At 72.7% G+C, this 57336-nt stretch carries 52 protein-coding genes and 1 riboswitch (1 of these 53 only partly in view); of the genes, 12 read left to right on the top strand and 40 right to left on the bottom strand.

The annotated features are described in order from the left end of the window. The 16 genes from DEI84_RS02845 to DEI84_RS02770 all read right to left on the bottom strand — a co-directional run. Positions 1 to 238, bottom strand: the beginning of a protein-coding gene (locus DEI84_RS02845) for a cell division protein SepF (RefSeq protein WP_110889614.1). The gene continues 344 nt to the left of window position 1, outside the view; the window shows 238 of its 582 coding nt (coding positions 1-238); it begins with the start codon at positions 236 to 238; its stop codon lies beyond the left edge, outside the window. Between the two features lie 44 nt (positions 239 to 282). Then, a complete protein-coding gene (locus DEI84_RS02840; RefSeq protein WP_110889613.1) occupies positions 283 to 1008 on the bottom strand; it encodes a YggS family pyridoxal phosphate-dependent enzyme in 726 nt (241 codons plus the stop codon). Between the two features lie 28 nt (positions 1009 to 1036). Further along, positions 1037 to 2203 carry a cell division protein FtsZ gene (ftsZ, locus tag DEI84_RS02835; RefSeq protein WP_110825277.1) on the bottom strand — a complete coding sequence of 389 codons (1167 nt, stop codon included), beginning with the start codon at positions 2201 to 2203 and terminating at the stop codon, positions 1037 to 1039. Positions 2204 to 2362: 159 nt separating this feature from the next. Further along, entirely contained in the window at positions 2363 to 3694 is a 1332-nt protein-coding gene (locus tag DEI84_RS02830; protein WP_110889612.1) for an FtsQ-type POTRA domain-containing protein, read from the bottom strand. Further along, complete coding sequence (gene murC, locus DEI84_RS02825) at positions 3691 to 5115, bottom strand: UDP-N-acetylmuramate--L-alanine ligase (RefSeq protein ID WP_110889611.1); 1425 nt, start codon at positions 5113 to 5115, stop codon at positions 3691 to 3693. The genes DEI84_RS02830 and murC overlap by 4 nt, the downstream gene beginning before the upstream one ends. After that, a complete protein-coding gene (gene murG, locus DEI84_RS02820; RefSeq protein ID WP_110889610.1) occupies positions 5112 to 6248 on the bottom strand; it encodes an undecaprenyldiphospho-muramoylpentapeptide beta-N-acetylglucosaminyltransferase in 1137 nt (378 codons plus the stop codon). The genes murC and murG overlap by 4 nt, the downstream gene beginning before the upstream one ends. Continuing rightward, positions 6245 to 7585, bottom strand: a complete 1341-nt coding sequence (gene ftsW, locus DEI84_RS02815) for a putative lipid II flippase FtsW (RefSeq protein ID WP_110825273.1) — start codon at positions 7583 to 7585, stop codon at positions 6245 to 6247. Before ftsW ends, murG begins: the two co-directional genes overlap by 4 nt. Then, complete coding sequence (gene murD, locus DEI84_RS02810; protein ID WP_110889609.1) at positions 7548 to 9077, bottom strand: UDP-N-acetylmuramoyl-L-alanine--D-glutamate ligase; 1530 nt, start codon at positions 9075 to 9077, stop codon at positions 7548 to 7550. The genes ftsW and murD overlap by 38 nt, the downstream gene beginning before the upstream one ends. After that, positions 9074 to 10177: a phospho-N-acetylmuramoyl-pentapeptide-transferase gene (mraY, locus tag DEI84_RS02805; protein ID WP_110825271.1), complete on the bottom strand. Its 1104-nt coding sequence runs from the start codon at positions 10175 to 10177 to the stop codon at positions 9074 to 9076. The genes murD and mraY overlap by 4 nt, the downstream gene beginning before the upstream one ends. Continuing rightward, entirely contained in the window at positions 10174 to 11628 is a 1455-nt protein-coding gene (murF, locus tag DEI84_RS02800) for a UDP-N-acetylmuramoyl-tripeptide--D-alanyl-D-alanine ligase (protein WP_110889608.1), read from the bottom strand. Before murF ends, mraY begins: the two co-directional genes overlap by 4 nt. Next, positions 11625 to 13247 (bottom strand): Mur ligase family protein, encoded by a 1623-nt coding sequence (locus DEI84_RS02795; RefSeq protein WP_110825511.1) that lies wholly within the window; start codon positions 13245 to 13247, stop codon positions 11625 to 11627. Before DEI84_RS02795 ends, murF begins: the two co-directional genes overlap by 4 nt. A gap of 34 nt (positions 13248 to 13281) precedes the next feature. Then, positions 13282 to 15051, bottom strand: coding sequence for a penicillin-binding protein 2 (locus tag DEI84_RS02790; RefSeq protein ID WP_110889607.1), 1770 nt, complete (start codon positions 15049 to 15051; stop codon positions 13282 to 13284). A 34-nt stretch (positions 15052 to 15085) separates the two neighbouring features. Next, positions 15086 to 15814, bottom strand: coding sequence for a hypothetical protein (locus tag DEI84_RS15575; protein ID WP_181420331.1), 729 nt, complete (start codon positions 15812 to 15814; stop codon positions 15086 to 15088). A 1-nt stretch (position 15815) separates the two neighbouring features. After that, on the bottom strand, positions 15816 to 16769 hold the full coding sequence (rsmH, locus tag DEI84_RS02780) for a 16S rRNA (cytosine(1402)-N(4))-methyltransferase RsmH (protein WP_110889605.1): 954 nt from the start codon (positions 16767 to 16769) through the stop codon (positions 15816 to 15818). A 105-nt stretch (positions 16770 to 16874) separates the two neighbouring features. After that, positions 16875 to 17306, bottom strand: a complete 432-nt coding sequence (gene mraZ, locus DEI84_RS02775) for a division/cell wall cluster transcriptional repressor MraZ (RefSeq protein ID WP_110825266.1) — start codon at positions 17304 to 17306, stop codon at positions 16875 to 16877. Between the two features lie 291 nt (positions 17307 to 17597). Beyond that, the gene (locus tag DEI84_RS02770) at positions 17598 to 17999 is read right to left on the bottom strand and encodes a DUF3040 domain-containing protein (RefSeq protein WP_110825265.1); all 402 of its coding nucleotides are present in this window, start codon (positions 17997 to 17999) and stop codon (positions 17598 to 17600) included. A gap of 84 nt (positions 18000 to 18083) precedes the next feature. On the opposite strand from DEI84_RS02770, the gene DEI84_RS02765 reads away from it, so the two are divergent. Next, a complete protein-coding gene (locus DEI84_RS02765; RefSeq protein WP_110889604.1) occupies positions 18084 to 19202 on the top strand; it encodes a polyprenyl synthetase family protein in 1119 nt (372 codons plus the stop codon). Between the two features lie 83 nt (positions 19203 to 19285). Here DEI84_RS02765 and DEI84_RS02760 read toward each other — a convergent pair whose 3' ends face one another. Beyond that, positions 19286 to 19648, bottom strand: a complete 363-nt coding sequence (locus DEI84_RS02760; RefSeq protein ID WP_110825263.1) for an Rv2175c family DNA-binding protein — start codon at positions 19646 to 19648, stop codon at positions 19286 to 19288. Between the two features lie 224 nt (positions 19649 to 19872). On the opposite strand from DEI84_RS02760, the gene DEI84_RS02755 reads away from it, so the two are divergent. Continuing rightward, positions 19873 to 21129 (top strand): LysM peptidoglycan-binding domain-containing protein, encoded by a 1257-nt coding sequence (locus DEI84_RS02755; protein WP_258371681.1) that lies wholly within the window; start codon positions 19873 to 19875, stop codon positions 21127 to 21129. A 113-nt stretch (positions 21130 to 21242) separates the two neighbouring features. Beyond that, on the top strand, positions 21243 to 23282 hold the full coding sequence (pknB, locus tag DEI84_RS02750) for a Stk1 family PASTA domain-containing Ser/Thr kinase (RefSeq protein WP_110889857.1): 2040 nt from the start codon (positions 21243 to 21245) through the stop codon (positions 23280 to 23282). Positions 23283 to 23410: 128 nt separating this feature from the next. Here the strand turns inward: pknB and DEI84_RS02745 are convergent, their stop codons facing one another. The 3 genes from DEI84_RS02745 to DEI84_RS02735 all read right to left on the bottom strand — a co-directional run bounded on the left by DEI84_RS02745 (position 23411) and on the right by DEI84_RS02735 (position 26577). Further along, the gene (locus DEI84_RS02745) at positions 23411 to 24754 is read right to left on the bottom strand and encodes a class II 3-deoxy-7-phosphoheptulonate synthase (protein ID WP_110889856.1); all 1344 of its coding nucleotides are present in this window, start codon (positions 24752 to 24754) and stop codon (positions 23411 to 23413) included. Positions 24755 to 24871: 117 nt separating this feature from the next. Next, positions 24872 to 25597 carry a 1-acyl-sn-glycerol-3-phosphate acyltransferase gene (locus tag DEI84_RS02740; RefSeq protein WP_110889603.1) on the bottom strand — a complete coding sequence of 242 codons (726 nt, stop codon included), beginning with the start codon at positions 25595 to 25597 and terminating at the stop codon, positions 24872 to 24874. 26 nt (positions 25598 to 25623) lie between these two features. Beyond that, positions 25624 to 26577 carry an ROK family protein gene (locus DEI84_RS02735; RefSeq protein WP_110825507.1) on the bottom strand — a complete coding sequence of 318 codons (954 nt, stop codon included), beginning with the start codon at positions 26575 to 26577 and terminating at the stop codon, positions 25624 to 25626. A 141-nt stretch (positions 26578 to 26718) separates the two neighbouring features. Here DEI84_RS02735 and DEI84_RS02730 point away from each other — a divergent pair, with 141 nt between their 5' ends. Then, a complete protein-coding gene (locus tag DEI84_RS02730; protein WP_375537638.1) occupies positions 26719 to 28605 on the top strand; it encodes an AMP-dependent synthetase/ligase in 1887 nt (628 codons plus the stop codon). A 132-nt stretch (positions 28606 to 28737) separates the two neighbouring features. Here the strand turns inward: DEI84_RS02730 and DEI84_RS15895 are convergent, their stop codons facing one another. From DEI84_RS15895 to DEI84_RS02715, 4 genes are all read right to left on the bottom strand, one after another. Continuing rightward, complete coding sequence (locus DEI84_RS15895) at positions 28738 to 28869, bottom strand: hypothetical protein (RefSeq protein WP_258368247.1); 132 nt, start codon at positions 28867 to 28869, stop codon at positions 28738 to 28740. Between the two features lie 135 nt (positions 28870 to 29004). Continuing rightward, positions 29005 to 30513, bottom strand: a complete 1509-nt coding sequence (locus DEI84_RS02725; RefSeq protein WP_110889601.1) for a hypothetical protein — start codon at positions 30511 to 30513, stop codon at positions 29005 to 29007. Positions 30514 to 30646: 133 nt separating this feature from the next. Further along, complete coding sequence (locus DEI84_RS02720) at positions 30647 to 31141, bottom strand: peptide deformylase (RefSeq protein ID WP_110889600.1); 495 nt, start codon at positions 31139 to 31141, stop codon at positions 30647 to 30649. A gap of 1 nt (position 31142) precedes the next feature. Further along, a complete protein-coding gene (locus DEI84_RS02715; protein WP_110889599.1) occupies positions 31143 to 34553 on the bottom strand; it encodes a pyruvate carboxylase in 3411 nt (1136 codons plus the stop codon). A gap of 60 nt (positions 34554 to 34613) precedes the next feature. Between DEI84_RS02715 and DEI84_RS02710 the strand changes: the two genes are divergently transcribed. Further along, positions 34614 to 35435, top strand: coding sequence for a ParA family protein (locus tag DEI84_RS02710; protein ID WP_110825506.1), 822 nt, complete (start codon positions 34614 to 34616; stop codon positions 35433 to 35435). A gap of 385 nt (positions 35436 to 35820) precedes the next feature. Here DEI84_RS02710 and DEI84_RS02705 read toward each other — a convergent pair whose 3' ends face one another. The 7 genes from DEI84_RS02705 to DEI84_RS02675 form a co-directional block, all read right to left on the bottom strand. After that, positions 35821 to 36381 (bottom strand): MerR family transcriptional regulator, encoded by a 561-nt coding sequence (locus tag DEI84_RS02705; RefSeq protein WP_110825505.1) that lies wholly within the window; start codon positions 36379 to 36381, stop codon positions 35821 to 35823. Between the two features lie 184 nt (positions 36382 to 36565). Then, positions 36566 to 37270, bottom strand: coding sequence for a MerR family transcriptional regulator (locus DEI84_RS02700; protein WP_110889598.1), 705 nt, complete (start codon positions 37268 to 37270; stop codon positions 36566 to 36568). Further along, the gene (locus DEI84_RS02695; RefSeq protein WP_110825255.1) at positions 37270 to 37746 is read right to left on the bottom strand and encodes an FHA domain-containing protein; all 477 of its coding nucleotides are present in this window, start codon (positions 37744 to 37746) and stop codon (positions 37270 to 37272) included. Before DEI84_RS02695 ends, DEI84_RS02700 begins: the two co-directional genes overlap by 1 nt. A 137-nt stretch (positions 37747 to 37883) precedes the next feature. After that, positions 37884 to 39467, bottom strand: coding sequence for a chitinase (locus tag DEI84_RS02690; protein ID WP_220032709.1), 1584 nt, complete (start codon positions 39465 to 39467; stop codon positions 37884 to 37886). A gap of 2 nt (positions 39468 to 39469) precedes the next feature. Continuing rightward, positions 39470 to 41836, bottom strand: a complete 2367-nt coding sequence (locus DEI84_RS02685; protein ID WP_110889597.1) for a glycosyltransferase family 2 protein — start codon at positions 41834 to 41836, stop codon at positions 39470 to 39472. Between the two features lie 293 nt (positions 41837 to 42129). After that, the gene (locus DEI84_RS02680; RefSeq protein ID WP_110825253.1) at positions 42130 to 43167 is read right to left on the bottom strand and encodes an iron chelate uptake ABC transporter family permease subunit; all 1038 of its coding nucleotides are present in this window, start codon (positions 43165 to 43167) and stop codon (positions 42130 to 42132) included. Then, complete coding sequence (locus DEI84_RS02675; RefSeq protein ID WP_110889596.1) at positions 43164 to 44198, bottom strand: iron ABC transporter permease; 1035 nt, start codon at positions 44196 to 44198, stop codon at positions 43164 to 43166. Before DEI84_RS02675 ends, DEI84_RS02680 begins: the two co-directional genes overlap by 4 nt. Before the next feature lie 174 nt (positions 44199 to 44372). Between DEI84_RS02675 and DEI84_RS02670 the strand changes: the two genes are divergently transcribed. Continuing rightward, entirely contained in the window at positions 44373 to 45860 is a 1488-nt protein-coding gene (locus DEI84_RS02670) for a S1C family serine protease (protein ID WP_110889595.1), read from the top strand. A 139-nt stretch (positions 45861 to 45999) separates the two neighbouring features. Here the strand turns inward: DEI84_RS02670 and DEI84_RS02665 are convergent, their stop codons facing one another. Both DEI84_RS02665 and DEI84_RS02660 read right to left on the bottom strand, forming a co-directional pair. Then, a complete protein-coding gene (locus DEI84_RS02665; RefSeq protein WP_110889594.1) occupies positions 46000 to 47172 on the bottom strand; it encodes a hypothetical protein in 1173 nt (390 codons plus the stop codon). A gap of 68 nt (positions 47173 to 47240) precedes the next feature. Next, a complete protein-coding gene (locus tag DEI84_RS02660) occupies positions 47241 to 47546 on the bottom strand; it encodes a hypothetical protein (RefSeq protein ID WP_258371679.1) in 306 nt (101 codons plus the stop codon). Positions 47547 to 47647: 101 nt separating this feature from the next. On the opposite strand from DEI84_RS02660, the gene DEI84_RS02655 reads away from it, so the two are divergent. Then, on the top strand, positions 47648 to 48010 hold the full coding sequence (locus tag DEI84_RS02655; RefSeq protein ID WP_110825249.1) for an RNA-binding S4 domain-containing protein: 363 nt from the start codon (positions 47648 to 47650) through the stop codon (positions 48008 to 48010). Between the two features lie 71 nt (positions 48011 to 48081). On the opposite strand, the gene DEI84_RS02650 is transcribed toward DEI84_RS02655, so the two are convergent. From DEI84_RS02650 to DEI84_RS02640, 3 genes are all read right to left on the bottom strand, one after another. After that, positions 48082 to 49017: a DnaJ domain-containing protein gene (locus tag DEI84_RS02650; RefSeq protein WP_110889593.1), complete on the bottom strand. Its 936-nt coding sequence runs from the start codon at positions 49015 to 49017 to the stop codon at positions 48082 to 48084. Between the two features lie 95 nt (positions 49018 to 49112). Further along, the gene (locus tag DEI84_RS02645) at positions 49113 to 49859 is read right to left on the bottom strand and encodes a phosphotransferase enzyme family protein (RefSeq protein WP_181420330.1); all 747 of its coding nucleotides are present in this window, start codon (positions 49857 to 49859) and stop codon (positions 49113 to 49115) included. Between the two features lie 169 nt (positions 49860 to 50028). Beyond that, positions 50029 to 50976, bottom strand: a complete 948-nt coding sequence (locus DEI84_RS02640; RefSeq protein WP_110889591.1) for an NUDIX domain-containing protein — start codon at positions 50974 to 50976, stop codon at positions 50029 to 50031. Positions 50977 to 51043: 67 nt separating this feature from the next. Beyond that, positions 51044 to 51140, top strand: a riboswitch (TPP riboswitch). Between DEI84_RS02640 and thiM the strand changes: the two genes are divergently transcribed. From thiM to thiD, 3 genes are all read left to right on the top strand, one after another. Further along, positions 51129 to 52001 carry a hydroxyethylthiazole kinase gene (gene thiM / locus DEI84_RS02635; RefSeq protein WP_110889590.1) on the top strand — a complete coding sequence of 291 codons (873 nt, stop codon included), beginning with the start codon at positions 51129 to 51131 and terminating at the stop codon, positions 51999 to 52001. It overlaps the preceding riboswitch by 12 nt. Further along, on the top strand, positions 51998 to 52711 hold the full coding sequence (gene thiE / locus DEI84_RS02630) for a thiamine phosphate synthase (RefSeq protein WP_110889589.1): 714 nt from the start codon (positions 51998 to 52000) through the stop codon (positions 52709 to 52711). Before thiM ends, thiE begins: the two co-directional genes overlap by 4 nt. Beyond that, complete coding sequence (gene thiD, locus DEI84_RS02625) at positions 52708 to 54273, top strand: bifunctional hydroxymethylpyrimidine kinase/phosphomethylpyrimidine kinase (protein ID WP_110889854.1); 1566 nt, start codon at positions 52708 to 52710, stop codon at positions 54271 to 54273. The genes thiE and thiD overlap by 4 nt, the downstream gene beginning before the upstream one ends. Here thiD and DEI84_RS02620 read toward each other — a convergent pair. The 4 genes from DEI84_RS02620 to DEI84_RS02605 all read right to left on the bottom strand — a co-directional run bounded on the left by DEI84_RS02620 (position 54259) and on the right by DEI84_RS02605 (position 56258). Next, a complete protein-coding gene (locus DEI84_RS02620; RefSeq protein ID WP_110825244.1) occupies positions 54259 to 54795 on the bottom strand; it encodes a metallophosphoesterase in 537 nt (178 codons plus the stop codon). The genes thiD and DEI84_RS02620 overlap by 15 nt on opposite strands. Further along, positions 54792 to 55268, bottom strand: a complete 477-nt coding sequence (locus tag DEI84_RS02615; RefSeq protein WP_110825243.1) for a MarR family winged helix-turn-helix transcriptional regulator — start codon at positions 55266 to 55268, stop codon at positions 54792 to 54794. The genes DEI84_RS02620 and DEI84_RS02615 overlap by 4 nt, the downstream gene beginning before the upstream one ends. 213 nt (positions 55269 to 55481) lie before the next feature. Further along, positions 55482 to 55940 carry a VOC family protein gene (locus DEI84_RS02610; protein WP_110889588.1) on the bottom strand — a complete coding sequence of 153 codons (459 nt, stop codon included), beginning with the start codon at positions 55938 to 55940 and terminating at the stop codon, positions 55482 to 55484. Positions 55941 to 55961: 21 nt separating this feature from the next. Then, positions 55962 to 56258 (bottom strand): GNAT family N-acetyltransferase, encoded by a 297-nt coding sequence (locus tag DEI84_RS02605; RefSeq protein WP_110889853.1) that lies wholly within the window; start codon positions 56256 to 56258, stop codon positions 55962 to 55964. A 135-nt stretch (positions 56259 to 56393) separates the two neighbouring features. Between DEI84_RS02605 and DEI84_RS02600 the strand changes: the two genes are divergently transcribed. Together DEI84_RS02600 and DEI84_RS15830 are read left to right on the top strand one after the other, a co-directional pair. Then, positions 56394 to 57041: an NADPH-dependent F420 reductase gene (locus DEI84_RS02600; RefSeq protein WP_110889587.1), complete on the top strand. Its 648-nt coding sequence runs from the start codon at positions 56394 to 56396 to the stop codon at positions 57039 to 57041. A gap of 104 nt (positions 57042 to 57145) precedes the next feature. After that, a partial coding sequence (locus tag DEI84_RS15830; protein ID WP_220032861.1) for a hypothetical protein occupies positions 57146 to 57336 on the top strand: 191 nt, incomplete at its 3' end.

Raw genomic sequence — 57336 nt, 5'->3', positions numbered from 1 at the left:
GCGCGCCGCGCTGGGAGGTGTGCGTGGGCTTCACGGCGACGGCGGCCGGAGCCGACGCGGCCGGGGCTGCGGCCGTCGCGACCGCGGGGGCAGCGGCAGCGGGGGCGTCCTGCTGCGCCGCGGGGGTGGAGGACGGCTGGCGCGCCTGCGTCGGCGCAGCCTGCTGCTCGTCCTCGTACTCGAGTTCCTCGTCGGCGAGGCCGAGGTAGACCATCGTCTTCTTCAGGGGGTTGGCCATGGTTCCTCCGGGAAGTCCGTGCTCGTTGGTGCCCTGTGTCGAGGCTAGGGCGCGTCCGGCCGTTTCCCGGTGATTGCGGTCCCGATCCGCAGGTGTGTCGCGCCCTCTGCGATCGCCTCGGCGTGGTCGCCGCTCATGCCGGCCGAGATGTCGGTCGCGGTGGGCTCGATCGCGCGGACCCGCTCGGAGACCGCCCGGAGCCGGGCGAACGCGGCGCGGGGCTCCTCGTCGAGCGGGGCGACCGCCATCACGCCGCGCAGCCGCAGGGTCCCCGTCGCCAGGACCCGTTCCGCCAGGGCGTCGACGTCCTCGGGTGCGACACCGCCGCGTCCGGGATCGTCGGTCAGGTTCACCTGGACGAAACCGTCGAGCACGCGGGGGTCCGGTTCGGCGTCCGTCGGCGCGAAGGCGTCGACGACGCTCGCCCGGTCGAGCGACTGCACGACGTCGGCGTACCGTCGCGCCTGCCGGGCCTTCTTCGACTGCAGCTGTCCGATGAAGTGCCAGGTCAGGCCGAGGTCGGCGAGCTCGGCCGCCTTCGCCTGGGCCTCCTGGTGCCGGTTCTCCCCCACGTCGGTGACGCCGAGCGCGGCGAGCTCGCGGACCAGGGACGCCGGGTGGTACTTCGTGACGACGACGAGCGTCAGCTCGTCGACCGAGCGCCCGGCGGTCCGGGCCGCCTCGGCGATGCTGCCGCGGACGGACGCGAGCCGAGCCTCCAGTCCGGTGTGGGACGGGAGGCTCGGCTCGCTCTGGTGCCCAGCGGTCACGATGCGCTCGTGCTCACGCGGGGCCGACTCACTTCAGGAAGTCGGGGACGTCGAGTTCGTCGTCGTCGTCGAAGGCCGGGTCGGCGGCGCGCTGCGCCGGCGGCTCGTGCTCCTGCGACGCCCAGGACGGGGTCGTGTGGCCGGAGTCCTCGATGCGGTTGGACGAACCGGTGGCGACGGGCACGGTGGCACCGGCGTCCGGGTCGACGTAGCTCGAGCGGCGCTCCTGGTGCTGCTGCTGCGACGGCTCGCCGCCGTCGAAGCCGGCGGCGATGACGGTCACGCGGACCTCGTCGCCGAGGGTGTCGTCGATGACCGCACCGAAGATGATGTTCGCCTCGGGGTGGACGGCCTCCTGCACCAGGCGGGCGGCGTCGTTGATCTCGAAGATGCCGAGGTTCGAGCCACCCTGGATCGACAGCAGCACACCGTGCGCGCCGTCGATCGAGGCCTCGAGCAGCGGCGACGCGACGGCGAGTTCGGCCGCCTTGATCGCCCGGTCCGCCCCGCGGGAGGACCCGATGCCCATCAGGGCCGAGCCGGCACCCTGCATGACGCTCTTGACGTCCGCGAAGTCGAGGTTGATGAGACCCGGGGTCGTGATGAGGTCCGTGATGCCCTGGACACCGGCGAGGAGCACCTGGTCGGCCGTGGCGAACGCCTCGACCATGGAGATGCCGCGGTCGGAGATCTCGAGCAGACGGTCGTTCGGCACGACGATGAGCGTGTCGACCTCGTCCTTGAGGCTCGCGACGCCGTTCTCGGCCTGGGACTGGCGACGCTTGCCCTCGAAGCCGAACGGCTTCGTGACGACACCGATGGTGAGGGCGCCGATGGACTTCGCGATGCGGGCGACGACGGGGGCGCCACCGGTCCCGGTGCCACCACCCTCACCGGCGGTGACGAAGACCATGTCCGCACCGGCGAGGGCTTCCTCGATCTCCTCGGCGTGGTCCTCGGCGGCACGTCGGCCCACCTCGGGGTCGGCGCCGGCGCCGAGACCGCGGGTGATCTCGCGACCCACGTCGAGCTTGACGTCGGCGTCGCTCAGGAGCAGGGCCTGCGCGTCGGTGTTGATGGCGATGAACTCGACGCCGCGGAGGCCGAGTTCGATCATGCGGTTGACGGCGTTGACACCGCCGCCGCCGACACCGACCACCTTGATGACGGCGAGGTAGTTGTGGTTCGTGGTCACGTCTGTCCGGCCTCCGGTCAAAACCCTCAACCTGTGCTTGAAGTTCAGAGTTCTAGCTGCTACGAATGGTGCTGGTCCCGACGCTACGGGTGCCGTCCGCTCGGTGACGACCCGCCACGCCGCGTGTCGTCGATGCCGCCCGGCAATTGTCCGCCGCCGTCAGGACCGCGGTCGGATGATCCCGTTGTCGGGAGCCGACACGTCGAACTCGACCTCGGTGTCCGGCGACCGCTGCGCGTGGTCCGCCACGAGTGCCGCGAGCAGGTCGGCCTTCGCCGCGGACTCGTCCGGGCTCCCCCACACCACGCTGGACCCGTCCCGCATGCTCAGGGTGACGTCGTCTGACGTCGAGGCGGCGATGCCCGAGACCTGCTTCCGGACGTCCGTCGGCATCGCCAGGACGACCTCCGTCATCGTCCGGAACACCGTCGAGCCGAGCTTCGCCCGACCGATGTCCGCCAGTGGCATGTCGTCCGGCCGCTTCGTCGACGACTGCACGACGATCCCGGCGGGGTCGACGAGGTCGAAGCCCTTGCCGGACTGCACCGCGACGACCGGGGTCCGCTCGGTGACCGTGACCACGAGGGTGTGCGGTGGCTCCTCCTCGGTCACGTACCGCTCGATGAGCGGGAAGCCGGCGATCCGCTCCTGCACCTCGTCCAGGTCGATCCGGGCCAGGGGTGTGCCGATCTGCCCGGACAGCGCGGCCCGGACCTCGGCGGCGTCGACGCGGTCGGTGCCCTTCACCTCGATGGTCCGGAGGGCCATGAGCGGCGAGTACACGGCGACGAGCACGGACGCGACGAGGACGACGACGACACCGCCCGCCGCGAGCCATGCCGCACGTCGGTGTCGGCTCCGCCGCGTGAAGCGCCGGACCTCGGCCCGCTCCAGCAGGCGACGGCGCTTGCGGGCGACGCGGGCCTCCCGTGCAGTCTCCGCCGCACGGACGCGCGCGCCGATCGGGGTCGTCGAGGGGACGTGCGGCGCGACGTCCGGCGCGCCGGGGCCGTCGTGTCCGAGGTGACGGTCGTCGTCGGTCCCGCCGAGCGCGGCCGACCTGCCGGCCCGGTCCGTGCCGCTGTCCGGGGTCGTGCCCCTGTCCGGGGTCGTCCCGGCGGACGGGGCCCGGTCGGCGTCCGTCGCCACCTGGACGCGCGGACGGGAGGCCCGACCCGGTCGGGTGGTGCCCGTGTCGACCGGCCCGGTCGACCGCTCGTCCTCGGTGAGGTCGACCTCCGGCAGGTCCGGCAGGCCGGTCACGCGTCCGGCGGTGCCGCCCGCGTCGCGACCCACACCACGTTCGGCGCGCTCGTCCGCAGCCGGCGTGCGGGACGCGCGTCGGGCCTCCCGGGCGCCGTCCAACGCGGCTCGGAGACCCGCTGTCCGGGACGGACGCCGTGCTTCCCGCGCGCCGTCGGCAGGAGCGGCGGACCCGGCGTGGCGGTCGTCGAGCCCGGCGTGCTCGTCGAAGCCCTCGGGTCGCTTCACCGGCCCGCGGCCCCGGGTCCGGTCTGCAGTGCGGTGAGCACCTGCGGGATGATGCGGTAGACGTCCCCGCAGCTCAGGGTCATCACGATGTCGCCGTCCCGTGCCACAGCGGCCGCCCGTGCCGACGCCTCGGCCCAGTCCGGCAGGTAGTCCACACGGCTCTGGTCCGCGAAGCGTTCCTGCACCAGGGCGCCCGTGACACCGGGCTCCGGGTCCTCGCGGGCGCCGTACACGTCGAGGACGACGGTGTGGTCGGCGAGCTCCTCGTACACGCTGGCGAACTCCCCGGCCATCATCCGGGTGCGCGAGTACAGGTGCGGCTGGTGGATCGCGATGATCCGACCGTCGCCGACGACGTCACGCGCGGCCCGGAGCGCCGCGGCGACCTCGGTCGGGTGGTGCGCGTAGTCGTCGTACACGGACACGCCGCGCTCGACGCCGTGCAGCTCGAAGCGACGATCGGTGCCACCGAACGCCTCGATGCCGCGCACCGCGTCCGCCGGGTCGACGCCGAGGCCGACGAGCACGGCGAACGCGCCGACCGCGTTCACCGCGTTGTGGCGACCAGGGACCCGGAGTGCCAGGTGGTACGAGGCGCCGCCCCAGCGGAGGTCCACACCGACACCGGCACCCTCGTCGACGCGCTCGATCCGGACGTCGGCGTCCTCGGCCTCCCCGAAGGTGACGATCTCGGGGGCGTCCTCGCGCTCCCGGAGGCCCGCCGTGACCCGCACCGCTCCGGCGTCGTCGCTCGACACGACGACCCGCTCCCGCGCCTTCGCCGCGAACTCGACGAACGCGTCGATGAAGGCCTGCTCGCTGCCGTAGTGGTCCAGGTGGTCGGGGTCGACGTTCGTGATGAGCGCGACGGCGACGTCGTAGAGCAGGAAGGAGCCGTCGGACTCGTCCGCCTCGACGACGAACAGGTCGCTGCTGCCCGGCGCCGAACTCGTGCCGAGGGACTGGATCACGCCGCCGTTCACGAAGCTCGGGTCGAGCCCGAGTTCGACGAGCGCCGTCACGACCATGCCCGTGGAGGTCGTCTTGCCGTGCGCCCCGGCGACCGCCACGAGGCGGTGCGAGGAGATCAGGGCGGCGAGGGCCTGCGAGCGGTGCAGGACCGGGAGCCCGCGGCGCTTCGCCTCGAGCAGTTCCGGGTTGTCCGGCCACAGCGCGCTCGTGACGACCACGGTGTCGGCGTCGCCCAGGTTGGCGGCGTCGTGCCCGATGCGCACGTCGGCGCCGAGTTCGCGCATCCGGCCCGTCGTCGCGGTCTCGCGGGAGTCGCTCCCCGAGACCCGGTGGCCCGCGGCCAGGAACATCCGGGCGATGCCGCTCATGCCGGACCCGCCGATGCCGACGAAGTGCACCGTGCCGAGGTCGTCCGGGATCGGCTGGGTGAGGTCCGGCTTGATGGTCATGGTTCCTCCGTGGTGCTGGTGGTGCTGGAGCCGGTCGGTCGGCCGGTGCTGCTCCCGCGACGTCCGGCCGCGGCGGCGAGCACGAGTCCCGTCATGCGGTCCGCGCCGTCGCGGTGCCCGACGCTGCCGGCGCGGACGGCCATGTCGGCGATGCCGGCACGGTCCTCCAGGACGGTCAGGAGCTGCAACGTCACCCAGTCGGGCGTGAATTCCGCGTCGTCGACCAGCAGCGCTCCCCCGGCGGCGACGACGTCCCGCGCGTTGTGCCGCTGCTCGCCGTTGCCGACCGGGTACGGCACGAGCACACTCGGCAGGCCGACCGCCGTCAGCTCGCAGACCATGCCGGCACCGGAGCGCGAGACCACGAAGTCGGCCGCGGCGTACGCCAGGTCCATCCGGTCGCAGTACGGCAGCACGTGGTAGCCGTCCAGGTCGCTCGGCCCGATGTCGGACGCCGCGCCCACCACGTGCAGGATCTGCCAGCCCGCGCCGAGGATCGTCGCCGCGGCCCGGTGCACCGTGCGGTTGATGCTCCGGGCACCCGAGGACCCGCCGGTGACGAGCAGCACGGGGCGGTCCGGGTCGAGTCCGAACTCCGCGAACCCGGCGGCACGCTCGGCACGACGGTCCAGGCGCTCGATCTCCCGGCGCAGGGGCATGCCGACGACCTGCGAGTGCGGCAGCCGGGTGTTCGAGAACGTCACGCCGACGTGCGTGGTCAGCACCGCCGCCATCCGGTTCGCGAGCCCGGGCTTGGCGTTCTGCTCGTGCACGACGACGGGCGTCCCGGTGCGCTTCGCCGCCACGTACGCCGGGGCGGCCGCGTACCCGCCGACGCCGAGGACGACGGCGATCTCGCGCTCGCGGATGATGCGCTCGGTGCGGCGGACGGCGGACCAGAACGCGCCCGGGAACCGGAGTGCGGCGGCGTTCGGCTTCCGCGGGAAGGGCAGACGCGGGATCGTGACGAGCTCGTACCCGCGCATCGGCACGAGCCGGGACTCCAGGCCCTCGGCGGTGCCGAGCACCAGGACCTCGTCCTCCGGCGACCGCTGGGTCAGCCGGTCGGCCACCGCGAGCAGCGGGTTGACGTGGCCGGCGGTCCCGCCGCCGGCGAAGAGGAAGCGGCTCACCGCAGGGCTCCGTTCTGCGTCCCGGGTGCCGGGACGGTGGTGCGTCCGGGCGCACCGCTCCGACCGGGACCGCCCGACCCGGTGCGGGCCGGCAGGTCACGGGCGAAGGACAGCACGACACCGATCGCGACGAGGGTCATGATGAGGGCCGATCCACCGGCCGAGATGAGCGGGAGCGGGACGCCGAGCACCGGGAGCAGCCCCAGGACGACGGCGATGTTGACGAGCGCCTGCCCGATCACCCACGCCAGCACACCACCGGTGACGGTCCGCACGAACGGGTCCGGCGAGAGCCGGATGACCCGAATCATGCCGATCGCGAGCACCACGAACAGCGCGAGGACGACGACGGCGCCGATCAGGCCGAGCTCCTCGCCGACGATCGCGAAGATGTAGTCGTTGTCCGCCTCGGGCAGCCACGACCACTTCAGCTTCGAGTTGCCGAGTCCCACGCCGAACACCCCGCCGGACGCCAGCGCCCACATGCCGTGCACGGGCTGCCAGCACAGGTCCTGGGCCTGGTTCGAGTCGGTGCAGCCGGACAGCCACGCACTGATGCGCGTCTGGCGTGAGCTCGAGGCCATCGTGACGACCGGCAGCATCACCGCGATCGCGACGACGCCGACCGCGAGGTGTCGCAGCCGCACCCCACCGACGAAGAGACTGCCGAAGACCAGGATCATCATGATCATCGCGGTCCCCTGGTCCCCGCCGAGGAGCACCAGGCCGATGGACACCGCGGTCGCGAGCCCGACCGGGATGAAGACCTCGCGCCAGTCGTGCAGCTTCTCGCGCTTCCGGAAGAGCACGGCGCCGATGCCGAGCACGAGCGCGAGCTTGAGGAGTTCGGACGGCTGCGCGGTGAACGCACCGAGGCCGATCCAGTTCCGGTTGCCCTGGATGTCGATGCCCATCGGGGTGAACACGAGGAGCTGCAGGACGAGCCCGGCACCGAGGATGCGCATCGCCCACCGCCGCCAGAACTCGCCGGGGAACCGGCTCACGACGAGCATGAGCGGGACGCCGATGAGCGCGTACAGGCCCTGCTTCGCGAAGGCGCCGAAGAAGCCGTGCTTGTAGCGGTACTCCTCGACGCTCGACGACGACAGCACCATCACCACGCCGAAGACGACGAGGAAGAGCGTGACGCCGAGGATCGTGTAGAACGTCGTGGACTCGGCCACGAACACGTTCTTCACCGCGACGACGGCGCCGTTCGACCGGCGACGCGCACCGTCCACCCCGGCACCCACGCGCGCGGAGGCGGCCGCGCCCGCCGCGCCGGCGCGTGCTCGGGCGCTACGGCCGTTCGTCGGAAGATCCGTCGGTGTCGCCATCGGCGTCGCCTCCCAGGTGCTCGTGGACCGCAGCCGCGAAACGCTCGCCCCGGTCTGCGTAGGAACCGAACTGGTCGAACGACGCCGCCGCCGGGGCGAGGAGGACCGTGTCGCCCGGTCGCGCGACCGAAGCGGCATGCCGGACCGCCTCGGGCATGACCTGCTCAGTGTCCGTCGCTTCCACCTGCAGCACCGGGACCGTGGGCGCGTGTCGTGCGAATGCCTCGAGCACCGGAGCCCGGTCGGTCCCGATGACGACGACGGCGCGCACCCCGGGGCCGAACCGCTCGACGAGCCCGTCGACGTCCACGCCCTTGAACAGGCCGCCCACGATCCACACGACCGGGTCGAAGGCGGACAGGGACGCCGTCGCCGCGTGCGGGTTCGTCGCCTTCGAGTCGTCGACCCAGGCGATGCCGTCGGCGGTCGCGACCGACTCGGTGCGGTGGTGGTCGGCGCGGAAGGCCTGCACCGCGGCACGGACGGCACTCGGCTGCACGGCCGCGGCACGCGCCAGGGCGGCCGCCGCGAGCACGTTCGCGGTCATGTGCGGGCTGTCCAGGCCGGCGAGCTCCAGGTCCGCGACGGTCGCGAGCTCGAGCGCGCTGTTGCGGCGGTCATCGGTGAAGGCGCGGTCGCAGAGCACGTCGTCCACGACGCCGACGTCCCCGGGTGCGGGGACGCCGAGCGAGAACCCGACGGCGCGGCACCCCTCGACCACGTCGGCCTCCTCGACCATGTGCCGGGTGACCTCGTCCGCCGTGTTGTACACGCACGCCGTCACGGTGCGCTCGTAGACCTTGGCCTTCGCGGCACGGTAGGCCTCCGCCGACCCGTGCCACTCCAGGTGGTCGTCGGCGATGTTCAGGCACGCCGACGCCAGCGGGACCACGGCGCCGGGCCCGGTGGTCGGCATGTAGTGGAGCTGGTGGCTGGAGAGCTCGACGACGAGCACGTCGAAGCCCTCCGGGTCGCGCACGACGTCGAGCACCGGCACCCCGATGTTCCCGCAGGCGACGGCACGGAGTCCTCCGGCGGCGTACATCGCCGTCGCGAGCTGCGTCGTCGTGGTCTTGCCGTTCGTGCCGGTGATCGTCACCCAGGGCGCGGCGACCGGTCCCGTCACGACCTTGTCGCGCACGCGCCAGGCGAGCTCGATGTCGCCCCACACGGTGCTGTTCGCGACGGACCAGGCGACGGTGGGGTTGTGCGGCGGGAGCCCGGGCGACACGACGACCAGGTCCGGGGCGTGCTCGACGAGCGCCGCGGGCACGGTGTCGAGCGGCGTCTGCACGAACCGCGCCCCGATGACGTCGAGCAGCTCGACGCTGTCGGCGGGAGCGTCGGTCGAGTAGACGACGACCTCGCTGCCGAGCTCCGCGAGCGTGTCGGCGACCGAGAACCCCGTCGAGCCGAGGCCGAGCACCGCCACCCGCAGGCCGTTCCAGCCTCCGGCGTACCAGCTGTCGAGACCGTTCAGGCGTTCGCTCATTGGACTCGTGCGATCCATTCCAGGTAGAACAGTCCGACCCCGGCCGCGACGCAGAGCCCCGCGATGATCCAGAACCGGACGACGACGGTCACCTCGGCCCAGCCCTTGAGCTCGAAGTGGTGGTGCAGGGGGCTCATCCGGAAGATGCGCTTGCCGTGCGTGATCTTGAAGTACGCGCGCTGCAGGATGACGGACCCGGTGACGATGAAGAACAGGCCGCCGATGAGGATGAGCAGGAGCTCGGTGCGGCTGAGGATCGCGAGCCCGGCGAGGGCACCGCCGAGGCCGAGCGACCCGGTGTCACCGAGGAAGATCTGCGCCGGCGAGGTGTTGTACCAGAGGAAGCCGATGAGGCCACCGCAGACCGCCGCCGCGACGACGGCGAGGTCGAGCGGGTCCGTCACGGTGTAGCAGGCGTGCCGGGTGCTCTCGTCGATCCGGGCACCGCCGCAGATCTGGTTCGACTGCCAGAAGCCGATGATGACGTACGAGCCGATGGCGAGGATGCTCGACCCGGTCGCGAGCCCGTCGAGCCCGTCCGCGACGTTGACGCCGTTCGAGGTCGAGACCGTGAGCAGCACGATCCAGGCCAGGAACAGGACGGTGCCGATGACCGTGCCGAGCGCCATGAAGTCGAGCCACGGGACGTCGCGGATCGCGGAGATCATCGTCGACGCCGGCGGCTTCCCGTTGCCGGTCGGGACCACGAGGGCGATCGTCGCGAAGACGACCCCGACGATGACCTGGCCGAGGACCTTGGCCCAGCCGCCGAGCCCCAGGCTGCGCTGTCGGCGCACCTTGAGGAAGTCGTCGACGAAGCCGACCACGCCGAGCCCGACCATGAGGAACAGCACGAGCAGCCCGGACAGCGTCACCGGGTCGCGCCCGGCGAGGTGCCCGACGAAGTACCCGATCACGGCCCCCAGGATGAGGACGATGCCGCCCATGGTCGCGGTGCCGCGCTTGGTGTGGTGCGACTGCGGACCGTCGTCACGGATGAACTGCCCCCACCCGAGCCGGTGGAACAGCTTGATGAACAGCGGCGTGAGCAGCAGTGTGAACACCAGCGACACGGCGCCGGCGACGAGGAGCGCGATCATTCGGGGACACCTCCGAGGCGGTCGCCGACGAACCGCAGCCCGGCCGACTTCGAGGACTTGACCAGGACGACGTCACCCGGACGCACGATCTCCCGGAGGGCACGGACGGCGTCGTCGACGTCCTCGATGAACACGGACTCGCCGTCCCACGACCCCTCGAGGGTGGCGGCCTGGTGCAGGGCCATCGCGCCGCGGCCGACGACCACGAGCTGTCCGATGCCGAGCCGCACCACGAGACGACCGATCCGGTCGTGCTCCTCGACGGAGTACTCGCCGAGTTCGGCCATCTCGCCGAGGACGGCGACGGTGCGCTCCCCCGGACGGGCGACCTGCGCGAGCGTGCGGAGCGCGGCCGCCGTGGAGTCGGGCGACGCGTTGTAGGCGTCGTTGATCACGGTGACGCCGTCCGGCCCCTGCAGGAGCTCCATGCGCCACCGCTCGGCGCGCGTCATCGACGCGAGCGCGGCGGCGCCCTCGGCCAGCGGCACGCCCCACAGGTGCGCGACGGACAGCGCCGCGGCGGCGTTCATGGCGTGGTGCTCGCCGAGGATGGCGAGACGGACGTCGACGGTCTCAGGTGCCCCGGACGGGCCTCCCGGCACGGCGTCCGCCGACTCGACGGGAGGCGCGGTGAGCGTGAACCGGGTGCCGTCGCGGTCCGTCGTGACACCACCGATGCGGTAGTCGGCACCGGCGGAGGTGCCGAAGCCGACGACGCGGGCGGCGGTGCGCCCGCGCATCCGCGCGACGCGGTCGTCGTCGACGTTGAGGAGGGCCGTGGCCGTGGCCGGCAGGTCGGTGACCATCTCCGACTTGGCGCGTTCGGTCGCCTCGATCCCGCCGAACTCGCCGGCGTGCGCGAGGCCGACCTTGAGGACGACACCGACGTCCGGCTCCGCGATGCGGACGAGCTTCGCGATGTGGCCGATGCCGCTCGCGCCCATCTCCACCACGAGGAACCGGGTGTCGGCGGTGACCCGGAGCATCGACACCGGGGCGCCGACGTGGTTGTTGAACGAGCCCTCGGGCGCGACCGTCTCGCCGACGCGGGACAGGATCGTGCGGAGCATGTTCTTCGTGCTCGTCTTGCCGTTCGAGCCCGTGATGCCGACGACGCGCAGGGCACCGGCGGCACGGACGCGGGCGACGACCTCGTGGGCGAGGGCCGCCAGGGCGGCGTAGCCGTCGGCGACGACGATCTGCGCGGTCGGGGCGTCGTCCGGCAGGTCGACGGCGCGTTCGGTGACGACGAGCGCTGCGCCGGCGTCGGCGGCGGCCGGGACGAAGCGGTGCCCGTCGGTCTCCTCGCCGAGCAGGGCGAAGAAGACGCTGCCGGACGCGACCAGACGCGAGTCCGTCTCGACGGAACCGGTGACGGTCGTGTCGGCGGCACCGCGGACGAGCTCGCCGTCGACCGCTGCGGCGATCTCGGCGAGGGTCAGCGCGATCATCGAGCGTCCTCCGTCGGGCCGGCGTTCGGTTCCCAACCGGCTTCGCGGAGCGCGGCGCGGGCCTCGTCACGGGCCGAGTACGGCGTGCGGACGCCCTGGATGTCCCGGTAGTCCTGGTGCCCGGGGCCGGCCCAGAGGATCGAGTCGCCCTCCCCGACGAGCGCGACCGCGGCACGGATCGCCGCCTCGGGCGGGCTGACCTCGTGGATCTCGTGGTCCGGGTAGGCGGCACGGGCGGCGTCGACCAGGGTCTTCCGGATCGAGGCGGCGTCCTCGAAGCGCGGGTGGTGGTCGGTGACGACGAGGACGTCGGAGCCCTCCGCCGCGACACGGGCCATGTCGGCGCGCTTCGTGGTGTCGCGGTCCCCGTCGGCGCCGAAGAGCATGACGACCTTGCCGGGGGTGAACTGTCGGACCGCCGCCAGGGTGTTGAGGAACGCGTCCGGGCTGTGCCCGAAGTCGACGTAGACGCTCGGACCGGTGTCGCCCGAGACGCGCTCGGTCCGGCCGGGCAGGTAGCACTCGATGGCGCTCACCACGGTGCCGTCGGTCTCGTCCGGGTAGCGGCGGTGGTTCGTCTCGAGCGCCTGCGCGATCGCACCGAGCTCGAACCCGCCCTCCACGAGCATGACGATCGCCAGTGCGGCGTTCGCGGCCATGTGCCAGCCGATGAGCGGCACGCGGGTGGTGAGCTCGCGGCCCTCCGGTCCGGTCAGGCGGAACTCGGTGTAGGCCGCGTGCGCCTCGACGATGTCGACGTGCCACTCGGCCTCGACGTCCGGGTGCACCGTGATGGTCGTCACGGGGATGCGGGAGTCCTGCACGACCCGGTGGCCCCAGTCGGTGTCGAGTGAGACGACACCGCGACGGCCGTGCTCCGGCTGGAACAGCGGCAGCTTCGCCTGGAAGTACTCCTCCATGTCGGCGTAGTCGTCGAGGTGGTCGTGGCTGAGGTTCGTGAAGGCGACGACGTCGAACACGATGCCGTCGACCCGGTGCCGGCTGAGGGCCTGGGCACTGACCTCGACGGCCACCGCGCGCACCTCGCTCTCCCGCATCCGGGCGAGGAGGGCGTGCATCTCGCTGGCCTCCGGCGTGGTGAGCCGGCTCGTCACGCTGAGCGACCCGATGTGGCGCTCGGCGGTGGAGCTCAGCCCGGTGACCAGACCGAGCTGCTTGAGGACGCCTTCGAGGATGTACGACGTGCTCGTCTTGCCGTTCGTCCCGGTGACGGCGAAGAGCTGCGGCAACTCGGCCTCGTCGGGGTTCGTGCGGTAGACCCACGCCGACACGTCGCCGAGCGCGGCCCGGGGGTCCTCGACCTCGAGCACCGGCAGCCCGGAGGCCTCGGCGATCGCGACACCGGCGGCGTCGGTGAGCACGGCGACGGCGCCGCGCTCGGCGGCGTCCGTGGCGAACTCGGCACCGTGGCGGTTCGCCCCGTGCACGCCGACGAACAGGTCACCGGGCTGCACCTCGGCGGCGCTCAGGGTGACGCCGGTCGTCTCGACGCCGTCGAGCGATCCGACGACGCGGAGCCCGAAGGCGTTCGCGAGTTCGGCGACCGGCCGCGGGGTCGGGTGTTCGGGCCGGAGGACCGGGGGGATCCGTGCTGACAAGTGCTCCTTCTTCCTCACCACGTGGACAGTGCGGCTACCAGGTGGACGGGTAGGTCCGCGCCTCTGTCGTGGAGGGGGCGACTCGGTACTTCTCGAGCACCTGGGACATGAGTGTGCGGAACGCCGGAGCCGCTCCGCTCGACCACTTGGTGGTCTGCGGCTTCGTGAACGTCACCGTGACAACATACTGGGGGTCCTCGGCGGGTGCCATTCCGGCCACCGAGATCACGCGCTCCGCGCCGTAGCCCTTCGCGCCGTCCGCGACCTCGGCCGTGCCGGTCTTCGCGGCGATGTTGTAGCCGGAGATCGGCTTCATGCCGACGAGTGTGCCGCCGGTGACGACGCTCTGCAGCATGTCGACCGTCTGCGACGCCGCCTGCTCGGAGACGACCCGCTTCTCCTGCACGTCGGGCGCGTCGATCGTCCTGCCGTCCGCGGTCTCGCAGCCCTTCACCATGTGGAGCGGGATCCGGACGCCGTCGTTGGCGAGGGTCTGGTAGACGCTCGACACCTGCATGGCGGTCGTGACGATGCCCTGTCCGAACATGGAGTTGATGTCGGTCTGCTGGTCCCACTGCGGGCTCGCGCCGTAGTCCATCGTCGGCTGGCCCGGGTAGTCGATGGCGGGCTCGGGCTCGAAGAGGCCGAAGTCGCGCATGACGTCGTACCGCTGCTGGGTCGACAGCTTCGCGCCGAGGTCGGTGATCCCGACGTTCGAGGAGTCGCGGAGGATGCCGGTGAGCGTCAGGTTCTCGGTCGGGTGGAACTCGGAGTCGTGGATGGTGCCGCCCCACGGGAACGTCCTGGAGTACGGCACCACGGCCTGCGTCGTCGGGGTCGCGAGCCCCTTGTCGATGAGCGCGGCGGCGATCGCGGCCTTGATCGTGGAGCCGGGCTCGTAAGCCGCGGTGAGGGCGCGCGAGCCGTACGCACCGGGGTCGGTCGTCGCGTCGACGTCGTTCGGGTCGACCGTCGGGTAGTCCGCGACGGCGAGCACCTCGCCCGTCTTCGCGTTGACGACGGTGGCGGTCGCCGACTCCGCCTTGAGCTGCTGCGCGGCGTCGGCGATGTCCTGTGACGCCATGTACTGCAGGTCGCTGTCGATGGTGGTGACGAGCGTGCCGCCGTCCTTGGCCCGCTTCTTCGTCACGGTGCTGCCCGGGAGCTGCACCCCGTCCTCGCCGCGCTCGTACGTCTCGGAGCCGTTCGTGCCGGCGAGGCATTTCTGGTACGCGAGCTCGAGGCCGGCCTGGGCGCCGTCCGTCCCCATGAAGCCGGTGATGTTGCCCGTCGCCGCGGCGGTCGGGTACGTCCGCGAAGCCTGCTGCTCCTTGTAGACCCAGGGGATGCCGAGCGCAGTGACCGCCTCGTAGTGCTTCACGTCGATGCCCTTGACCAGGTAGGCGAAGTCCGACCCCGGGTCGGCCGCGATGGCCGCCTGCATCTCGGCGACGTCGCCGCCCGACGCCTGCGCGACGGCGTCGAGTGCCTGCTCGACGGTGACGTCCTTGACGCGGCTGCCGCCGAGCTTCCCCTCGAACCCCTTGACCAACCGGGGCGAGGTCGTGATGTTGTACCGGACGACGCTCTCGGCGAGTGCGGTGCCGTCACGGTCGACGATCGAGCCCCGCGTGCCGTACAGGGTCACGGGGATGCTGCGCTTCGACTCGGCGGCCTTCGTGAGTTCCGCGGCCTGCACGACCTGGATGTCGACGAGGCGGACCACGAACACCGCCACGAGCGCGATGACGGCGAGCATCACGACGCTGTAGCGGAGGCGGCGGGAGCGGAGGGTCTTCGTCACGAGCGGCCTTTCCGGGATGGAGCTGCGCCCCGGGTCACCGGGTCGTGGGTGCCTGGAGCTGGTTCGGGTCGGACTCTACGGAGGACCCCGCGGAACCCTCGTCCGACGCGCTGGCCGCGCCGGTGTTCCCAGCGTCGGCGGCCGATGCCGGAGCTGCGGGGGCCGGAGCGGCGGCGGCCGGAGCGGCAGGCGCCGGAGCGGCAGGGGCCTGGCTGCTGGCCGCCGGTGCCTTGTCCGAGGCGCCGGTCTCCTTGCTCGTGGCGGTGTCCCCGGCCTGGGCTGCGAGGGGGACGTCACCGAGCAGGGCGTTCGGGACCTGGTTCGCGGTGTTCCCCGTCGCTTCCTCCGGGGTCGCGGGCTTCGGCGTGCCGTACACCGTCCCCGTCTTCGGGTCGAGGTAGACCGGCGTCGAGTTCGCGATCATCCCGAGGGCCTGCGCGTTCCGGGCCAGGTTCTGCGGCGACTCGAGCACCTTGAGGTCCTCGGACAGGGACGCCTGGGTCCGCGTGAGCCCGGTCTGCTCGCTCTTCAGCGAGCTGAGCGTGTAGGCGCCCTGGCTGAGCGCCATGCTGATCCCGAGCTGCGCGAGGAGCAGGACGCCGAGCGCCGCGATGGCCACCACGGCGTAGGCCACCCGGGGGCGGGCACGCCGCTGCGCCTTCGTCGGGGTGACCTCGACGAGCTCCGGGCGGCGGTCGCGGTCCGGGCGGGGGGCACGCGACGGGGCGACGACAGGGTCGACGAGTGCGAGGTTCGTGCTCATGTCACTTCCGGATCCGCTCGGCCGCGCGCAGGCGCACGGGGGTGGCTCGGGGGTTGGCGGCGCGTTCCGCCTCGTCGGCCTGTTCCGCGCCCTTGACGACGAGGGTGAAGGTCGGCGCGTGCTCGGGGAGCTCCACCGGCAGGTCGGCCGGTGCGCTCGAGGTCGTGCGCTCGACGAGGGCCCGCTTCACGATGCGGTCCTCGAGGGACTGGTAGGACTCGACGACCAGGCGGCCGCCGACCCGGATGCGGTCGAGCGCGGCGGGGATCGCGCGCTCGAGGACGCTCAGTTCGGTGTTGACCTCGATCCGCAGCGCCTGGAACACACGCTTGGCCGGGTGCCCCTGGCGCTGGATCGCGACGGGGGTGGCGTCGTGGAGCACCTGCACGAGATCGCCGGACATCGTGAAGGGCGTGGTCGCCCGGCGTTCGACGATCGCCTTGGCGTAGCGGCCGGCGAGCTTCTCCTCGCCGTAGCGCTGGAAGATCCGTCGGAGTTCGCGCTCGTCGTACTCGGCGAGGACCTCGGCCGCGGTGATGCCCTGCGTCCGGTCCATCCGCATGTCGAGCGGCGCGTCCTGGCTGTAGGCGAAGCCGCGCTCGGCCCGGTCGAGCTGGAGTGACGAGACGCCGAGGTCGAACAGGACCCCGTCGACCTCCGCGATGCCGAGCCCGTCGAGGGCGGCCGGGAGTTCGTCGTACACGGTGTGCACCAGGTGCACACGGTCGCCGAAACGAGCCAACCGCTCCCCCGCGATGCCGAGTGCGTCGGTGTCGCGGTCGAGGCCGACCAGGGTCAGGTCGGGGAACCGCTCGAGGAGGCCCGCCGAGTGTCCGCCCATGCCGAGCGTCGCGTCGACGACGACCTTGCCCGGGCCCTCGAGGGTCGGGGTGAAGAGGTCGACGATGCGCTCGAGCATGACGGGGGTGTGCGGGAACCGTTCGGGTGTGCTCATCTGCGCCCCTGCCCTCCTGGGCCGCGGGTCCGGATCCCCATCCATGCGACCTGACACCGGGGAAGGTGTGTCAGGGCTTCACGGCTGGGAGTCCCGATCCACGGATCAGAAGATGCCCGGGATCACCTCCTCGTCGTTCTCGGCGAAGGCCTCTTCGGCCTCGGCGTAGTAGGCCTCCCATGCGCTGGTCGACCAGATCTCGGCACGGTCACCGCTGCCGATGACCGTCAGGTCCCGCTCGAGCCCCGCGTACTCGCGGAGGTTCTGCGGGATCGTGACGCGGTTCTGCTTGTCGGGCTGCTCCGCGCTCGCTCCGGAGAGGAACAGGCGCATGTAGTCACGGGTGCGCTTCGACGTCATCGGTGCCTGGCGGATCCGTTCGTGGAGTTCCTCGAAGGTCCTGGCACTGAAGACGACCACGCACCGCTCCTGGCCGCGGGTCATGACGAGTCCCCCGGACAGTTCGTCCCGGAACTTGGCGGGGAGGATCACGCGACCCTTCTCGTCGAGCTTCGGGGCATGGGTACCGAGCAGCACGTCGGGGCCTCCCCTCAGCTCCACTCGTCGTCGTCATCCCCCACGGTACTCCACTTCCCTCCACTCCGCTGTGCAAACGCCCCACTCGGGTGCCCCGGCACCCCTACTGGGGGTCTCCAGCGTGCGCCGACCACGCCCGCGACCCCGGATCTGCGCGGATCGTGGCGTGACGGCCGCCGGTGGAGCGGAGTGGAGGGGAATCCGCGGGCCGAGGGCGCCGAGACCGCCCGGAGGGCACAGAAAAACGGGGCCGGCCTCGGAAGGCCGACCCCGTGGAGGGATGTGGAGGAGCTAGTCCTGCTGGTTGCGCTTGTCCCAGCGCTCGTTCATCCGGTCGATGAAGGAGCCGCCGGATGAACCCCGTGCGGGACGGGCCCCACCGCGGGCTCCTGGTCCGGACGACGCGGTCCGGGTCGGGCGAGCGGTCGGGGTACGACCACCGGGGCGCAGGGCGAAGAGGACCCCGCCGAGCATGACGACGAAGCCCAGCACGCCGATCAGGGGCTGCTTGATGACCAGGCCCAGCACGATCACCCCGACGCCGACGAGGCCGATCAGGACGCCGATCGTGATCGCGGTGTACGTCGGACGGCCCTGGCGGCGACTGACGCGCGCCACGAAGTCGGAGTCGTTCTGGTAGAGGCTCCGCTCCATCTCTTCGAGGAGTCGTTGCTCTTGCTCCGAGAGCGGCATCTTGGTTCCCTCTTGTTCCTGGGATCGACGCGGTGGAAGGGGTGGATCGATCTTACGACCGGGCCACCCACTAAGGTAAGGACCGTGGCTGAGAGTACGCGATTAGTGGACCTCGTCTCGGCGCGGATCGATCGGGCTCTCGACGAGCAGCGCGACCGCCTCGCGGCGATCAGTCCGGACCTGCTCCCCTTCGACACGTTCGCGCGTGACCTGCTCGGCGGCGGCAAGCGCTTCCGCGCCCTGTTCTGCTACTGGGGCTGGCAGTCCGTCGCCGGACGCTCCGGCTCGTTCGACCCACTGTCCGAGGGGTCCCGCCAGACGACCGCCGAGGCCGTCGTCACCGCCGCCGCCGCGCTCGAGGTCTTCCACGCCGCGGCCCTCGTGCACGACGACATCATGGACCGGTCGGACACCCGTCGCGGGCGTCCCGCCGCCCACCGCCGGTACGAGTCGCTCCACGCCGAGTCCGGCTGGGTCGGAGACCGCGCGCTCTACGGCACGAACGCGGCCCTGCTGCTCGGGGACCTGCTGCTCTCGCTGAGCGACGCCGTGTTCGACGAGGCCCTCGCCCTCCTCGACCCCGTCCGGGCGCGCATCGTGCGGCAGGAGTTCCACGCGATGCGGCTCGAGGTCACCGCCGGGCAGTACCTCGACATCCACGAGGAGACCGCCTGGCCGACCGTGGACGACGCCGAACAGCTCGTCCGCGCGCAGCGGGTGATCGTCTTCAAGTCCGCCAAGTACTCGGTGGAGGCACCGCTGCTCATCGGAGCGCTCATCGCCGGCGCGAGTGCGAACCAGCTCGACGGCCTGCGGTCCTTCGGTCTCCCCCTCGGCGTGGCCTACCAGCTGCGCGACGACATGCTCGGGGTCTTCGGTGACCCCGAGGTGACCGGCAAGCCCGCCGGCGACGACCTCCGCGAGGGCAAGCGCACCGTCCTCGTCGCCACCGCCCGCAAGGCCCTGCCGGTCGGTGCACGGCAGCTGCTCGACGAGCTCCTCGGTGACCCGGACCTCGACGACGACCAGGTGCAGATGCTCCGCGCGACGCTCACCGAGTCGGGTGCGGTCAGCGCGGTCGAACGCTCGATCGACCGGCACGTCCAGCGTGCCAAGGCCGCCCTCGACGCCGCACCGCTCACCCCCTCGGCGCGCGACCAGCTCGCGGCCCTCGCCGACACCGTCAGCAACCGCTCCGCCTGACCGGGCGCGCGCGGCACCGCAGACGGACGGGAGGCCCGGGTACCAGCTGGTACCCGGGCCTCCCGTCCGTCGGGCGGTCGCGTCTAGAGCAGTGCCTGGGCCGCGCGGCGCACTTCCGCCTTGCGGTTGGCGCGCAGGGCGGCGACGGGCGTCGTCCCCATCGCGTCGTCGTGCGTCAGCATCCACCGCACGGCCTCGTCGTCGGTGAGCCCGTTGTCGCCGAGGACGATGAGGGTGCCGCGCAACGCGGGCAGCGGCTCGGTGCCGTCGAGGAACTCGACGGGGACGCGGAGCACGCCGTCGACGCGGGCGGGGAGCAGCGTGCGCTCCTCGAACAGACGGTGGACACGGCCGGGGCTCACCCCCAGCAGGTCGACCAGGTCGGGCACGGTCAACCAGCGTTCGGACAGGGCGTCGTCTCCGGGAAGGGCACTCACGGGGACCATCGTGCCAGAGCCGGGCGGGCTCGCGCAGCACACCACGGCGGTGAACAGCGTCGTGTCGGGCGGCCGATTCCCCGCTGAGTCACAGCAGTCACACGCGCATCACCCGACTCTCTGGTTGACTTGGGAACACCGGCGTGTCAGCGTGTGGTCACCTGTGCGTGACGTGCGCGCACGGCCGCCAGAGCCACCCCGTGCCGACGACGTGCGGAGACAGGAGAACGACCGTGGACAGGGACACGACCGCAGACGAGGCAGCGCGCCGCATCCGCTCCGCCCGCTTCGCCACCATGCCGATCGTCCTGGCCGGCACGATCGCCGTGACCGCCGGGCTGACCGGACCGATCGCGCACGCCGAGCAGCGCCACGACGACGACACCGGGAAGCGTCACGTCGACGCGGACCGGGACGTCCACGTGGACCGGGACCTCGGGTCACGCCCGGTGTTCGCCACGGCCGTGGCGCGCCCCGCGACGCCGGTCGCCACCACCGTCGCCGCGACGCGCACCGCCGCGCCGACGACGTACACGGTGCAGCAGGGCGACACCGTCTCCGGCATCGCGGCCCGGTACGGCCTCTCCGCGCAGGAGATCCTCGTCCGCAACGGCCTCGGCTGGAACACGATCATCCACGCCGGGCAGACGCTCCGCCTCGCATCGACCCCGGTCGGCGCCGCGCAGTCCACGGCGTCCGGCACCGCGAGCTACCACGTCAAGCAGGGCGACACCGTCTCGGGGATCGCCGCCAAGGTCGGCGTCTCGACCGCCGCGCTCCTCACCGCGAACGAGCTGTCCCAGCGCAGCGTCATCTACCCGGGCCAGACCCTCCGCGTCCCCGCCGGCACCGCGAGCGCGACGAAGACCGCGACCACCGCCGGGCCCGTGGCACCGTCCGCCGGCCCGACCACGTCGTCGGCCGTCGTCCGCGGCGGCTCGGTCACGATCGGTGACGGCGACACCATCGCATCGGTCGCGACGACCCACGGTGTGTCCGTCGCGTCCCTGCTCGCCGCGAACGGCCTGACCTACACGAGCACGATCTACGCCGGCGGCACCCTGGTCCTCCCGACGAGCGGGCCGTCCCTGTCCAGCGAACAGCGCGCGAACGCGGCGACCATCGTCCGCGTCGGCCGGTCGCTCGGGGTGCCCGACCGCGGGCTCGTCATCGCGCTGGCGACGGCGATGCAGGAGTCGAGCCTCCGCAACCTCGCGCACGGCGACCGCGACTCGGTCGGGCTGTTCCAGCAGCGGCCGAGCCAGGGCTGGGGGACGCCCGCGCAGCTCCAGGACACCGTGTACGCCTCGGAGCTGTTCTTCGGCGGCTCGCGGAACCCCAACCCGGGCGTCACCCAGGGGCTCCTCGACGTCCCCGGCTGGTCGTCGATGAGCGTCACCGAGGCCGCCCAGGCCGTCCAGCTGTCCGCGTACCCGAAGGCCTACGCCCAGTGGGAGCAGTCGGCGACCGCCTGGCTGCGCTCGCTCTGAGCCGGTCGTCCCCGGCCTGACCGCGACCCCCGGGTCATCCCTCCGGTCGAGATCGTGTAACGACCGGTGCGCCGGTGTGCTCGTCCGATGCACCGCTTCGTAGAATGCCGCAGATGACCACGAACGCCGCCACGGACCCGATGATCGGTCGCATGATCGATCAGCGGTACCGCGTCCGCTCCCGCATCGCGCGGGGCGGCATGGCGACCGTGTACCTCGCCACCGACGTCCGCCTCGAGCGCCGCGTCGCCGTCAAGATCATGCACGGCCACCTCGCGGACGACCAGGCGTTCCGGGAGCGGTTCATCCAGGAGGCCCGTTCGGCCGCCCGCCTCTCCCACCCCAACCTCGTCGGCGTCTACGACCAGGGTGCCGAGGACGACTGCGTCTACATCGTCATGGAGTACATCCCGGGCATCACGCTCCGCGACCTCCTGCAGGAGCACCGCGCCCTCACGCCGGAGCAGGCGACCGACATCCTCCGGGCCGTCCTGGCCGGGCTGGCGTCCGCGCACCGCGCCGGGATCGTGCACCGCGACCTGAAGCCCGAGAACGTGCTGCTCGCCGACGACGGCCGGATCAAGCTCGGCGACTTCGGGCTCGCCCGCGCCACCACCGCGAACACGGCCACGGGCGCGGCTCTGCTCGGGACCATCGCGTACCTCTCCCCCGAACTCGTCACCCGTGGCGCCGCGGACTCGCGGAGCGACATCTACGCGCTCGGCATCATGCTCTACGAGATGCTCACCGGCGAGCAGCCCTACAAGGGCGAGCAGCCCATGCAGATCGCCTACCAGCACGCCAACGGCACCGTCCCGGCGCCGAGCGCCGCGCTGCCCGGCGTCCCGGCGGAGCTCGACGACCTCGTCGCCTGGGCCACCGCGCGGGACCCCCGCGACCGACCCCGTGACGCCCGCGAGATGCTCGACCACATGGCCGGCGGGCAGCAGCGCGCCACCGGCCAGTATCGGACGGCCGTCCTCCGCCCCGAGAACGCGACCGCGATCCTCCCGTCGGGTGGCAGGGCCGGCGCCGCGACGTCCGGCGGCGACGTCGAGGACGCGAGCGAACACGACACTACGGTGCTCGACCGCCGCGGGACGCAGGAGACCCCGCCGCGTCGGCCCGGCGGCCGATCGGCACCCGGGCCGCGACGGACCGGCACCGTCACCGCCGCGCTCTCCCCCGCCGGGCAGCGGCTCGCGGACAAGTCCGTCAAGCGGCGGAAGCGCGGGTGGATCGCCCTCGTGGTCGTGGTCGTCCTCGCGCTCGTCGGCGCGGGCATCGCCGCGTGGTACGGCCCCGGCCCCGGCGGCAACGTCCGGATCCCCGCCGTCGCCGGCAAGACCGTCCAGCAGGTGCGCCAGAGCCTCGAGTCGACCGGCCTGCGTGCCGCGGCCGCGACGACCAGCCGTCCCGACCTGTCCGTCGAGGCCGGCCTGGTCACCGCGACCCAGCCGCCCACCGACCGCGAGGTCCGGAAGGGCACGGCGGTCCGCATCGTCGTCTCGAGCGGCCCCCGCATGATCGCCCTCCCGGCGATCGTCGGCCAGTCTGTCTCCACCGCGCAGGCCGCCCTGGACGACGACTTCCGGCTGCAGGACCCGCGGTACGAGTTCTCCGCCGACGTGCCCGCCGAAACCGTGATCGCCGCGACCGGCCGGGACGGCTCCGGCGCCGTCGACCTGACCACGGTCGAGCGCTACCCCGAACGCGGACCGGTGACCCTGACCGTCTCACTCGGAGCCGTCCCGGACGTCACCGGGAAGACCGTCGACGACGCCAGGGCCGCCCTCGCCGCCGTCGGCCTCGAGCTCGGTGCCCAGACGCAGCAGTACAGCGAGGACGTCCCGACCGGCCAGGTCATGTCCGCGACGGTGACCGACGACCCGGCGGTGAAGGGCTCGGCCGTGGACGTCGTCGTCTCGCAGGGACCGGCGCCGATCACCCTCCCCGACGTCTCCGGCGACACCGTCGACGAGGCGCGCGCGAGGCTCGAGGCGCTCGGCCTCGAGGTCACCTACCCCGACTGCACGAACATCCTCTGCGGGTTCTACGACTGGGAGAGCAAGCTCCCCGTGCGCTCGACCGACCCGGTGCCGGGCACCACCGTGCACAAGGGCGACACCGTCACCCTGGCCTACGACCAGTAGCCCCCGTCGGGCGGGATGCCTGACGGACGGGAGGCCGGACGGACGGGAAACCCGTCACCGGTCCGGTGTCGGGCCTCCCGTCCGTCAGCGGGGTGCGTCGGGGCGACCGCCGCTGGTGGCGGCGTCGATCAGCGCGCGACGGACGGGTGCGCGCGGAGCTCCTCGGCCACCAGGAAGGCGAGCTCGAGCGACTGCATGTGGTTGAGGCGCGGGTCGCACAGCGACTCGTACCGGGTCGCGAGGGTCGCCTCGTCGATGTGCTCCGAGCCGCCCAGGCACTCGGTGACGTCGTCGCCCGTGAGCTCGACGTGCATGCCGCCCGGGTACGTGCCGACCGCGCGGTGCACCTCGAAGAACCCGAGGACCTCGTCCACGACGTCGTCGAACCGGCGGGTCTTGTACCCGTTCGGCGTGGTGAGCCCGTTGCCGTGCATCGGGTCGGTCACCCAGAGCGGGTTCGCGTCCATGCCCTTGACCGCTTCGAGCAGCTTCGGGAGCTCGTCGCGGATCCTGCCGGCACCCATCCGGGTGATGAAGGTCAGGCGGCCCGGCTCGCGCTCCGGGTCGAGCTTCTCGATGAGGGCCCGCATGTCGTCGACGCTCGTCGTCGGCCCGAGCTTGACGCCGATCGGGTTCCGCACGCGGGACAGGAAGTCGACGTGCGCCCCGTCGAGGTCGCGGGTGCGCTCCCCGATCCAGATGAAGTGGCCGGACGTGTCGTACGCCTGACCCGACCGGGAGTCGATCCGGGTCATCGGGCGCTCGTAGTCCATGAGCAGGCCCTCGTGCGAGGCGTAGAACTCGACGTGCTTGAGCGCCTCGAAGTCGGCGCCGCACGCGGCCATGAACTGGATGGCACGGTCGATCTCGGCCGCCAGGTTCTCGTACCGGGCGTTCGCCGGGTTCGCCGCGAAGCCCTTGTTCCACGAGTGCACCTGGCGCAGGTCGGCGAACCCGCCCTGCGTGAAGGCGCGGACGAGGTTCAGGGTGGACGCCGCCGTGTGGTAGCCCTGCACGAGCCGACGCGGGTCGGCCTGGCGGGACTCCGGGGTGAAGTCGTACCCGTTCACGATGTCACCGCGGTAGGCCGGCAGGGTGACGTCCCCCCGGGTCTCGAGGTCGCTCGACCGGGGCTTCGCGAACTGCCCGGCCATGCGGCCCATCTTGATGACCGGGGTCGACGCACCGTAGGTGAGCACGACGGCCATCTGCAGGATGGTCTTCACGCGGTCGCGGATCGAGTCCGCGGTGGCGCCGGCGAAGGTCTCGGCGCAGTCGCCGCCCTGCAGCAGGAACGCCCTGCCCTGGGCGGCGGCGGCCAGGCGGTCGCGCAGCTGGTCGACCTCGCCCGCGAAGACGAGCGGCGGCAGCGTGGCGATCTCCGCGGAGGCGGCCTCGGCAGCGGCGGGGTCCGGCCAGGTCGGCTGCTGCTTGATCGGGAGCGTGCGCCAGTGGTCGAGCCCCGCGATCACGTCAGGGTCCTGCAGGGTGAGGGAGTCGATCGACTCGGACAAGGCTGCACCTCGGTGTTCTGGTCGCACGCGGCCGTCGCCGGGACGGCGTCCCGACGGTTGTGGGACTGTCCGAGCCTACCGTCCGGGTGTGACCCGACGCTCCCGCATGACGGTCTCCCGGGCGGTCGTCGCGCGCTCCTTGACGCTCGTCGCGTAGACGTCTTCGTACTCCTGCCGGCTCAGCCCGCGGAGCTCGTGCATGATCTCGTCCGTCACGCTGCGGAGGATGAAGCGGTCGGTCTCGAGTCCCTCGAAGCGGGAGAAGTCGAGCGGCTTGCCGAAGACGACGCCGACGCGCTTGAACTTCGGGAACTTCTGGCCGATCTGCTGGACCTCGCGGGTGCCGACCATCGCGACGGGCACGACGACGACCCGGCCCTCCAGGACCATCCGGGCGATGCCGGTCCGGCCGCGGTAGAGCTTGCCGTCCGGGCTGCGCGTGCCCTCCGGGTAGATGCCGAGCTGCTCGCCGCGGGCCAGGACCTGCAGCCCGGTGCGGAGCGAGGCCTCCGATGCCTTGCCGCCGGAGCGGTCGATGGGGAGCTGCCCGATCGCGTTGAAGAACGTCTTCGTCGCCCAGCCCTTCAGCCCGCGGCCGGTGAAGTAGTCGCTCTTCGCGAGGAACGACATCCGCCGGTCGAGCACGGCGGGCAGGATCACGGAGTCGATGAACGACACGTGGTTCGACGCGAAGATGACCGGCCCGGACCGCGGGACGTTCTCGCGGCCGATCACCCACGGCCGGAACAGCGTCAGGATGAGCGGGCCGAGCACGAAGTTCTTCAGCAGCCAGTAGAGCATCGTCGACTCCGTCGGGTGGGGTGTGGTCAGGCCGTGCGGGCGTGGATGCGGGCGAGGTCGGCGGCACCGACCACCCCCGCGTCGTTGACGAGCTCGGCGATCACGAAGTCCGGCTCCGGGTGGTAGCCGCGGGCCGGGAGGTTGTTGAGGTACGCCTGCTTGATCGGCTCGAGCAGCCGGTCCCCGGCGCTGGCGACCCCGCCGCCGAACACGAACAGCTGCGGGTCGAGCACCGCGGACAACGACGCGCACGCCTCGCCCAGGTGCCGTCCGAGCCGACGCAGCGCGGCGAGGGCGCCGGGGTCGTCGGCCAGGATGAGGTCCCCGACGACCGCGCCGTCCAGGTGGCCGCCGTTCGCGTCACGGGCCTCGGCCAGTGCCACGCCGATGCCACCGGCGTCCGCGACGTCGTTCGCCATCCGCTGGAGGGCGCGGCCCGAGCCGTACTGCTCGATGCACCCGCGCGCGCCGCACCCACAGGGCAGGCCGTTCGGGACGATGCGGAGGTGCCCGATCTCGCCGCCGGTGCCGAACCCGCCACGGAACAGGCGGTCCTCGGTGACGATCGCGCCCCCGACACCGGTGCCGATCGTCAGCATGGTCATGTCCGACACCAGGCGACCGGCACCGAAGCGGAACTCGGCCCACCCGGCGGCGTTCGCGTCGTTGTCGACGGTGATGTGCAGGTCGCCGAGACGCTCCTGCAGCTTCTGGCGCAGGGGTTCGTTCCGCCAGCGGATGTTCGGCGTGTAGTAGACGATCGACTGCGATGCGTCGATGAAGCCCGGCGCCGCGACCCCCACCGCACCGACCTGGTGCTGGAGGCTGAGGCGCTCGACCATCGACACGACGTCGTCGAGCATGGCGATCGGGTCCGCAGCGTTCGTGGCGACGCGGTCCTCGGCGAGGATCTCGCCGAGCTCCGTGACGACCGCTCCCGCGATCTTGGTGCCCCCGATGTCGATTCCGATGGCATGCACGAAGACGCAGCCTACCGGTTCGGTGGCGGCGCACCGAACGGGTGGACGCTCACCGAACTCCGGAGGAGTCGTCCTATGCTGAGTGTGAGCCGTCTCGACGATGAGCGGACTCACATCGAACCGGCCGACGAGGGAGTTGCCGTGACCGATCAGCGTGCCGACCGCACCACGTCCACCAGCAGGGGCGGGTCCCCTGCCGAACACGGCGCCGGCCCGGTCGCACCGGACCACGGTTCAGCGGCCCGCCTGCTCTCCGACCGGGCGAAGCTCACGCCCGACCGTCCGATCCTCGCCGAGCGCACCGGCGACACCTGGACCGGCATCAGCGCCGCCGACGTCCTCGCGCGCGTCCGCGGCATCGCGAAGGGCTTCGTCGCAGCGGGGCTGCAGCCCGGCGCCCACGTGGCGATCCTCTCGCGCACGCGGATGGAGTGGACACTCGTCGACTTCGCGGTGTGGACCGCGGGTCTCGTGTCCGTCCCGGTGTACGAGACGAGCGCGCCGGACCAGATCCGGCACGTCCTGGCCGACTCCGAGTCCGTCGCGATCGTCGTCGAGCAGGAGGAGCACGCCCGACGGGTCGCCGGCATCACCGCCGACCTGCCGCACCTCGGCCAGCACTGGACGATCGACGGCGGCGGTCTCGACGACCTGACCCGCCTCGGCGAGGACGTCAGCGACGAGGAGCTCGACGGCCGGACGGCCACGGTGTCCGGGCGCGACGACGCCACGATCATCTACACCTCGGGGACGACCGGGCGCCCGAAGGGCTGCGTGCTCCGGCACGACAACTTCACCGCCACCGTGGAGAACGCCACCGAGGCGATGTCGGAGGTGGTGGCCGGGGACGCCTCCACCCTGCTCTTCATCCCGATGGCCCACGTGTTCGCCCGGTTCATCGCCGCGATGTCGGTCTCCGCCGGCGTGCTCGTCGGCCACGAACCGGACACGAAGGACCTGCTCAGGGCGGTGTCGACCTTCAAGCCGACCTTCCTGCTCGCGGTCCCCCGGGTGTTCGAGAAGATCTACAACTCGTCCGAGCAGAAGGCCGACCTCGGGGGCAAGGGCAGGGTCTTCCGCGCGGCAGCCGCGACCGCCGTGGCGCACTCCGAGGCCGTCGCGGCCGGTCGGGTGCCGCTCGGCCTCACGCTGCGCTTCCGGCTCTTCGACAAGCTCGTGTACGCGAAGCTCCGGGACGCACTCGGCGGTCGGGTCCGCTACGCGATCAGCGGGTCCGCGCCGCTCTCCCCGCGCCTGTCCCACTTCTTCCGCTCGATCGGCGTCGTCATCCTCGAGGGCTACGGCCTCACGGAGACGACCGCGCCCGCGACGGTGAACCGTGCGACGGAGCTGCGGATCGGCACCGTCGGTCGTGCCCTGCCGGGCGTGGAGGTCCGGATCGCGGACGACCAGGAGATCCTGATCCGCGGGGTCGACGTCTTCGACCGCTACTGGCGGAACCCGGAGGCGACGGCGGCGGCGTTCCGCGACGGCTGGTTCCGCACCGGCGACCTCGGCCGGCTGGACGCCGACGGGGTCCTCACCGTGACCGGGCGCGCGAAGGAGCTCATCGTCACCGCGAGCGGCAAGAACGTCGCGCCGGCGCCGCTCGAGGACGCCATCCGCGAGCACCCGCTCGTCGGGCAGGTCGTCGTGGTCGGCGAGGGCAAGCCGTTCGTCGCGGCGCTCGTCACGCTCGACCGCGAGATGCTCCCCGGTTGGTGCGAGGCGCGCGGGATCGCACCGGCACTGAGCCCGCAGCAGGCCGCTCGCGACGAGCGGGTGCAGCAGGCCGTCCAGGAGGCGGTGGACGCCGCGAACAGCCGGGTCTCCCGCGCCGAGTCGGTCCGGTCCTTCTCCGTCGTCGACGCGGACCTCACCGAGGCCTCCGGTCACCTCACGCCGAAGCTGACGATCAAGCGGGCGGTCGTCCTCCGGGACTTCTCAGCCGACGTCGAGCACATCTACTCGGGGTCGGCCGTGCAGACGACGTCGACGCCGGTCGTGCCGTCGCGTCGGCGGCCCTGACAGCGCTGACGGTCCCGCGGCTCGACCGCCTGGAGGCCCGTCACCCGTCTGCGAGACGGGTGACGGGCCTCCAGTGCGTCGTCTGTGGGGGGACCGAGGCGCCGCAAGCGCTGCTGGCCGGCCCCACACGACTCAGGCCTGCGGGACCTCCGGGGAGTCGATCGGATCGAGCACCGCGGTCGCGGCGGGGCCGGACGAGGTCGGCTCCGGGAGTCGGTTGGTGCGGGTGCGGTGCGAGCTGAGCTCGTCGTTCTGAGGTGCCATCGTGCTCGTCCTCGTGCGTGGGATGTGAGGTCGGCGGGAGACCGACCCGCACACGCTACCGCGTGATCTGGCTGTCCTGACAATCCCGCGTCCGGGTGTCATGACCGGCGTCGGAGGGACGCCGGTCATGGCTGCTCAGCGGCGCATCATCACCACGGCGGACGACACGGCCCGGACGGTCGAGACACCGGGGTGGGTGATCGCGACACGGACCCGGTACTTGGCCTGGGGCAGGGAGCCCAGGGCGAAGCGGACCGAGTTCGTGCCGTCCTTCACCGCGATGTCCTTCGCGATCGTGTGCCAGTCCCCGGTGCCCTTCCGTGCGACCGACACGGCCGCCGTCGCGCCCGGTTCCCAGGCCGCGTCGTGGAACGTGACGGTCGTCGGGCCGGTCGAACTGGGGTCGGCCCGCAGGTGGATCGCCTTGAGGTGCCAGGTGAGGGCTCCCGGGTCCTCGTTCGGGTCGTAGCGGAGCTGCGTGATCGATCTGCCGTTCCAGCCGAGTTCCGGGGCGAGGGCGTCCTCGTCCAGGTCGTTCTGCGCGCTGAGGTCGATGTCGATCCGCTTGGCGTTCACGCCCGACCAGGTGAGCATGTCGTTGCCGATCTGCGGCACGGTCGACGACTGGTCCCACCAGATGAGCCGTGCCATCTTCCCGCCGCCCGGTGTGCCCGCGAGCGAGAACGACCCGTCGTACGAGTACTCCACCGACAGGTTGTGGTACGTGTCCGCGGCGAACTTCGACACCGGCAGTGTCAACTGCGAGTCGCCGGGGTACTGACCGGAGTTCCGCGCGGTCATGCCCCGTCCGCCGTACCCGAGCACGGTGGCGTACTTGACGCCGACACCGCTCGCGTTGTCGGCGGTGGTGAAGACCCAGGGCTTCCCGCGCTGTCGCGTCGCCAGGTCGACGCCCTGGCGCACGTTGGGCGAGTCGACCACCGGGCGCGGCCGGCGCACGACGGTGGTGGTGCCGTAGGTGCCGGCCGGGTAGGCGGCGTGCGCCCCGCCGGTGCCGTGCAGGCGGGTCCAGTCGATGCGCGCGGTCCCGGTCTTGCCGGCGGGCAGGACGACCGGGTCGAGACGGAGCGCGACGATCTTGCCGGACCAGGCCCGCTTGGACTGCAGGGTCGAGGAGGCCAGGGACAGGTCGTAGACCTTGTTGCCGGGAGTGACCGGGAACGTGATGCCGCCGCCGCACTCGGAGGTCTTCTCGCGGCAGGTCCACCACCACACCGCGCCGATCTGGCGGTCGAACGGCTGGTCCATCTTGAACGACAGCCGCTTGTACCGGGAAGCGTCGACGGGCTTCGCGGCACCGTCACGGCCGTACGGCAGGCTCCCGCTGATGGTGTCGACCAGCGACACCGCGTCGCCCGAACGGAGCGCGACCTGGAGCTTCCCCGCCTTCACGGACGTGGGGGTCCCGACCGAGTCGGTGTTCTGGTCGGCGGTGTTCGAGTAGTTCCACGGGTCGCCGTAGACCTCCGAGGCGAAGTCCGGCGACTCGACCTCCCGCGTGGCGGCGGCCGCGGGTGCGGCATCGGGCACGACGCTGACGGTGGTGCCCACGAGTGCCGCGAGGGCGGCGGTGACGATGACTGCTGCGGTACGACGACGTGTCGCCGGGCGGCGCTGCTGCATGCTGCTGATCCCCTGACCTGGACCGCCACGGCGGCGGTACCAGGTGACCGTACACAACGCCGGCGCCTGGGTCTGTCCGCCCTTGAGCGGACAAACCCGCTCCAGTTCGGGGGGGGTGGTCGGCGTTCGGCGGTCAGTGGAACCAGTCCTGCGCGCGGATGTCCCGCAGCGCCTGCCGCCGGGTCTCCGGGTCGAGCGTCATCACGTACACCGTGCCGTCGAGGTGGTCGCACTCGTGTTGCAGGGCCTCCGCCATCAGGCCGGTGCCCTCGAGCACGACCTCGGCACCGTCGACGTCGACGCCGCGCACCTTGGCGTAGGGGAACCGTCGCGTCGGGTACGCCAGACCCGGCACCGACAGGCACCCCTCGTCCATGAGCTCGGGCTCGCCCGCGGTCTCGACGAGCTCCGGGTTGAGGACGTACCCGACCTCGCCGTCGACGTTGTAGGAGAACGCACGGAGTCCGACACCGATCTGCGGCGCCGCGACGCCGGCACGACCGGGCTCCTTGACGGTGTCGACGAGGTCCTGGACGAGTTCGCGGACCCCCTCGGAACCGATCCGGACGGGATCGGCCGGTGAGCGGAGGACGGGGTCGCCGAACAGGCGGATGGGACGGACGGTCACGTTACTGCAGCACCACCAAGAGGTCGCCGGCGTCCACCTGCTGGGTCACCGGGATCGCGAGACGGCCGACGGTCCCCGCGACGGGGGCCGTGATGGCCGCTTCCATCTTCATCGCCTCGATGCTCGCCACGGCCTGTCCGGCCTCGACGACGTCACCGACGGCGACCTTGAGCGTCACGACCCCGGAGAACGGGGCGGCGACGTGCTTCGGGTCGGACCGGTCCGCCTGCTCGGCGGCCTTGGTCTCGACGACGACGGAGCGGTCACGCACGGCCACCGGCCGCAGCTGCCCGTTCATGGTCGCCATGACGGTCCGGACGCCCTGGGCGTCGACCTCGCCGATCGCCTCGAGCCCGACGAGCAGGTTCACGCCCTTGCCGAGCGGCACCACGTGCTCCTCCCCCTGGCGCAGGCCGTAGAGGTAGTCGACGGTGGGCACGACGGAGAGGTCGCCGTACTCGTCCCGCACCTCCTGGAACCGGCGCGTCGGCTGCTCGAACAGCAGGCGGTTCAGGGCCTGCTGCCGGACGGTGCCCGGGGTGTCCAGTGCGGCGCGCTCGTGCTCCGGCACCGGGGTGACGGCGATCCGGACGTCGCGTCCGGCCAGGACCTTCGACCGGAACGGCTCGGGCCACCCCCCGGGCAGGTCACCGAGCTCCCCCGCCATGAAGCCGATCACGGAGTCCGGCACGTCGTACTTCTCCGGGTGCTGCTCGAAGTCCGCGGGGTCGGCGTCGACCGCGGCGAGCTGCAGCGCGAGGTCGCCGACCACCTTCGAGGACGGCGTGACCTTCGTCGGACGGCCGAGGATCCGGTTCGCCTCGGCGTACCAGTCCTCGACCTGCTCGAACCGGTCGCCGAGCCCGAGGGCGATGGCCTGCTGGCGGAGGTTCGACAGCTGTCCGCCCGGGATCTCGTGCTTGTAGACCCGGCCGGTGGGGCCGGCGAGCCCGGACTCGAAGGGCGCGTACACCCGACGGACCGCCTCCCAGTACGGCTCGAGGTCACCGACGGCGCCGAGGTCGATGCCCGTGTCCCGCTCGGTGTGCGCGAGCGCCGCCACCAGGGCCGACATGCTCGGCTGGCTCGTCGTGCCGGCCATCGGGGCCGCGGCCACGTCGACCGCGTCCGCTCCGGCCCGGGACGCCGCCATCAGGGTCGCGAGCTGCCCGCCCGCGGTGTCGTGCGTGTGCACGTGCACGGGCTGGTCGAAGCGCGCACGCAGGGCGGTGACGAGCCGCTCGGCCGCCCCGGCGCGGAGGAGGCCCGCCATGTCCTTGATCCCGATGACGTGCGCGCCGGCCTCGACCATCTGCTCGGCCAACCGGAGGTAGTAGTCGAGCGTGTACAGGTCCTCCGCCGGGTCCAGGAGGTCGCCGGTGTAGCAGAGCGCCGCCTCGGCGACCGCCGTGCCGGTGGCGAGCACGGCCTCCAGGGCGGGGCGGAGCTGGCTCACGTCGTTCAGCGCGTCGAACACGCGGAAGACGTCGACGCCGGTCGCGGCGGCCTCGGCGACGAACGCGTCGGTCACCTCCGTCGGGTACGGCGTGTACCCGACGGTGTTGCGACCACGCAGCAGCATCTGGATCGGGATGTTCGGCATCGCCGTGCGCAGCGCCGTCAGGCGCTCCCACGGGTCCTCCCCGAGGAACCGGAGCGCGACGTCGTAGGTCGCGCCGCCCCACGCCTCCATGCTGAGCAGCTGCGGGGTGAGCCTGGCGACGTGCGGGGCGACCGCGACGAGGTCCTTCGTGCGGACGCGGGTGGCGAGGAGCGACTGGTGCGCGTCGCGCATCGTCGTCTCGGTCACGGCGAGGGCGGTCTGCGCACGCAGCGCCTCGGCCCACGCGGCCGGGCCGACCCGGAGCAGCAGGTCGCGCTGCCCCGTCGGCACCGGCGCAGCGAGGTCCGTGGCCGGGAGCTTCAGCGCCGGGTCCACCACGTGGGCGGCCGGCGAACCGTTCGGCCGGTTGACCGTGACGTCCGCGAGCCAGTTGAGCACCTTCGTGCCGCGGTCCTTCGACACGTGGCCGTCGAACAGCTGCGGGCGTTCCCCGATGAAGGCGGTCGAGACGTCCCCGCGGGCGAAGTCCGGGTCCTCGAGGACGGCCTGCAGGAAGGGGATGTTCGTGCTGACGCCGCGGATGCGGAACTCGGCGAGGGCACGACGGGCGCGGGCGACCGCCGCCGGGAAGTCACGACCGCGGCACGTCATCTTCGCGAGCATCGAGTCGAAGTGCGGGCTGATCTGCGCGCCGGTGGCGACGGTGCCGCCGTCGAGCCGCACGCCGGCGCCACCCGGGCTGCGGTACGTCGTGATCCGGCCGGTGTCGGGTCGGAACCCCTGCGTCGGGTCCTCGGTCGTGATGCGGGTCTGCAACGCGGCGCCGTGGACCGCGACGCCGTCCTGCGACAGGCCGAGGTCGGCGAGCGTCTCCCCCGCGGCGATCCGCATCTGCGACTGCACGAGGTCGACGTCGGTGACCTCTTCCGTCACGGTGTGCTCGACCTGGATGCGCGGGTTCATCTCGATGAAGACGTGCCGGCCGGCGCGCTCGCCCACGGTGTCGAGGAGGAACTCGACCGTCCCCGCGTTCACGTAGCCGATCGAGCGCGCGAAGGCCACGGCGTCGCGGTGCAGTGCCGCCGCGATCGACGGGTCGAGGTTCGGCGCCGGTGCGATCTCGACGACCTTCTGGTTCCGCCGCTGCACCGAGCAGTCCCGCTCGAACAAGTGGATGGTGCCAGCATCGTCTCCGGTCGCGTCGGCGAGGATCTGCACCTCGATGTGCCGTGGACGCAGGACCGCCTGCTCGAGGAACATCGTCGGGTCACCGAACGCGCTGTCGGCTTCGCGCATCGCCTCCTCGAGCGCCGGACGGAGCTCCGCGGGCGTCTCGACCCGGCGCATGCCGCGTCCGCCACCACCGGCGACCGCCTTCGCGAACACCGGGAACCCGATCGCCTCGGCGCCGGCGACGAGTTCGTCGACGTCGCTGCTGGCCGGCGTGCTCGCGAGGACCGGGACCCCGGCGGCGATCGCGTGCTCCTTCGCGGTGACCTTGTTGCCGGCCATCTCGAGCACGTGCTCACCCGGACCGATGAAGGTGATGCCCGCAGCGGCGGCCGCCGCGGCGAGCTCGGGGTTCTCGGACAGGAAGCCGTAGCCCGGGTAGATCGCGTCGGCACCGGACTCGCGGGCGACGCGGATGATCTCGGAGACGTCCAGGTAGGCACGGACCGGGTGACCACGCTCCCCGATGAGGTACGCCTCGTCGGCCTTCAGCCGGTGCAGGGAGTTGCGGTCCTCGTACGGGTAGACCGCCACGGTGCGGGCACCGAGCTCGTACGCCGCGCGGAAGGCACGGATGGCGATCTCGCCACGGTTCGCGACCAGGATCTTGTCGAACACGAGGTCCCTTTCAGCCCGGGTTGAGGTCTCACAACCCTACTGGCGGTAACGTTGCTCATCGTGCATGTACTCAGCGTGAGCTCGCTCAAGGGCGGTGTCGGCAAGACGACCGTGACACTCGGCCTGACCTCGGCAGCGTTCGCCAAGGGTCTGCGCACCCTCGTGGTGGACCTCGATCCCCAGTCGGACGTGTCGACGGGACTCGACATCGACCTGACGGGCCACCTCAACGTGGCCGACGTCCTCGAGAACCCCAAGGAGAAGATCGTCCGTCAGGCGATCGCCCCCTCCGGCTGGACGAAGGGGTCCCAGGGCAAGATCGACGTCATGGTCGGATCGCCCTCGGCCATCAACTTCGACGGCCCGCACCCGTCGATCCGCGACATCTGGAAGCTCGAGGAGGCCCTGGCGAACGTCGAGGCCGACTACGACCTCGTCCTCATCGACTGCGCGCCGTCGCTCAACGCCCTGACCCGTACCGCCTGGGCCGCGTCGGACCGCGTCTCCGTCGTCACCGAACCCGGCCTGTTCTCCGTCGCCGCCGCCGACCGTGCCCTCCGCGCGATCGAGGAGATCCGTCGCGGACTCTCGCCGCGCCTCCAGCCCCTCGGCATCATCGTCAACCGCGCCCGCGTGCAGTCGCTCGAGCACCAGTTCCGCATCAAGGAACTCCGTGACATGTTCGGGCCGCTCGTGCTCTCCCCGCAGCTGCCCGAGCGCACCTCGCTCCAGCAGGCGCAGGGTGCCGCGAAACCCCTGCACGTGTGGCCGGGTGAGTCCGCGCAGGAGATGGCGCGGAACTTCGACCAGCTGCTCGAGCGGATCATGCGCACGGGCAAGATCGGTCCGTACGCCGACGGCGCGAGCGCCAGCGCGGAGTAGTCCGCGTCGGACGGCATGGAGGGCCGCTGGTGGGCGGCCCTTCGTCGTTCCGGGACCGGACGCCAGCTCGGTCAGGTCGGCGAGCGGTCACGACAGCCTGCTCAGGTCGCCGAGCGGCCTCGGATCGTCGGGTCGAGCGTGCCGGAGCGCTCGACCGCGACCGCTCGGCGAAACCGCGGGACGCCGACGAGTCTGCGGGACGCGGTCTGCGCCCCCGCTGGCTGCGGTCGGTGGTGTCGAGGTTCCACGACGTGCCGCCTGCGTTCGTCGCGGTTCCGGGATCCCGGCATCCGGAGCGTCGAGATGCCGCAATCGCGGAACCTGGGGCGGACGGCGCATCCCGCCGCTCGGCCCCGAGGCGGCGAAGGCGCGAGCGGGTCGCGCGTCAGGAAGCGCGCGTCGCCCGGCGGGCGGCGAGCTCGTCGCTCGGGTCCTCGGCGGGGGTGGCGTCGAGTTCGACCAGCGAGGACTCGACCTCGCGCAGGACCTTGCCGACCGCGATGCCGAAGACGCCCTGGCCGCGCGACACGAGGTCGATGACCTCGTCGTCGGAGGTGCACAGGTACACCGAGGCACCGTCCGACATCAGGGTGGTCTGCGCCAGGTCGCTCACGCCGGCTTCGCGGAGCTGGTTCACGGCGGTGCGGATCTGCTGCAGGGAGATGCCGGTGTCGAGCAGGCGCTTGACGAGCTTGAGCACGAGGATGTCGCGGAAGCCGTACAGGCGCTGCGACCCGGAACCGGCAGCACCGCGGATCGTGGGCTGGACGAGTTCGGTGCGGGCCCAGTAGTCGAGCTGACGGTAGCTGATGCCGGCTGCCTTGGCGGCGACGGTGCCGCGGTACCCGTTCTGTTCGTCGTGCTCGGGCAGGCCGTCGGTGAACAGCAGCCCGAGGTCGTACCGCGTCATGTCAGACGGGGTACCGGGGACATCGTTCCCACTCATCAGCTTGCCTTCCACGACGATCGAGCTCCCACCCGAAGCTTCAACAGCGGGTTGAGAGTTGTTCCGAGGTCCACGGTAGCGAGTCGGGCGGCGTGGAGGCGGGACATCCGCTCCGGCGCGTCCGGCGTGTCGAGGATATGCCCGGGCACCGACGGCCGTCGAGGGTCGACCCGCTCCGGGGCGCTCACGAGTCGAGCCGACCGATGGCCGCTCGGATGAGTGACGAGCGGATGACCTCGAGGTGTCCGGCGATCTCCCGGGCGAGTTCGAGCGCCTTGGCGCGCGAGGTGGCGTCACCCCGCCGCGACACCGGCATGAGTGCGGACTCGATGAGCCCGACCTCCCGCTCGGCGGTCGCCCGGAAGGTGCGCAGGTGTCGCGGCTCGATCCCGGAGCGCTGGAGCTCGACGAGGGCCTTGAGGACGCCGACGGACTCTTCCCCGTAGAAGTCCGCCGCGGGGAGCAGGGACGACGAGACCGCGTCCCCCACGAGCATCGGGGACGCTCCGGCCACGCGCTGGAGTTCGTCGCGCGAGTACCGCCGTTCCCGCCCGAGCATGGACGGACGAGGCACGTCCCCACCGCCCGGCAGCGTCGGCTCGCGGCCGGCGTCGAGGTCGGCGAGGTACTCCTTGATGACCTTGAGCGGGAGGTAGTGGTCCCGCTGCAGGCCGAGCACGATCCGGAGTCGGTCGACGTCGGCCGGCGAGAACTTCCGGTACCCGCTCTGCGTCCGGACCGGGGTGACCAGCTCGCGTTCCTCGAGGAACCGCAGCTTCGAGCTGGACAGGTCCGGGAAGTCCGGCTTGAGCCGCGCCAGCACCTGTCCGATCGTGAGCAGGTCCGGCGCCGGCGACACCGCCCGCGCCGCAGCGGAGCGGGGTGCCACTACGCGTTCGCCAGGCGCGCCAGGTCGACCCGGGAGGCGTAGAACGTCAGGCGGAACTTGCCGACCTGGACCTCCGACCCGTCGACGAGGAGCGCTTCGTCGATGCGCACACCGTCGAAGTACGTCCCGTTGAGGGAACCGAGGTCCTGCACGCTGAAGGACGTCCCGCGGCGGATGAAGTCCGCGTGCTTGCGGGACACCGTCACGTCGTCGAGGAAGATGTCGGCGTCGGGGTGCCGTCCGGCCGTCGTGACGTCGGAGTCGAGGAGGAACCGTGCTCCGACGTTCGGACCGCGTCGGACGACGAGCAGCGCCGACCCCGACGGCAGCGCCGAGATCGCGTCGCGTTCTTCCGCGGAGACTCCGGCCTCGGGCGTGAGCGCCGCGGCGTTCTCCATGCTGAAGGTCAGCGTGGTGTCGACCAGCCGCTGCTCCGGGGTTCGTCGTCCCGGCTGCGGGACCACTGGATCTGGCATCGTGGACCTCCTCCTCTTGGTCGCCCAGCGTATCGGAAACCAGCCGGTCGGCGAGAGCCCCGTCCACAGGGGACACAGCAGGCTCCCCGCCGACCGGCGGGGAGCCTCCTGTCCGGTGACTGTCGGACCGCGACCGGTCAGCGCGTCGCGCCCTCCGGGGCTGCCTTCCCGGCGCGGACGTCCTGCAGGATCTCCTTCACCTCGGCGTCCTTCAGGCGGGTCCACGGCGAGCCGTCCGGGTCGCTCGTGGACGCCTCGGGGCTCTCGCCGGTGTTCCACCACTTGGCCTGGTAGGGCGTGCCGTCGAACAGGACCCGGTCGCCCGTGTCGTACGCCGCGGTCCCGGACCACCCCGCGTAGGTGCCCTTGGGCAGCGTGAGCGGTGCGACCGGCTTCTCCCCCGCGAGCACCGGGCCGACGAGCTGCCACGGCGTCTCGTACGCGCTGAGCACGGCGTCGTCGGGCAGGTCGCCCGAGGTCCACCACTTCGCCTCGTAGACGTTGCGGTGCCAGACGATCTTCGTGCCCTCGAGGTAGGAGGCCTCGTCGTCCCAGACCGGGTACGGGCTCGTCGACGGGTCGTCGGTGGGCTGCACGGTCGAGGACGGCTCGGCCTTCGTGACGTCGCCCGAGGCCGCGACGATGCCGCCGCCGAAGCCCTTGCCGAGCACGTCGGCGAAGAGCACACCGTCCTGGTCCACGCCCGAGCAGGAGTTCGACACGGTGGAGAGGTTGACGTAGTTCGAGCCGCACGTGGTGTCGCGGTTCAGGGACCACATCGACATGCGTCCGAGGCCCTGCTGCTTCGCCCAGGCGTTGAGCTTCCGGGCGTCGGTGAGCGAGAAGACCTCGTCCTGTACGTCGTTCTGTCCGATCATCGGGGTGGCGCCGACCTTGTGCCACAGGGTCCGGTCGCCGAGCGGCGTCCCGGCCCGCGTGTAGAGGATGCCGAGCTGGCGCTTGACCTGCTGCAGCGTCTCGACCGATGCCGAGTACATGCTCTGGCTCGAGCCCTTGCTCGCGCCGTAGTCCATCGTCATCGCGTTGACGCCGGCCAGGTCGACCCCGGCACGCAGGAACTGCGCGACCGCCCGGGTGCCGTCCGCGGTGAGCCCGCCGGGTGCGGCCGGCAGCGTCAGCCACACCGCGAGGGGGTGCCCGGCGGCGCGGCGCTGCTCCTGCAGGTCGGCGACCGCTGCCGCACGGCGCTTGCCGGCGTCGGCCTTCGTCAGGTCGTCGCTCTCGATGTCGAAGTCGACGGTCGAGACGTCGTACCGCTTCACGACGCTCTGGTACGCCGAGACGAGCTTGCTCCGGTCGGTGCAGGTCGTCGCGAGCTCGTCGTTGGCGAGCCCGCCGAACGACACCGCGACCGCGCCCTTCTGCTGCTCGAGTCGGGCGATGCGCCGGTCGAGGTCGAGCTGGTCGCCCGCTTCCTGCAGCCCGTACGCCGCGCCCCACGTCGGCGTGCACGCCTCGTCGTGGTCGGCGACCACGAAGGACAGCATGACGTCGCGGCCCGCGGTCGACTTGACGTCCTCGAACGGGAACGTCGGGGTGACGGTGACGTCGGTGTAGGCGGCGAACCAGGGCTTCACCGTCTCGGCGGCCTGGGCGCTCTGCCAGCGGTCCAGCCCGGCGTAGCCTCCGGCGGCGACCGCGAGGGCCACCGCGGCGGCCACGGTCACGCGGATCGGGGACAGTCGTCGTGTGGTGCTCATGGTCAGGCCGCCGTCTTCTCGTCGTGGTGCACGGTGTCGTGCCGGGTCGCCAGGTGTTCCGGCATGGTGGTGCCGCGCTGGCCGAAGTACAGCACCGAGCGCCAGTCCTCCGTCGCGGGCACGGGCTCGGGGACCAGGCCGCGCCGGGCCGCCTTCGCGGAGAGACGGGCCTCCTTGCGGGCCGCACGGCGTGCGGCGCGGGCGGACGGGTCGTAGAACATCCACCCGGTCGCCCAGAGGAAGACGTCGACCACGGAGTTCCAGACACCGATGTAGGCGACGATCGCGTACGTGGCGAGCAGGGCGTTGAACGCGGCGAACGTGGCGTTGCCCCAGTTCTCGGCGCCGAAGTCACGGACGAAGGTGAACACCGAGAAGGCGACGATCGCGTACGGCGCGAGGACGTAGAGCGCGGGCGAGGCGGTGCGGTCCCGGACCTTCGGCGTGCGGGCGAACGGGATCTTCTTCGCGGTGAGCGCCTGCTGGATGCTCTTGAGCACCCCGGCGACGTTCACCGGCATGAGGATGAGGTTGAACCCGTAGATGCGGAGGATGTCGGTGCGCTTGTACCCGCAGTACTCCAGGTCGCTCGCGAAGAGCCAGAAGTACGGCAGCGCGGCGAGGAGCACCATCGGGCTGAGCAGCCGGGAGTCGTACGGGTAGGCCAGCAGGAAGATGAGCCCGAGCGAGCCCCACGCGATCGACGCCATGTAGTTCACGCGGAGCGCCATCTCGACCACGCTGACGCGCTCCCCGCGTGCCTTGCGCTCACGCACCTGGCGGATGTACTTCGGCAGGATGAGCAGCCCGCCGTTGGCCCAGCGGCGTCGCTGCACGATGAGCGAGCCGAAGTCCGGCGGGGTGGCGCTGTAGGACAGTCGCTCCGGGTAGTTCACGAGCGTCCAGCCGTGCATGCCGAGGTCGACGCTCGACTCGGTGTCCTCGATGACCGTGCGGTCCTGCACGTAGCGCTTGACCTCGAAGCCGCCGACGGTCTCGGTCTCCTCGATGTCGCGGAGGGCCCGGGTGCGGATGACCGCGTTCGCGCCGACCCAGAAGGTGGCGCCGTACTTTGACATGCCCTGGTGCAGGATGTGCTGGATGTCGGTCGTGGCACCGGCCAGGCGCTCGATGCGGGTCGCCGCACCACGGAACGACGAGTACGGGGTCTGGGTGACGGCGACGTTCGCGTTCTCGGGCTGCTCGAGGAAGTAGACCAGGCGCAGGCAGTAGTCGCGCAGGAGCACCGAGTCGGCGTCGAGCGTCAGGACGTAGTCGGAGGCGGGGACGACCAGGTCGGCCTCGGCCGGGTCCGCGACGGTGCGGAGGACCGTGCCCGATGCGGTCTCCTCGTACCGGTAGGCGCCGCCGAGCAGGCCGAGGTAGGAGTTCAGGTTCATCGCCTTGTTCGCCTCGTGCGAGAGGTTCGCGTAGCGCTTCCGCTCGAAGGTGGTGATCTCGGCGGTGAACGTCCAGGTGAGCCGGCGCTGCAGTTCGACCGCACGGGCCGAGGTCACGTCGGTGACCTCCCGGTCGCCGGCGTCGGTGATGGCGGCGTCGAGTGCTTCGGCGGTCAGGCGGAACTCGTCGGCCAGGCCCACGAGGACCTGGTCGTGGAAGAAGTGGTCCACGTGGTCGGCGATGCCGTGCTCGCGTGCGTGCCGGCGGAGCCAGGCGTCGGCCCAGCGGTGGTGCGCGACCAGGGTGCGGAGGGCCGCCACGGAGGCCATCGGCGCCTGCTCGGCCTCGATCTCGGCGAAGAACAGGGCTTCGCGGAAGCGGTGGGACGGGGCCGCGAGCTGCGCCTGGATGGACGCCGCCACGGCGCGGGTGCGCTCGAGCTTGGCGGCGGTCTCCGGGTCGGTGGGGAACGGGTCGTCGTCGACGAGCAGGACGACGCGGAGGGACGGGTACTCCTGCAGGGCGGCGGACCAGAGGGTGGTCGCGACGACGTCCGGCTCCTCGGCGTAGCTCGGCACGAGGACGGTCAGCGGCGACCCGTGTCCCTCGGCGAAGTGCCGGTCGAGTTCCGCACGCGGGACCCGGACGTGGGTCGCGAAGCGCTCGAGGGCTCCCTGGCGGGCGACCAGGTGCATGAGGGCGGAGAAGGTGAGGAACGTGACGACGACCAGGTACGAGACGGCCTCGGTGGTGAACCGGAAGCTCTCGGTGCCGTAGTCCAGGAACTGTCGGATCACCGTGTAGACGAGGTAGGCGAGCCAGAAGGCGATCGTCAGGATGATGGCGACACGGCCGGAGACGAGCTTCCGGTCGGAGGGGCGAGCGTGGATGGTGTCGAGCGGCCGGGTCCGCCGCTCGGCCCCCCACTGTCGACGGCGCATCGGGGCGTCGTCCAGCTGTTCGGGCATGCTGTCCTTCGTTCGTACCGGACCAGTGGCCGTCGGGTGTGGCCGCTGTCGGGAGTCCGGTGTTCGTGGACGACGGTACGGCGACCGTGCGCTCGGAGCGGACCCCCGGACGGGGGGTTCTGACCCCCTTCTGCGGGATACCGCAAGCGTGCGCGCGGACCCGCATCCGGGGGTGGTCCCGGCGAGTCCGACCGTCGCCTGCGCCCCGCCTGGAGGCCCGGTGCACGTCGTCGGGAGCGCTGCGGTACACGCTCGGTCGCGCCCGTCCGACGAGCTGTGCGGGGTGCGCTGGCTCAGCGCCCGCGGGCGAGCAGCCAGAGCAGGTACGGCGCTCCGACGACCCCGGTGACGACCCCGACCGGCAGCGTGACCCCGGGCAGGGCGAACTGCGCGACCAGGTCGGAGCCGAGGGTCACGACCGCACCGACGGCGGCGGCCGGGCCGAGGGCGGGGCGTCCGCCACCGACGAGCCTCCTGGCGATCGGCGCTGCCATGAGCGCGACGAACGACACCGGACCGGCGGTGGCGACCGCCGCCGCGGTGAGGAGGACGGCGGTGAGGAGCAGCAGCACCTTGGCCCGGTCGGGTCGGAGGCCGAGCGAGGCCGCGACCTCGTCGCCGAGGGAGAGGACACCGAGACGGGGCGACTGCAGGAGCGCGAGCACCATCAGGACGACGAAGCCGACGAGCAGCGCGCCGACGACGGTGCGGTCGACCGCGTTGAGGCTGCCGGAGAGCCACAGGAGTGCCGTCCCCGCCTGCTGAACGCTCCCGCTCGTCAGGAGCCACCCGGTGATGCTCAGGGCGACCGCGCCGACACCGACCCCGACGAGGACCACCCGGTTCCCGGTGATCCCCCGGCGCCAGGCGAGCACGGCGATGAGCACCGCGACCGCGACCGCGCCGACGAGCACGACGCCGAACAGGGCGACACCCGAGGCGCCGAACAGCACGATCGCGACGAGACCCGAGGCGCTCGCCCCGGACGTGATGCCGATGATGTCCGGACTCGCGATGGGGTTGCGGACGACGCTCTGCACGATCGCGCCGGCGGTGCCGAGGCTCGCCCCGACGAGCAGCGCGGCGAGGACCCGCGGCCCGCGTAGCTGTCCGAGCACGAAGTCCGAGACCGCGTCACCCCGTCCGAGCAGACCGTCGAGGACCTGCACGGGCGACAGCGGGATCTCGCCGACCCCGAGGCCGACGAGCACGAGGCCGAGCAGCACGACGAGCGCGGCGACGAGCACGAGGAGCTCCCGCCGCGCGGTCCCGCCCCGACGGCGGACGGCGTCGCCGGTGGCCGGTGCACTCTCGGTCGGCGTGGTGCTCACAGGCCCCGCACCACCCGCGACCGGACCAGCGCGATGAAGACCGGCGCACCGATGAGCGCCGTGACGATGCCGACCTGGAGCTCCCCCGGGTAGGCGACGACCCTGCCGATGACGTCGGCGACGAGCAGGAGGGCCGGCGCGACGACCGCGGACAGGAGAATCGTCCAGCGGTGGTCGGGTCCGGACAGGCGCCGGACGGCGTGCGGGACGGCGAGGCCGACGAAGGCGATCGGTCCGGCTGCGGCGACCGCGGACCCGGCGAGCAGCACCGTGACGATGGCCCCGACCGCGCGCACGAGCACCACGCGTTGGCCCAGGGAGGCCGCGAGTTCGTCGCCGAGCGCGAGGGTGTTCAGGGAACGACCGAGCCCGACCGCGACGACGAGCCCGAGGACCACCGGCGCGACGACCACACCCGCTGTGCCGAGGTCCCCGCCCGCGAGCGCGCCGACCTGCCAGAAGCGCAGCTGGTCGAGCAGGGACGCGTTCGTCACGAGCACCGCGGTGGTGATCGAGGAGAGGGCGGCGGCGGTGACGGCGCCGGACAGCGCGAGGCCGACCGGGGTGAGGCCACCGCGGGCGACCGCGGCGATGCCGAAGACGAGCAGGGCGGCGAGGGCGGCTCCGGCGAACGCGAACGGCAGGTACGTGGCGGTCCCGCTGACGCCGAACACGGCAATCCCCACGACGACGGCCAGGGCGGCCCCCGCGTTGATGCCGAGGATGCTCGGGTCGGCGAGCGGATTGCGGGTGACCCCCTGCATGACGGCGCCGGCGACCCCGAGTGCGGCGCCGGCGAGGAGCCCGACGACGGTCCGCGGCAGCCGGTTGCCGAGCACGATCAGGCCGGTCTCGTCGTCGCGGCCCGGGTGCGCGAGGGTGTCGAGGACGACGCCGAGCGGGATCGGTCGGCTCCCGACGGCGATGCTCAGGGCGCAGGCGACGGCCAGCGCGACGACCGCGAGGACGACGGCCAGCACGAGCCGGGACGCGGGCGCGGGTGCGGGAGGCACGACGGATCGGGGACGCATGGGAGGTGCGGCGAGCCTAACCGATCGCCGGCGTGCCGCGGAGACCGGCGTCCGGCGACTCCCGAGCGGGTGCTCGGCCGGGCTTCGGGTGGTTCATAGGACGGTCATGGGGAGCGGGCCTGTACTGGTCCCCATCGACGGCCGACCAGGCCGTGCGGACGACCGGAGAGCACCATGAACGAGACCCCGACCCCAGCCGCGGACGACGCCGGACAGCAGCAGGCACCGGCGTGGGAGCCGCCGCACGCGGACCCGTCGACGCTCCGCGCAGCGCACGCCTTCGACGGCTCGGGTCCGTACCTCTTCGCCCCCGACGGGTCCGGTCCGTACGCCTACTCCCCCGACGGTCGCGGTCCGTACCGCGTCGCGAGCGCAGCGCTCGGGGCCACCTCCGCGCCGCAGGGCTGGACGGGCGCCTCCGGAGCCGCTCCGGGGACCACGGGTCGTCGTCGCCGTGTCGGGCTCGCGATCGGGTCGGGCATCGCCGCACTCGCGATCGTGGGCGCCGCCGGCGGGACGGCACTCGGCCTGTCGTCGCACGGCACGACGGCCACCTCGAGCCGGTCACAGGGCACGACGACCGTCCCCGGTCCCGGATCCGCGGGCAGCGGCATCGACGGCTTCACCGTCCCCGGCCAGGACCAGGGCGGGACGGACGGCCCGTCGGACGGCGACACGGGTACCGACGGCGGCACGGGCACCGGCGGCACGGGAGCCGGCGGCAGTGGGACCTCGCAGGCGGCAGCCACACCCGCGACCGCCGCGCAGACCGCGGGCGTCGTGACGATCGACACCGTGATCGGCTACGACGACGCGCAGCAGGCCGCCGGGACCGGCATGGTCCTCACCGCGGACGGGACGGTCCTGACGAACAACCACGTGGTCCAGGGCGCGACCTCGATCACGGTGACCGACGAGACGACCGGCGAGCAGTACTCCGCCGACGTCGTGGGCACCGACGCGACGAACGACGTCGCGGTGCTGCAGCTGCGGGACGCGTCCGGCCTGTCCACCGTCGCGCTCGACGACGACGGCGTCCAGACCGGCGACACCGTGACTGACGTCGGCAACGCCGAGGGCACGGGTGACCTGGTCGCCGCCGAGGGCACCGTGACCGCGACCGACCAGGACATCCAGGTGCAGAGCGAGTCCGGTACCGGGACCGAGTCCCTGACCGGGCTCATCGAGGTCGCAGCGCAGATCGTTTCCGGTGACTCCGGCGGTCCCGTCCTGGACAGCGAGGGCGACGTCGTCGGCATGGCGACCGCCGCGTCCTCGGGTTCGGCGGACGTCACCGGCTACGCGATCCCGATCAGCACCGCGAAGTCGATCGCCGCGCACATCCTGGCGGGCGAGGCCTCGGACACCATCACGATCGGGCTGCCGGCGTTCCTGGGCGTGCAGGTCAGCAGCGCGGCGACCGGGACCACCTCCGGTGTGCCCGTCGCCGGGACGGTCGAGGGATCGGGGGCAGCGGCCGCCGGGCTCGCCGCCGGCGACACGATCACGAGCATCGACGGCACCGCGGTCACGAGCGCGTCCGAGCTGACGGAGGCGGTCGCTCGGCACGCGGTCGGCGACCGGGTCACGGTCGGCTACACGACGGCCGACGGCACCGCGGCCACGGCGACCGTCACCCTGACCGCCGGCCCGGCCGCCTGACCGGGCGCACACCGGCACGCTACCAACGGCCCCGCAACGACGGCCCGCACCGACGGCCCCGCACCTATGGCACGACGCTCGCGCTCCGTCCGCGCGGGGTCGTGCCGTCGTCCGCCGTCCGGTGTGGACCGGGCGGAGGTCAGCCGAGCACGGCGCGGACGAGCGACCGGTAGACGTTGGCGGACGCCTCGGCCCTGAACGCCGTCGCCCCGCCCTCGGCGCGGCCGACCCGCGCGAAGCCGACCCCCGCCGCGGACACGACCACGACGGGACGGGTCCGACCGGGCGCCAGCAGCGAGGACACGGTCCACGGCGCCGCCCAGAACGCCGCGAGCGTCGGGTCGGCTTCGGCGAGGGCGTCCGGCAGGGCCGGGGCGGACGGGCCGCCCGCCAGACGACGGTCGAGCAGGTCGCTCGACAGGACCGGCGTGCGGAACGGCCAGGTCCACGTCGGGCGCACTCCGAGCCTCCCGGCCATCAGCCCGACCACCCGGTCCGGCCGGACGGATGCGATGACCGACCGACCGTCGGCCCCCGTGTCGACGACGGTGCCGGCCCAGGCCCGGAGACGCGTGACGCGCCCGTCGTCGTCGTGCTGGTCCAGCGTGGTGGGCGGCACCCCGTCCGCCCAGGGCGCGAGCACCTCGGCGGTGTCCGGCGGCACCGTCCCGAAGCGACCGACGAGGTCGGCGGCGACCAGCTCCCGGCCGCCGTCCGAGCGGAGCAGCGCCGGGTTCCAGCGCTTGCCGGCGAGGTCCTGCAGCGTGGCGACGGCCTCGGCGCCGAGGGACGGCCCGGTCAGCGTCGAGCCGGCGAGCAGGACCGGGAGCGCCTCGAGCGTCCGGGACTCGGTGGCGGTGACGCGGTCGAGCGTCCGGACGGAGTCGAGGACGGCGAACACCGGGTCGTCGGTGGCGGTCATCCGGGCCAGCGGACGCTCCACGGTGACGTCCACGCGGTGCCGACCCGTGACGAGCAGCAGGTGCGCACCGACGACGTCGCCCTCTTCGTCGGGGCGGACGTACTCGACGAGCCGTGCGGGGGCACCGGCCGTCGTCCACACGTCACAGCCGAGCAGGAGCAGGCCGTCGACCGACCCCGGCAGCCGTTCCAGCAGCGAGGCGTTCTCGTCCCCGATCGCCCGGTCGCCGGGACGCGACCGGACCGTGAGCACGACGTCGTCACCGCGGACACGGAGGTCGGCACCGGGGGCGTCCTCGACGCGCCAGCCGGCCGGGCGGGTGAACCGGACACGGGCGGTGCGGTCCTCGGTGGTCCCGGCTGCGGCGGCGGGTGGGTCGGGGACGGCCATGGAGCGAGGCTACGTGCGCGGTCCCGGAGTGCCGTCGGCGGCTCGCCGGGACGGGGTGGATCCTCCGGTCAGCCGGCCGGCTCGTCCGTGCCGGGACGCCGTCGGGGTGCCCGGGGCGGCGGGGGCGGCGGCACCGGCTTCGCGGCCACGACGTCGGACCGGAGCACGGTGACGGGTCCGCGACGGGTGGCGATCGTCACCGTCTCGGCGGTCCGGTCGGTCAGCTCGCCGAGCGCGTCCCGCGCGCCGGCTCCGTCGTGCGCCCGTACGACGAGCCGGTCACCGAGTGCCGCGCCGTCGAGCACGACGAGGGCCCGGGTGCGGGCGATCGCCGCCTGGGACGGGACCGTGGCCGGCGGGTCGGGGTCGGTCATGACTCCGAGGCTACGGGCTCGCACCGGACGTGCGGGCCCGGTCGACCGGACGTCGAGGGGACGTCGAGGGGACGCAGGACCGGCGCGGCTAGGGTGGCCGGATGGACAAGGCCCGGGTGGACAGCTGGATCTGGGCGGTCCGGATCACCAAGACCCGGTCCGCGGCGACGACTGCGTGCAAGGCCGGCCACGTCCGCGTCAACGGCGAGCGGGCGAAGCCGTCCCAGCCGGTCGGTCCCGGGGACGAGGTCCGCGTGCGCCAGGCCGGCTTCGACCGGATCGTCGTCGTGAAGAGCATCATCCTCAAGCGCGTCGGTGCGACCGAGGCCGCGAAGCACCTCGAGGACCGCACACCGCCGCGCCTGCCCCGCGAGGAAGCCGGCTTCGTCCCGATCCGGGAGCGCGGGGCCGGACGGCCGAGCAAGCGGGAGCGCCGGGACCTCGAGAAGCTCCGCGGGTACTGACCCCGACGCTGCGTGACGGCCGGCGGCGCGTGACGGGCGGCGCTGCTGGTCGGGCGGCGCTGCTGGTCGGGTCAGACGAACCGGACGGTCTGCTGCAGGCGGTCGCGGACCGCGAAGACGTCGACGGAGCCCTCGGGCGACCAGACGCCGGAGAGCACCTGCCCGAGCGCACTCCGACGGACGATGAACGCGGTCGGCTTGCGGGGGGTCCCGACGAGTCGGACGTCCTCGTCGACCGCGGAGTCCGGCACCACCAGGACACGGCCGGTGAACCGGACCCGCGTCTGCTTCTGCACGGCACGGGCCGCGCGGACGAGCTCCTTCACCGGCTGCTCCCCCGGGCCGAGCGTCTCGCCGACGACCTCGCCGTGCTCCACCGCGACCGGGCCGCCCCAGTCGATCGACTCGAGTGCCCAGAGTCCGGTGGGCGTCAGCACCGCGTGGTCGAGCTTGCCCTCGGCACCGGCGTCGAGGTCGTGCCACACCGTGACGCCGATGCCCATCCCCGCGATGATCGCAGCCGTCGCCTCCTCGGCCAGCGCCTCGCCCAGGAGACGCCGGACGTGCCGGGGTGCCGACCGGACGAGTGCCGGGTCGTACGGGTCCTCGATCGGGTCGCCGAGGCCCACCCACTCGCGTTCGGCGGCGAGGAAGACCTCGCGGGAGCGCCCGCCGGGGTGCCCGTACGACCGAGCCCGCGGGCGGGAGTCACGTCGGGCGGACGGGGGTGCGTAGGCGTCACGCCCGGTGTCCGACCGCCACGCGGCCGATCCGGAGGGCGCTGACCCCGCGCGCAGGGTCCCGGCGTCGTAGGCTCGGCGGGCCGAGGGCGTCCCGATGCGCTCCCAGGCGACCTGCACCCGGCGGAAGCGCTGGGCGTCCCCACCGAGGTCGGGGTGGCTCTCACGCGCGGCCCGACGGTAGGCGCGTCGGAGGGTGTCGTCGTCGGCGGTCGCGGGGACGCCGAGGACCTCGTACGGGGTGGCGTCCGCCGGGCTGTCGGTCATGGCCCTGGAACGCTACCGGACGCAGGATCGAGGTCCGCCGCGAGGGCGCTGGGCACGCGCTGGGCGGTCGGCGACCTCGTCCCCGGCGCGCCCCCTCAGCGGAGCGCGGCGGTGATCCGGTCCCCGTGCTCCTCGAGCCACGCGACGTCGGCCCGGTACAGGTCGGCGTGCCCGTGCGCGAGGTCGCTCACGAACTTCGGGTTGCCCGCGGCCGCCTCGGTCTCGAGGGTCGTCACCAGGGCCACCAGGCCGGCGGTGATCGTCTCGACGAGCACGGCACGCGAGCGGTCGTCGAGACCGTAGGCGCGGCAGAACTCGGCGGCACGGGTCAGCCGGTCCTCGAGCGCCGGGACGGGACGGCCCTCGTCGGCTCCGGTCGTGAAGGGCGCGAACCGGTAGACCGCACTGGCGACGTCCCAGACGCGGGGCCCGGGGTGCGCGGTGTCGAAGTCGATCACGCCGACCGCCGCGATGCCGTCGTAGACGACGTTGTACGGGGCGAAGTCGCCGTGCACGACGGTCTCGACCGGCACCCGCGCGGCCTGGGACCACACGTCGACGGAGTCGTCCAGGGGGAAGCTCGCCGCGGCGTCGTGCAGCTGTCGGAGCAGCCGGGCACTCGTGACGAGGGCGGCCTCGCTCGCGACGTCCTCGGTCCAGGGGTACTCGCCGGCCACTCCCGGGACGAACGTCACCGTCTCGAGCGCGTCCCCGAGCGAGATCGGAGCCGGGGCCGCCACGAAGCCCTGCTCGTGCAGGTGCGTGAGCAGCCGGTGGACCGTCGGTGTCCACGGCCCGGCGGGGCGGTGCACCCGGTCGTCGGTCTTGATGATCCGTTCCATCGGGAACCTCCTGAACGTCGTCGTCGACGTGTCCGCAACTGTAGTGCTCCCGTCCCGTCGACGCCCGGCTCCGCGCCTCACCATCCGGAGGGCGCGCTGCACGGACCCGGAGGGCGCGCTGCACGGACCTACTCGACGCCGGGGCGACCACAGCGGCGGCAGCCGGTCGTCAGTCGGGCAGGAGCTCCCGCAGCCACGACGGCCCGCGGACGTCCGCCCCGACCGCGGTCACGCGATCACGGAGGCCGCGGTCCGCGGTCACGACGACGACCGGGCCGTCCCCGGCCGCGACGGCGGTCTGCACGGCGGCGACGATCGCGTCGTCCCCGGCGGCCGGGGCCTGCTCGACGGTCACCACGGGGAGACCGGGACGGGTGTCGGCGGTGACGTCGACCGGGGTCGCACCCCGGGCCTCCCCCTCGAGCACCACGGTCCACCGCGGCCACCAGGTGGCGGACGGCAGGTCCAGCGCGGCGGCGTCGACGCCGGACGCGGCGAGCGCGCTCACCCGGGCGACGAGTCGGGAGGCCGCTCCCGCGCGGTCCTTCCACCAGCCGTCCGGGACGCTCCCGACGACGTTCGCCGCGTCGACGACGACGTGCGGTGTCCGGTCGAGCGTGGCCCGGAGCGCAGGCCACGAGGCGCCGAACCCGGGGTGGAGCGGCAGGTCCGGCACGTCGGCGACGGGGACCCAGGCCAGGGCCAGGCTCTCACGGTCGGCGACGACGGGGTCGAACGGGCGGGAGGCGCGTCCCACGACGGTCGTGTAGGTCCAGAACCCGAGGTCGAGGACGGCGGTGTGCCGGAGGTCGATGCCGTCCTCGGGGACGCCGGCCTCCTCGGCGGACTCGCGGAGGGCGGCGGTCACCGGGTCCTCGTGCTGGTGGCGCGCTCCGCCGGGGATCCCCCAGGTGCCGCCGTGGTGGCTCCACTCGACGCGGTGCTGCAGGAGGACCCGTCCGCGTCCGTCGTCGACGAGCAGGCCCGCGGCGCCGAAGCGGCCCCACGCCTTGGTGCCGTCCGGGCCGACCGCCCAGGCGTCGCCGGGGTCGCGCGGTCCTGCCGGGGGGCCGGATGGCGGTCCCGCCGGGGTCGCGGTCCGTCGTTCGTCGTCCACGGGTCCACCCTTCCACACCGGTCCCGGACGTGTCGCTGGACGACGGCGGCGATGCGTGTACGGTGTCGTCCGAGACACGGGGTGCCGCATCCGAGCGGCTGAGATCACACCCGTCGAACCTGCTCGAGCTCGTACTCGCGAAGGGATCGTGCATGGAGAACGCTGCGCCGACGACCGACTGGGTCGTCCGTACCGCCGACCTGCTGGAGGCCGTCCGGACCCGGGCGCCCCTGGTGCAGTGCATCACGAACACGGTGGTGCAGAACGTCACCGCCAACGTGCTGCTCGCGCTGGGGGCGTCGGCCGCGATGGTCGACGTGCCGACCGAGGCGGGGCCGTTCGCCGGCGTCGCGGACGGGTTGCTCGTCAACACCGGCACCCCGCACGCGGAGCCGTCGACCGCGTCCCGCGAGGCCGCGGCCGCAGCGGCGGAAGCCGGGACACCGTGGGTGCTCGACCCGGTCGCGGTCGGGTCGCTGCCGGTCCGGACGGCCCTGGCGCGGGACCTGCTCACGATGCGGCCGACGGTGCTGCGCGGGAACGCGTCCGAGGTGCTCGCGGTCCTCGGCACCTCGGCTGGCGGTCGCGGTGTGGACAGCACGGTCGGGACGGAGGACGCCCGCGACGCCGCGGTCGCCACCGCGGACGCCGGGACCGCGCAGGCGGTGGCGGTCTCGGGTGCGGTGGACCTGCTCGTGGCGCCCGAGGGGCTGGTCCGCGTCGCGAACGGGACCGAGCTGCTCACCCGGATCACGGGTGGCGGCTGCGCCCTCGGGGCCGTCGTCGCCGCCTTCGCGGCCGTGGCGCCGGGGCGTGCGCTCGACGCGGCCGTCGCCGCGACCGCGGTCCACACCATCGCGGCGGAGCTCGCCGCACGGGACGCCGGCGGGCCCGGCACGTTCCAGCCGCTGTTCCTCGACCGGCTCGCGTCGCTGACGCCGGAGGACGTGGTCCGGGAGGCCCGGATCACCGCCGACGGTCCGGGTGCCCGGGCCGCCTCGACGACGATCGGAGCGGGATCGTGACCACGGACGGCGCTGCCGCTGCAGTCACCGGGACCGCCGGACGCGTACCGGCAGCGCAGGAGCTCGGCGTCTACCTCGTCACCGACACCGCCCTGGCCGCTCGGCACGGGCACGGGGTCCTCGGCGTCGTCCGGGCGGCGGTGGGCGCCGGGGTCCGCATCGTGCAGGTCCGGGACAAGACGGCGTCCGCCCGAGACCTGCTCGCGTTGACGGTCGCGGTCGCGGACGCGGTCGGCGACCGGGCACTCGTCGTCGTGGACGACCGGCTCGACGTGGCGCTGGCCGCACGGCACGAGGGGCACGCGGTGGCGGGCGTGCACCTCGGACAGTCGGACGTCCCGGCGAGCGCCGCGCGTGCACTGCTCGGCCCGGACGCCCACGTCGGACTGACCGCGAACACGACGCGGCACCTGGTCGAGGTCGCCGCGATGCCGCACGGCACGGTCGACCTGCTCGGCGTCGGCGTCGTGCACCCGACGAGCACGAAGCCCGACCACCCGCCGGCGCTCGGCGTCGCGGGCTTCGCCCGGATCGCGGCGACGACCACCGTGCCGTGCGTGGGCATCGGCGGCGTCGGACTGGCGGACGTCGGGCCGCTGCGGGCTGCCGGGGCGGCGGGGGTCGCCGTGGTGTCGGGCATCTGCGCGGCCCCCGACCCGGGTGCCGCGGCCGCCGCGTTCGTCGCGGCGTGGAAGGGGGCGGGCCGGTGACCGCGACGACGGGGCCGGCTGCGAGCGGCCGGGTGCCCCGGGTGCTCAGCATCGCGGGGACCGACCCGACCGGGGGTGCGGGGATCCAGGCCGACCTGAAGTCGATCGCCGCCCAGGACGGGTACGGCATGGCGGTGGTCACGGCCCTGGTCGCGCAGAACACCCGGGGCGTGCGCTCGGTGCACGTGCCCGACACGGACTTCCTCCGCGAGCAGCTCGACGCGGTCTGGGACGACGTCACGGTGGACTCGGTGAAGACCGGCATGCTCGGCACCGCCGAGGTCGTCCGGGTCGTCGTGGAGTCGTTGCGGGCACACCGGCCGCGGTGGCTGGTCGTCGACCCCGTGATGGTCGCCACGAGCGGTGACCGACTGCTCGACGCCGATGCCCAGGCGGCGATGACCGACCTGTTCGCCCTCGCCGGCCTCGTCACCCCGAACCGCGACGAACTGCGGGTGCTCGCCGACCTCGCCGGCTCCGACGCGACGGACCCCCTCGACGCGGCCCTGGCGGTGGCACGACGCTTCGACGTCCGCGTGCTCGCGAAGGGCGGACACGACGGCGGCCCCACCTCGGACGACGCCCTCGTGACGCCGGACGGCTCGGTGCGGGTGTTCCCCGGCCCGCGGGTCGCGACGACGAACACGCACGGGACGGGCTGTTCGCTCTCGAGCGCGATCGCCACGCTCGTGGCCCGACACGGCGACTGGGAGCTCGCCGTCGGTGCCGCGAAGGCGTGGCTCACCGCGGCCCTCCGCGGTGCCGACGCCCTCCAGGTCGGGCACGGACACGGCCCGGTCGACCACAACGCCGCCGTGCGGGCCGCCCTGCCGGTCCCCCGCCTGACCGACCTCTGGTGGACGGACGCGGCCGCGGTGCTCGACGAGACCCTCGCGTGCGCGTTCCTGCAGGGCCTCGCCGACGGCACGCTCGACGCGGAGGTCTTCGCCGGGTACCTCGCGCAGGACGTGCACTACCTCCGCGCGTACGAGCAGCACCTCCGGGCGATCGCGGCCGGCTCGACCGGCGACGCCGCGGCGTTCTGGACGACCGCGAGCGAGGGCTGCGCCGCCGAGGCCCGCGACCTGCACCACCGCAGACTCGCCGGGTCGCACGCCGACGACCCCGTGCACCCGGTCTGCGCCGGCTACCTCGCGCACCTGGCCGCGGCGGCCGACGATGCCGCCGCCACCGGGGACGTCTCGGTGCTCGCCGCCGCCGTCCTGCCCTGCTTCCGGGTGTACGCCTGGGTCGGGGAGCGGCTCGGCACGGCGCCGGTCGGGCACCCGTTCGCGGACTGGATCGCGGCGTACGGGGACCCGGGCTTCGCGGCGTCGAGCGCGCGGGCGACCGACCTCGTCGAGGAGCTCGCCGTGCGCGCCGACCCGGAGCTGCGGGGCCAGATGGCCCGCGCGTTCCGGGAGTCGGTCGCGCAGGAGCTCGCGTTCTTCCGGATGCCGGAGCAGTTGCCCGGTCCCCGGCGGGGCGGAGCCGCAGCGGGCCTCCCGGCCGGTGGGCCCGACTCGGGCCCGACCGCGGGTGCGGAGTCAGGCCGGGTGTGAGGGCGCGGTGCGGACCCCGTCCGCACCGGGGGCGCGCCGCACCAGGGTGACCTGCAGGTCGGCGCCGTCGACCGTGCAGCGCATCCACGTGTGGTCCGGCTGCCGACGACGGTCCGTCGGCGAACCGGGGTTGAGCAGGCGCATGCCGTTCGGCGCCAGCGAGTCCCACGGGATGTGCGAGTGCCCGAACACGAGCACGTCGACGTCCGGGTGGTCGGCGACGGCCCGACGCTCCCGCCCGGTCGCCGCGCCGGTCTCGTGCACGACCGCGAACCGCAGTCCCTCGACGCGGCGTGAGGCGACGAGCGGCAACCGGTCCTCGAACCCCGGGTCGTTGTTCCCGCGCACGGCGAGGAGGTCGCGGGACCGGGCCTCCAGCAGGTCCACGGTCGCCAGGTCCACCCAGTCGCCCGCGTGCACGACGAGGTCTGCCGCGTCGATGTCCGCCCACAGCTCCGGCGGCAGGTCCTTCGCCCGTTTCGGCAGGTGCGTGTCCGACAGCAGGACGAGCGACGTGGTCACGGCTCGGTCGTCCTGCTCGGCATCGGCAGCTCGGCCTCGTCCGCGGCTCCGAGCCGTTCGAGCAGCCCGGCGAGCAGCGCGACGTCGTCGTCGGACCAGTCGGCCAGCCGCTCGACCAGGGCATCGCGGTGCAGCTGCACCGATCGGTCGAGGGCACGCCGGCCGGCCTCGGTCGCCTCGAGCGGTTTCGCGTTGCCGGTGCCGCCGTCGACCGTGCGGACGAGTCCCGCGGCGAGGAGTCCGGACAGCTGACGCGAGATGGTCGACCGGTTCAGCCGGAGGTACCGGGCGATGTCGATCGCCATGCACCCCGGGTGCTGCACGACGAAGTCGACCAGGGACTGGTCGACGACGCTCAACACGTCGGCGGTCCCCCGCGCCCGGACGCTCGCGCGGCGGGTGATGCGGGAGAGCTCGGTGTACGCCCGTCCGATGTCCGCTTCACGGATCCCGGGGCCCCTCGGGTCGGCCATGCTGTTCCAGTCTGTCGTCCGGCGTGGCGCCGGTGGTCGGTCGCCCCTGGTCGGGACGTCGGGTCGGGCGGCCGCCCACGTCCGTGGTCCCCTGCGCCGCTCGGTGTGGCCCCACGATAACCGCGGGTCCCCCGGAACGGGGACCGGCGGGGCCCGGGGTCGGGACCGGTGCGACCGTCCGGCGCCGGGGCCGGACGTGCCCGGTGTCGGTGATCAGTCGGAGGCCGCCGCGCGGAGTGCCCCGATGTCGAGCTTGACCATGTCCTGCATCGCGCGGAACACCCGCGCGCCCGCTGCCGGGTCACCACCGGCGGCCATGAGCTCGCCCATCATCGACGGGGTCACCTGCCACGACAGGCCCCAGCGGTCGACGAGCCACCCGCACGCCACCGGGTGGCCGCCGTCGGCGAGGAGCCCGTCCCAGATCCGGTCGAGCTCCTCCTGCGTGTCGACGTCCACCTGCAGCGAGACGGCGTCGGTGAAGGGATGACCGGGACCGCCGTTCATGGCACGGTACGGCTGGCCCATCAGGGTGAACTCGACCACGAGCACGGACCCGTCCGGGGCACGGCCGACCCCGTCGACACGTGCGTCCGGGAAGAGCCCGACGTAGTGCTCAGCCGCGGACTGGGCCTGGTCGTCGAACCAGAGGAAGGGGACGATGCGGGGCACGGTGGCACCTCTCGGTGGTGCTCAGTCCGCGACGCCACGGCTGAGCAGGTCTGCCTTGTCGGGGTGTTCGTCGAACCACTGGCTGACGAACCAGCACATCGGGACGATGCGCTTCGTCGACGTCGTCTCGACGTCGGCCACGGCGTGCTCCACGAGTTCCCCGCCGTACCCGTGCCCGCGGTGCGCCGGGACCGTGTACGTGTGCGGGAAGGCGATCGCATCACCGTTGACGCGGTAGTCGAGCACGCTCACGAGGGCTCCGTCGACGTACATGGCGTAGCGGTCGCGGTCGGCCTCGTTGCGGAACTCGTGTGTCATGGCGCCATCCTGCACCGCGCGGCGGACGACGGTCACCCGTCCTCCGGCGAACGCGTGGACCCGCCCCCGACGGGCGGTCCGACCTTCCCGGTCGTCGGGCCGGAATGACCACCGGCCACGGTTGTTGCACCACACATGACGACCATCGGGATCATCGGAGCAGGCAACATCGGATCACAGCTCGCACGCCTCGCGGTGCAGCACGGCCACCAGGTCGTGATCGCGAACTCGCGCGGACCGGAGACGCTGACGGACCTCGTCGCGGAGCTCGGCGAACACGCCACCGCCGGCACACGCGAGGACGCGGCCACCCGGGGCGACATCGTCGTCGTGACCGTGCCGCTCGGCGCTGTCGAGACGATCCCCGTCGAGCCGCTCGTCGGCAAGGTCGTCATCGACACGGACAACTACTACCCGGAGCGCGACGGGCACATCGGGGCCCTCGACGACGAGACGACCACCACGGCCGAGATGCTGCAGGACCACCTGGTCGGCGCGCACGTGGTCAAGGCCTTCAACCACATCGGCGCCGCGGACCTGACCGGACACGCCACCCCCAGCGGCACCGAGGGACGCCGCGCCCTGGTCGTCGCGGGCGACGACGAGACGGCCAAGCGCACCGTCGCCGACCTCATCGACGAGTTCGGCTTCGACGTCGTCGACGCCGGACCGCTCGCCGAGGGATGGCGCATCCAGCGCGACACCCCGGGCTACGGTCCGCGCATGACCGCGGACCAACTGCGCGACGCCCTCGCCGCCGCGAAGCGGTACCGCCACATGTGACGGTCCTGCACCGACCGTTCCACCCCCTCTGACTGGGGCGTTCGGCCGCTGTTCCCTCCCGGTAGAACAGACTCTGGATCAATCCAGGGAGAGGAACAGCGGCCGTGGCGTCTCATCGCATGCCCGAGTCCGAGCGACCCCGTCGGGCGGTGCCCGCGTGGGTGACCGCGCCTCCGGAGGACGCCGGTTCCCCTGCCCCCAGCAGCGTCGTCCCCGCGGGCGCCGTCGCTGACCGCGCCCGACCCGGCATCGACGCCGTGCCCGGCCTGGAGGCCCCTGTCTCTTATACACATCT

Origin of the sequence: Curtobacterium sp. MCBD17_023 (assembly GCF_003224415.1) — a bacterium.
In the GTDB taxonomy this organism is placed as follows: domain Bacteria; phylum Actinomycetota; class Actinomycetes; order Actinomycetales; family Microbacteriaceae; genus Curtobacterium.
The sequence above is the reverse complement of the archived record's forward strand: the minus strand, read 5'-3'. Positions and strand labels throughout refer to the sequence as shown.

What these genes read in the sequence shown, in the direction of transcription:
- murC (WP_110889611.1), bottom strand. Translation starts at nt 5,115, where the DNA reads ATGACCATCAAGCCGGACCTCACCCAGCCGATCCCGGACGACCTCGGC.
- ftsW (WP_110825273.1), bottom strand. Translation starts at nt 7,585, where the DNA reads ATGGCGACACCGACGGATCTTCCGACGAACGGCCGTAGCGCCCGAGCA.
- murD (WP_110889609.1), bottom strand. Translation starts at nt 9,077, where the DNA reads ATGAGCGAACGCCTGAACGGTCTCGACAGCTGGTACGCCGGAGGCTGG.
- mraY (WP_110825271.1), bottom strand. Translation starts at nt 10,177, where the DNA reads ATGATCGCGCTCCTCGTCGCCGGCGCCGTGTCGCTGGTGTTCACACTG.
- murF (WP_110889608.1), bottom strand. Translation starts at nt 11,628, where the DNA reads ATGATCGCGCTGACCCTCGCCGAGATCGCCGCAGCGGTCGACGGCGAG.
- DEI84_RS15575 (WP_181420331.1), bottom strand. Translation starts at nt 15,814, where the DNA reads ATGAGCACGAACCTCGCACTCGTCGACCCTGTCGTCGCCCCGTCGCGT.
- rsmH (WP_110889605.1), bottom strand. Translation starts at nt 16,769, where the DNA reads ATGAGCACACCCGAACGGTTCCCGCACACCCCCGTCATGCTCGAGCGC.
- DEI84_RS02770 (WP_110825265.1), bottom strand. Translation starts at nt 17,999, where the DNA reads ATGCCGCTCTCGGAGCAAGAGCAACGACTCCTCGAAGAGATGGAGCGG.
- DEI84_RS02760 (WP_110825263.1), bottom strand. Translation starts at nt 19,648, where the DNA reads ATGGTCCCCGTGAGTGCCCTTCCCGGAGACGACGCCCTGTCCGAACGC.
- pknB (WP_110889857.1), top strand. Translation starts at nt 21,243, where the DNA reads ATGACCACGAACGCCGCCACGGACCCGATGATCGGTCGCATGATCGAT.
- DEI84_RS02740 (WP_110889603.1), bottom strand. Translation starts at nt 25,597, where the DNA reads ATGCTCTACTGGCTGCTGAAGAACTTCGTGCTCGGCCCGCTCATCCTG.
- DEI84_RS15895 (WP_258368247.1), bottom strand. Translation starts at nt 28,869, where the DNA reads ATGGCACCTCAGAACGACGAGCTCAGCTCGCACCGCACCCGCACCAAC.
- DEI84_RS02725 (WP_110889601.1), bottom strand. Translation starts at nt 30,513, where the DNA reads ATGCAGCAGCGCCGCCCGGCGACACGTCGTCGTACCGCAGCAGTCATC.
- DEI84_RS02705 (WP_110825505.1), bottom strand. Translation starts at nt 36,381, where the DNA reads ATGAGTGGGAACGATGTCCCCGGTACCCCGTCTGACATGACGCGGTAC.
- DEI84_RS02695 (WP_110825255.1), bottom strand. Translation starts at nt 37,746, where the DNA reads ATGCCAGATCCAGTGGTCCCGCAGCCGGGACGACGAACCCCGGAGCAG.
- DEI84_RS02690 (WP_220032709.1), bottom strand. Translation starts at nt 39,467, where the DNA reads ATGAGCACCACACGACGACTGTCCCCGATCCGCGTGACCGTGGCCGCC.
- DEI84_RS02685 (WP_110889597.1), bottom strand. Translation starts at nt 41,836, where the DNA reads ATGCCCGAACAGCTGGACGACGCCCCGATGCGCCGTCGACAGTGGGGG.
- DEI84_RS02675 (WP_110889596.1), bottom strand. Translation starts at nt 44,198, where the DNA reads ATGCGTCCCCGATCCGTCGTGCCTCCCGCACCCGCGCCCGCGTCCCGG.
- DEI84_RS02670 (WP_110889595.1), top strand. Translation starts at nt 44,373, where the DNA reads ATGAACGAGACCCCGACCCCAGCCGCGGACGACGCCGGACAGCAGCAG.
- DEI84_RS02665 (WP_110889594.1), bottom strand. Translation starts at nt 47,172, where the DNA reads ATGGCCGTCCCCGACCCACCCGCCGCCGCAGCCGGGACCACCGAGGAC.
- DEI84_RS02660 (WP_258371679.1), bottom strand. Translation starts at nt 47,546, where the DNA reads ATGACCGACCCCGACCCGCCGGCCACGGTCCCGTCCCAGGCGGCGATC.
- DEI84_RS02655 (WP_110825249.1), top strand. Translation starts at nt 47,648, where the DNA reads ATGGACAAGGCCCGGGTGGACAGCTGGATCTGGGCGGTCCGGATCACC.
- DEI84_RS02650 (WP_110889593.1), bottom strand. Translation starts at nt 49,017, where the DNA reads ATGACCGACAGCCCGGCGGACGCCACCCCGTACGAGGTCCTCGGCGTC.
- DEI84_RS02645 (WP_181420330.1), bottom strand. Translation starts at nt 49,859, where the DNA reads ATGGAACGGATCATCAAGACCGACGACCGGGTGCACCGCCCCGCCGGG.
- thiM (WP_110889590.1), top strand. Translation starts at nt 51,129, where the DNA reads ATGGAGAACGCTGCGCCGACGACCGACTGGGTCGTCCGTACCGCCGAC.
- DEI84_RS02615 (WP_110825243.1), bottom strand. Translation starts at nt 55,268, where the DNA reads ATGGCCGACCCGAGGGGCCCCGGGATCCGTGAAGCGGACATCGGACGG.
- DEI84_RS02605 (WP_110889853.1), bottom strand. Translation starts at nt 56,258, where the DNA reads ATGACACACGAGTTCCGCAACGAGGCCGACCGCGACCGCTACGCCATG.
- DEI84_RS02600 (WP_110889587.1), top strand. Translation starts at nt 56,394, where the DNA reads ATGACGACCATCGGGATCATCGGAGCAGGCAACATCGGATCACAGCTC.